This window comes from Aeromicrobium massiliense JC14 (assembly GCF_000312105.1).
Taxonomy (GTDB): domain Bacteria; phylum Actinomycetota; class Actinomycetes; order Propionibacteriales; family Nocardioidaceae; genus Aeromicrobium; species Aeromicrobium massiliense.
In genome coordinates, this window is the sequence record NZ_HE978638.1 from 167,044 (window position 1) to 224,714 (window position 57,671).

At 72.8% G+C, this 57,671-nt stretch carries 49 protein-coding genes and 1 tRNA gene (2 of these 50 only partly in view); 35 read left to right on the forward strand and 15 right to left on the reverse strand.

What is annotated here, in order from left to right; all coding sequences use genetic code 11:
* The 5 genes from HGAM_RS13595 to HGAM_RS13615 form a co-directional block, all read left to right on the forward strand.
* Window positions 1–2,445 carry the 3' portion of an Ig-like domain-containing protein gene (locus HGAM_RS13595; RefSeq protein WP_038951831.1) on the forward strand. The gene continues 300 nt to the left of window position 1, outside the view, so 2,445 of the gene's 2,745 nt are visible here — the last part of the coding sequence; the start codon falls outside the window, past its left edge; the stop codon is at window positions 2,443–2,445.
* Window positions 2,446–2,637: 192 nt separating this feature from the next.
* Window positions 2,638–3,903 carry an ATP-dependent Clp protease ATP-binding subunit ClpX gene (gene clpX / locus HGAM_RS13600; RefSeq protein WP_019146051.1) on the forward strand — a complete coding sequence of 422 codons (1,266 nt, stop codon included), beginning with the start codon at window positions 2,638–2,640 and terminating at the stop codon, window positions 3,901–3,903.
* A complete protein-coding gene (locus HGAM_RS13605; RefSeq protein WP_019146052.1) occupies window positions 3,900–5,054 on the forward strand; it encodes a saccharopine dehydrogenase family protein in 1,155 nt (384 codons plus the stop codon). The genes clpX and HGAM_RS13605 overlap by 4 nt, the downstream gene beginning before the upstream one ends.
* A gap of 88 nt (window positions 5,055–5,142) precedes the next feature.
* On the forward strand, window positions 5,143–5,535 hold the full coding sequence (locus HGAM_RS13610; protein ID WP_019146053.1) for a hypothetical protein: 393 nt from the start codon (window positions 5,143–5,145) through the stop codon (window positions 5,533–5,535).
* Window positions 5,532–5,918 (forward strand): hypothetical protein, encoded by a 387-nt coding sequence (locus HGAM_RS13615; RefSeq protein ID WP_020692224.1) that lies wholly within the window; start codon window positions 5,532–5,534, stop codon window positions 5,916–5,918. The genes HGAM_RS13610 and HGAM_RS13615 overlap by 4 nt, the downstream gene beginning before the upstream one ends.
* Window positions 5,919–5,921: 3 nt before the next feature.
* Here the strand turns inward: HGAM_RS13615 and HGAM_RS13620 are convergent, their stop codons facing one another.
* Both HGAM_RS13620 and HGAM_RS13625 read right to left on the reverse strand, forming a co-directional pair.
* A complete protein-coding gene (locus tag HGAM_RS13620; RefSeq protein WP_019146055.1) occupies window positions 5,922–7,217 on the reverse strand; it encodes a sensor histidine kinase in 1,296 nt (431 codons plus the stop codon).
* Window positions 7,214–7,900 (reverse strand): response regulator transcription factor, encoded by a 687-nt coding sequence (locus HGAM_RS13625; RefSeq protein WP_019146056.1) that lies wholly within the window; start codon window positions 7,898–7,900, stop codon window positions 7,214–7,216. The genes HGAM_RS13620 and HGAM_RS13625 overlap by 4 nt, the downstream gene beginning before the upstream one ends.
* A 112-nt stretch (window positions 7,901–8,012) precedes the next feature.
* On the opposite strand from HGAM_RS13625, the gene HGAM_RS13630 reads away from it, so the two are divergent.
* Window positions 8,013–8,435 carry a hypothetical protein gene (locus HGAM_RS13630; RefSeq protein WP_147543752.1) on the forward strand — a complete coding sequence of 141 codons (423 nt, stop codon included), beginning with the start codon at window positions 8,013–8,015 and terminating at the stop codon, window positions 8,433–8,435.
* Window positions 8,436–8,493: 58 nt separating this feature from the next.
* On the opposite strand, the gene valS is transcribed toward HGAM_RS13630, so the two are convergent.
* Together valS and HGAM_RS13640 are read right to left on the reverse strand one after the other, a co-directional pair.
* Window positions 8,494–11,070 (reverse strand): valine--tRNA ligase, encoded by a 2,577-nt coding sequence (gene valS, locus HGAM_RS19420; RefSeq protein ID WP_019146058.1) that lies wholly within the window; start codon window positions 11,068–11,070, stop codon window positions 8,494–8,496.
* An 11-nt stretch (window positions 11,071–11,081) separates the two neighbouring features.
* The gene (locus tag HGAM_RS13640) at window positions 11,082–13,193 is read right to left on the reverse strand and encodes an MMPL family transporter (RefSeq protein ID WP_019146059.1); all 2,112 of its coding nucleotides are present in this window, start codon (window positions 13,191–13,193) and stop codon (window positions 11,082–11,084) included.
* A 149-nt stretch (window positions 13,194–13,342) separates the two neighbouring features.
* Between HGAM_RS13640 and HGAM_RS13645 the strand changes: the two genes are divergently transcribed.
* From HGAM_RS13645 to HGAM_RS13660, 4 genes are read left to right on the forward strand one after another with little or no spacing between them, the layout of a single operon-like run.
* On the forward strand, window positions 13,343–14,692 hold the full coding sequence (locus tag HGAM_RS13645; RefSeq protein ID WP_019146060.1) for a bifunctional folylpolyglutamate synthase/dihydrofolate synthase: 1,350 nt from the start codon (window positions 13,343–13,345) through the stop codon (window positions 14,690–14,692).
* 5 nt (window positions 14,693–14,697) lie between these two features.
* Window positions 14,698–15,036, forward strand: a complete 339-nt coding sequence (locus tag HGAM_RS19425) for a DUF4233 domain-containing protein (RefSeq protein ID WP_020692227.1) — start codon at window positions 14,698–14,700, stop codon at window positions 15,034–15,036.
* 40 nt (window positions 15,037–15,076) lie between these two features.
* Window positions 15,077–15,766 carry a metallophosphoesterase family protein gene (locus tag HGAM_RS19430; protein WP_019146062.1) on the forward strand — a complete coding sequence of 230 codons (690 nt, stop codon included), beginning with the start codon at window positions 15,077–15,079 and terminating at the stop codon, window positions 15,764–15,766.
* Between the two features lie 2 nt (window positions 15,767–15,768).
* A complete protein-coding gene (locus tag HGAM_RS13660; protein ID WP_020692228.1) occupies window positions 15,769–16,653 on the forward strand; it encodes a ParB N-terminal domain-containing protein in 885 nt (294 codons plus the stop codon).
* A 27-nt stretch (window positions 16,654–16,680) separates the two neighbouring features.
* Here HGAM_RS13660 and HGAM_RS13665 read toward each other — a convergent pair whose 3' ends face one another.
* From HGAM_RS13665 to HGAM_RS13685, 5 genes are all read right to left on the reverse strand, one after another.
* Window positions 16,681–17,856: an ABC transporter ATP-binding protein gene (locus HGAM_RS13665; RefSeq protein ID WP_019146064.1), complete on the reverse strand. Its 1,176-nt coding sequence runs from the start codon at window positions 17,854–17,856 to the stop codon at window positions 16,681–16,683.
* 18 nt (window positions 17,857–17,874) lie between these two features.
* A complete protein-coding gene (locus HGAM_RS13670; RefSeq protein WP_019146065.1) occupies window positions 17,875–18,711 on the reverse strand; it encodes a carbohydrate ABC transporter permease in 837 nt (278 codons plus the stop codon).
* Window positions 18,708–19,646 carry a carbohydrate ABC transporter permease gene (locus HGAM_RS13675; protein ID WP_019146066.1) on the reverse strand — a complete coding sequence of 313 codons (939 nt, stop codon included), beginning with the start codon at window positions 19,644–19,646 and terminating at the stop codon, window positions 18,708–18,710. The genes HGAM_RS13670 and HGAM_RS13675 overlap by 4 nt, the downstream gene beginning before the upstream one ends.
* A complete protein-coding gene (locus HGAM_RS13680; protein ID WP_019146067.1) occupies window positions 19,643–20,872 on the reverse strand; it encodes an ABC transporter substrate-binding protein in 1,230 nt (409 codons plus the stop codon). Before HGAM_RS13680 ends, HGAM_RS13675 begins: the two co-directional genes overlap by 4 nt.
* Before the next feature lie 136 nt (window positions 20,873–21,008).
* Window positions 21,009–22,679: a glycoside hydrolase family 13 protein gene (locus HGAM_RS13685; protein WP_019146068.1), complete on the reverse strand. Its 1,671-nt coding sequence runs from the start codon at window positions 22,677–22,679 to the stop codon at window positions 21,009–21,011.
* Between the two features lie 38 nt (window positions 22,680–22,717).
* Between HGAM_RS13685 and ndk the strand changes: the two genes are divergently transcribed.
* Window positions 22,718–23,125: a nucleoside-diphosphate kinase gene (gene ndk, locus HGAM_RS13690; protein WP_019146069.1), complete on the forward strand. Its 408-nt coding sequence runs from the start codon at window positions 22,718–22,720 to the stop codon at window positions 23,123–23,125.
* A 7-nt stretch (window positions 23,126–23,132) separates the two neighbouring features.
* Here ndk and HGAM_RS13695 read toward each other — a convergent pair whose 3' ends face one another.
* Together HGAM_RS13695 and HGAM_RS19435 are read right to left on the reverse strand one after the other, a co-directional pair.
* Window positions 23,133–23,777, reverse strand: coding sequence for a response regulator (locus HGAM_RS13695; RefSeq protein WP_019146070.1), 645 nt, complete (start codon window positions 23,775–23,777; stop codon window positions 23,133–23,135).
* Window positions 23,729–25,060, reverse strand: coding sequence for a sensor histidine kinase (locus tag HGAM_RS19435; protein ID WP_019146071.1), 1,332 nt, complete (start codon window positions 25,058–25,060; stop codon window positions 23,729–23,731). Before HGAM_RS19435 ends, HGAM_RS13695 begins: the two co-directional genes overlap by 49 nt.
* A gap of 139 nt (window positions 25,061–25,199) precedes the next feature.
* Between HGAM_RS19435 and HGAM_RS19440 the strand changes: the two genes are divergently transcribed.
* From HGAM_RS19440 to HGAM_RS13720, 4 genes are all read left to right on the forward strand, one after another.
* Entirely contained in the window at window positions 25,200–27,359 is a 2,160-nt protein-coding gene (locus HGAM_RS19440) for an MMPL family transporter (protein WP_019146072.1), read from the forward strand.
* Between the two features lie 62 nt (window positions 27,360–27,421).
* Complete coding sequence (locus tag HGAM_RS13710) at window positions 27,422–29,353, forward strand: TIGR03960 family B12-binding radical SAM protein (RefSeq protein WP_019146073.1); 1,932 nt, start codon at window positions 27,422–27,424, stop codon at window positions 29,351–29,353.
* Between the two features lie 130 nt (window positions 29,354–29,483).
* Window positions 29,484–29,645, forward strand: a complete 162-nt coding sequence (locus HGAM_RS13715; protein ID WP_154653260.1) for a hypothetical protein — start codon at window positions 29,484–29,486, stop codon at window positions 29,643–29,645.
* Between the two features lie 138 nt (window positions 29,646–29,783).
* Window positions 29,784–31,103 carry an SGNH/GDSL hydrolase family protein gene (locus HGAM_RS13720; RefSeq protein ID WP_019146075.1) on the forward strand — a complete coding sequence of 440 codons (1,320 nt, stop codon included), beginning with the start codon at window positions 29,784–29,786 and terminating at the stop codon, window positions 31,101–31,103.
* Here the strand turns inward: HGAM_RS13720 and HGAM_RS19445 are convergent.
* Entirely contained in the window at window positions 31,090–32,280 is a 1,191-nt protein-coding gene (locus HGAM_RS19445; protein ID WP_019146076.1) for an MFS transporter, read from the reverse strand. The two genes, HGAM_RS13720 and HGAM_RS19445, sit on opposite strands and share 14 nt — an antisense overlap.
* 60 nt (window positions 32,281–32,340) lie before the next feature.
* On the opposite strand from HGAM_RS19445, the gene HGAM_RS13730 reads away from it, so the two are divergent.
* From HGAM_RS13730 to proB, 6 genes are all read left to right on the forward strand, one after another.
* Window positions 32,341–33,135 (forward strand): TIGR03936 family radical SAM-associated protein, encoded by a 795-nt coding sequence (locus HGAM_RS13730; RefSeq protein ID WP_019146077.1) that lies wholly within the window; start codon window positions 32,341–32,343, stop codon window positions 33,133–33,135.
* A gap of 159 nt (window positions 33,136–33,294) precedes the next feature.
* Window positions 33,295–36,156, forward strand: a complete 2,862-nt coding sequence (locus HGAM_RS19450) for an Rne/Rng family ribonuclease (protein WP_081591996.1) — start codon at window positions 33,295–33,297, stop codon at window positions 36,154–36,156.
* 96 nt (window positions 36,157–36,252) lie between these two features.
* Window positions 36,253–36,561: a 50S ribosomal protein L21 gene (rplU, locus tag HGAM_RS13740; protein WP_019146079.1), complete on the forward strand. Its 309-nt coding sequence runs from the start codon at window positions 36,253–36,255 to the stop codon at window positions 36,559–36,561.
* Between the two features lie 11 nt (window positions 36,562–36,572).
* Window positions 36,573–36,830 carry a 50S ribosomal protein L27 gene (gene rpmA / locus HGAM_RS13745; RefSeq protein ID WP_019146080.1) on the forward strand — a complete coding sequence of 86 codons (258 nt, stop codon included), beginning with the start codon at window positions 36,573–36,575 and terminating at the stop codon, window positions 36,828–36,830.
* Window positions 36,831–36,920: 90 nt separating this feature from the next.
* Window positions 36,921–38,540, forward strand: coding sequence for a GTPase ObgE (gene obgE / locus HGAM_RS19455; RefSeq protein ID WP_019146081.1), 1,620 nt, complete (start codon window positions 36,921–36,923; stop codon window positions 38,538–38,540).
* A complete protein-coding gene (proB, locus tag HGAM_RS13755) occupies window positions 38,537–39,631 on the forward strand; it encodes a glutamate 5-kinase (protein WP_019146082.1) in 1,095 nt (364 codons plus the stop codon). Before obgE ends, proB begins: the two co-directional genes overlap by 4 nt.
* Here the strand turns inward: proB and HGAM_RS13760 are convergent.
* On the reverse strand, window positions 39,628–40,662 hold the full coding sequence (locus HGAM_RS13760) for an FUSC family protein (RefSeq protein WP_019146083.1): 1,035 nt from the start codon (window positions 40,660–40,662) through the stop codon (window positions 39,628–39,630). The genes proB and HGAM_RS13760 overlap by 4 nt on opposite strands.
* A 54-nt stretch (window positions 40,663–40,716) precedes the next feature.
* Between HGAM_RS13760 and HGAM_RS13765 the strand changes: the two genes are divergently transcribed.
* The gene (locus HGAM_RS13765; RefSeq protein ID WP_019146084.1) at window positions 40,717–41,964 is read left to right on the forward strand and encodes a glutamate-5-semialdehyde dehydrogenase; all 1,248 of its coding nucleotides are present in this window, start codon (window positions 40,717–40,719) and stop codon (window positions 41,962–41,964) included.
* On the opposite strand, the gene HGAM_RS13770 is transcribed toward HGAM_RS13765, so the two are convergent.
* A complete protein-coding gene (locus HGAM_RS13770; RefSeq protein ID WP_218915291.1) occupies window positions 41,961–42,677 on the reverse strand; it encodes an alpha/beta fold hydrolase in 717 nt (238 codons plus the stop codon). The genes HGAM_RS13765 and HGAM_RS13770 overlap by 4 nt on opposite strands.
* Before the next feature lie 74 nt (window positions 42,678–42,751).
* Between HGAM_RS13770 and HGAM_RS20665 the strand changes: the two genes are divergently transcribed.
* The 13 genes from HGAM_RS20665 (at window position 42,752) to HGAM_RS13835 (ending at window position 55,750) form a co-directional block, all read left to right on the forward strand.
* The gene (locus HGAM_RS20665; protein ID WP_019146086.1) at window positions 42,752–42,904 is read left to right on the forward strand and encodes a hypothetical protein; all 153 of its coding nucleotides are present in this window, start codon (window positions 42,752–42,754) and stop codon (window positions 42,902–42,904) included.
* Between the two features lie 25 nt (window positions 42,905–42,929).
* The gene (gene nadD / locus HGAM_RS13780) at window positions 42,930–43,538 is read left to right on the forward strand and encodes a nicotinate-nucleotide adenylyltransferase (protein WP_019146087.1); all 609 of its coding nucleotides are present in this window, start codon (window positions 42,930–42,932) and stop codon (window positions 43,536–43,538) included.
* On the forward strand, window positions 43,535–43,888 hold the full coding sequence (rsfS, locus tag HGAM_RS13785) for a ribosome silencing factor (RefSeq protein WP_019146088.1): 354 nt from the start codon (window positions 43,535–43,537) through the stop codon (window positions 43,886–43,888). The genes nadD and rsfS overlap by 4 nt, the downstream gene beginning before the upstream one ends.
* Window positions 43,885–44,565, forward strand: coding sequence for a histidine phosphatase family protein (locus HGAM_RS13790; RefSeq protein ID WP_019146089.1), 681 nt, complete (start codon window positions 43,885–43,887; stop codon window positions 44,563–44,565). The genes rsfS and HGAM_RS13790 overlap by 4 nt, the downstream gene beginning before the upstream one ends.
* Before the next feature lie 21 nt (window positions 44,566–44,586).
* Window positions 44,587–44,662, forward strand: a tRNA-Ala gene (locus HGAM_RS13795).
* Between the two features lie 207 nt (window positions 44,663–44,869).
* Window positions 44,870–45,850, forward strand: a complete 981-nt coding sequence (gene pstC / locus HGAM_RS13800) for a phosphate ABC transporter permease subunit PstC (RefSeq protein ID WP_049798383.1) — start codon at window positions 44,870–44,872, stop codon at window positions 45,848–45,850.
* Window positions 45,847–46,962: a phosphate ABC transporter permease PstA gene (gene pstA, locus HGAM_RS13805; RefSeq protein ID WP_019146091.1), complete on the forward strand. Its 1,116-nt coding sequence runs from the start codon at window positions 45,847–45,849 to the stop codon at window positions 46,960–46,962. The genes pstC and pstA overlap by 4 nt, the downstream gene beginning before the upstream one ends.
* Window positions 46,959–48,578, forward strand: a complete 1,620-nt coding sequence (locus tag HGAM_RS13810; protein ID WP_019146092.1) for a phosphate ABC transporter substrate-binding protein PstS — start codon at window positions 46,959–46,961, stop codon at window positions 48,576–48,578. The genes pstA and HGAM_RS13810 overlap by 4 nt, the downstream gene beginning before the upstream one ends.
* Entirely contained in the window at window positions 48,575–51,139 is a 2,565-nt protein-coding gene (locus HGAM_RS13815) for a hypothetical protein (RefSeq protein ID WP_038951835.1), read from the forward strand. The genes HGAM_RS13810 and HGAM_RS13815 overlap by 4 nt, the downstream gene beginning before the upstream one ends.
* 161 nt (window positions 51,140–51,300) lie before the next feature.
* On the forward strand, window positions 51,301–52,116 hold the full coding sequence (locus HGAM_RS13820; RefSeq protein ID WP_172636451.1) for a class E sortase: 816 nt from the start codon (window positions 51,301–51,303) through the stop codon (window positions 52,114–52,116).
* Window positions 52,117–52,249: 133 nt separating this feature from the next.
* Window positions 52,250–54,085, forward strand: coding sequence for an Ig-like domain repeat protein (locus HGAM_RS13825; protein WP_019146094.1), 1,836 nt, complete (start codon window positions 52,250–52,252; stop codon window positions 54,083–54,085).
* Window positions 54,086–54,158: 73 nt separating this feature from the next.
* Window positions 54,159–55,034, forward strand: a complete 876-nt coding sequence (locus HGAM_RS13830; protein ID WP_019146095.1) for a phosphate ABC transporter ATP-binding protein — start codon at window positions 54,159–54,161, stop codon at window positions 55,032–55,034.
* Complete coding sequence (locus tag HGAM_RS13835) at window positions 55,031–55,750, forward strand: lytic transglycosylase domain-containing protein (RefSeq protein WP_019146096.1); 720 nt, start codon at window positions 55,031–55,033, stop codon at window positions 55,748–55,750. The genes HGAM_RS13830 and HGAM_RS13835 overlap by 4 nt, the downstream gene beginning before the upstream one ends.
* Before the next feature lie 152 nt (window positions 55,751–55,902).
* Here the strand turns inward: HGAM_RS13835 and HGAM_RS13840 are convergent, their stop codons facing one another.
* On the reverse strand, window positions 55,903–57,671 hold the 3' portion of the coding sequence (locus tag HGAM_RS13840) for a M13 family metallopeptidase (protein ID WP_019146097.1). Its footprint extends 181 nt past the window's final position; 1,769 of the gene's 1,950 nt are visible here — the last part of the coding sequence; its start codon lies beyond the right edge, outside the window; it ends in the stop codon at window positions 55,903–55,905.

Below are 57,671 nucleotides of genomic sequence, written 5' to 3' on the forward strand. Positions count from 1 at the left end.
CAGCGCCTCGGCGTCGAGAAGGTCTACACCTTCACGCCCAAGCTCGACGGCGACCGGCTGAACGTCTGGGACCTGAGCCGCTCCGGCCTGCGCACCGGCACCTCGCCCGACCCCGCCGGTGGCAACCGTGCCGGCCAGGGCCGCGCCCAGTACGAGGCGCTGGGCAACCGGCTGCTGACCGAGTACCTGAACAAGGACACGACGCCGGAGTTCACCAAGGACGAGTCGGCCGACCCGTACCTGTTCGTCTACGACAAGGACCACACGTCCGGTGCCGACGAGGACCGGATCGTCGCGTCGCTCAAGGGCGAGCGGACGGCCGCCGACCTCGACACCCCGGCCGAGGTGACGGCCTACGAGGACCAGGTCGAGGACGTGCTGGGCTCGGTGCCCGCGTCGTCGTACACGCCGCGCTCGAACTTCACCTTCCTCAAGGACGAGGTCAACCGCCGTCACACGTCCACCCCTGCCTACGCCGACGCGAGCAAGTTCGGCGGCGAGATCCTCGCCGACTCCGACGCGGCCGACGGCTGGCGCATCCAGACCGTGACCTACCCCGAGCTGGTGCACCTGCTGCAGCAGCCCGGTGACATCCCGATCCTGTTCGGCGGCACGTGGTGCCACAACACCCGGGCGATCATCAAGGATGTCAACCGGATCGCGCAGGAGGACGGCATCCGCACCGTCTACAACTTCGACTTCTCGCTGGACTCCACCGGCAACGCCGGCTCGCTGGCCCAGCACATCCGCGACAACGCGCTGCCGGCCACCGTCGACGGGGTGACCGAGGTGCTGCGCCCGTCGCACCTCTACGGCGACCTGGTCAGCACCTACCTGAGCAACGCGGTGACCGAGTACCGCACGGCGGCCGACGTCGCCCAGCTCGGCGGCTCGGTCAACGCGGTCTCGTACCTGCCCGGCGGCGACGTCACGGCCGAGCCGAAGCAGGCCCGCAAGATCCAGGTCGGCCACGTGCTCACCTACAACAAGGACCACCAGGACGCCTTCGGCAACCCGGCTCCGGTCGTGGACCAGGCCATCCGGTTCAACGACGACGGCGGCCAGACCGAGCACATGACCGAGTGGTGGTACGTCGCCGGACGCGACTACCCGGCCGGTGACGCGCGCCTGGGCGGCACCTACAACGTCGCCAGCGAGGCGGGCGCCAACGGGCTCCAGAACCAGCGCGCGTTCGCCAAGGAGGCGATCGCCGAGATCGACTCCGTGCTCGGCGGGCTGGCCGGCGAGGACCACGCGACGCAGGTCGCCGTCGACGCCCCGGCCTCGGTGCCGGTGGGCGCCACCCCGACCGTCCAGGTCGCCGTGACCGCCCCGGGCTTCGCCCCGTTCGCGTCGTTCACCAAGCCGTCCGACAGCACCACGCCGAGCACCGGCACGGCCAGGCCGCGCGGCGAGGTGGGCGTGTTCGACGGCTCCGAGCTCGTGGTCAAGGCCCGGCTCTCGCGGGCGGGCACCGCGTCGCTCACGCTCCCGGCGCAGACGCAGGGCACGAAGGCGTACTCGGTCCGCTACCTGGGACGCGGTGACTCGCTGAGCCCGTCGCAGGCGGCGCTCGCGCTCGAGGTCGCCGGCACCGCCACGACGACGACGCTGGCCGGCCCGGCCCCGATCGCCTACGGCGCCGCCGGCACGGTCACCGCCACGGTGACCGAGGGCGCGACCGGCACGGTCAGCCTCGCCGGCCTGCCCGGCGGCGCGGTGTCGGCCCCGGTGCAGGCGGGGAAGGCCACCTTCACCGTCCCGGCCGGCACGACACCCGGCTCGTACGCGCTCACCGCGACCTACGGCGGCGACGCCACGTACGCGGGCTCCACGTCCTCGCCGGTGACCGTCGTCGTCCGCAAGAACGCGTCCGCGCTCGCGGTCTCGGCGGCGGGCGTGCGGTACGGCACGCCGGCCACGGTCCGGGTCGCGGTGAAGGGCGCCGCCGGCCGCGTGCCGACCGGCACGGTCACGCTGACCGGCCCGACGGTCCGTGCGTCCGGACGCCTGGACGCCGCCGGTCGCGCGACCATCGTGCTCCCGCGCGGCCTGCGGGTCGGCACGCACCGGATCACCGCGGTCTACCAGGGCGACAAGGTCGCCGTCGCGGCCTCGCGCACCGGCTCGGTCACGGTCGTCAAGGCGCTGCCCGGCGCGACCCGGGTCGCGGTGCCGCGCAGCGTGAAGGCCTCGAAGCGGGCCAAGGTCACGGTCACCGTGGCCACGCCGGCCGGCCTGGCCAAGGCGTCCGGCCCGGTCACGGTCAAGGTCAGCAAGGGCCGCACCACCCGGACGGTGCGCGCCACGGTGCGCAACGGCCGCGTCGTCGTGACGCTGCCGCGCCTGGCGCGGGGCACCTGGTCGGTCAAGGCGACCTACGCCGGCGACGCCAGCTACACGGCGGGCCGCACGGTCGCCGCGAGGCTGCGGGTCGTCCGCTGACGGCGGTCCCCACCGGCGCGACGGGCCGGGCTCCTCACGCAGGAGCCCGGCCCCCGTGCGTCCGTCGTCCGTGCGCCGTCAGCGAACACGCGCTTGACCTGCGTGTCAGCGGGGTACGGGCCGACTAAGGTCAAGGAGTCGTCCGGTCGATGGTGAGTGCCGGACGTGACGAATCGGAGAGAGGAACGCCTCGTGGCACGGATCGAGACGGCAGACCTGCTCAAGTGCTCCTTCTGCGGGAAGAGCCAGAAGCAGGTCAAGAAGCTCATCGCCGGACCCGGCGTCTACATCTGCGACGAGTGCATCGACCTGTGCAACGAGATCATCGAGGAGGAGCTCTCCGAGGGCTCCGAGGTGAGCCTGGGCGAGCTGCCCAAGCCGCGCGAGATCTACGACTTCCTCGACGAGTACGTCATCGGCCAGGACCGCGCGAAGCGCTCGCTGGCGACGGCCGTCTACAACCACTACAAGCGCGTCCAGGCGCAGGCCGCCGGCGGCCGCACCAAGGACGAGCAGGTCGAGCTGGCCAAGTCCAACATCCTCATGGTCGGCCCCACCGGCTGCGGCAAGACCTACCTGGCCCAGACCCTGGCGCGCATGCTGAACGTCCCGTTCGCGATCGCCGACGCCACGGCGCTGACCGAGGCCGGCTACGTCGGCGAGGACGTCGAGAACATCCTGCTCAAGCTCATCCAGGCCGCCGACTACGACGTCAAGAAGGCCGAGACGGGCATCATCTACATCGACGAGATCGACAAGATCTCGCGCAAGGCCGAGAACCCCTCGATCACCCGTGACGTCTCCGGCGAGGGCGTGCAGCAGGCCCTGCTGAAGATCCTCGAGGGCACCACCGCCTCGGTGCCGCCGCAGGGCGGCCGCAAGCACCCGCACCAGGAGTTCATCCAGATCGACACGACGAACGTGCTGTTCATCGTGGGCGGGGCGTTCGCCGGGCTCGAGGAGATCATCGAGCAGCGCGCGGGCAAGACCAGCCTGGGCTTCAACGCCGAGCCGGTCGTGGCCAAGGACGCCGACAAGACCAAGACCTACTCCAAGGTGCAGCCGACCGACCTGCTGAAGTTCGGCCTGATCCCCGAGTTCATCGGCCGTCTGCCGGTCATCGCGGCGGTCGACAAGCTCGACCGCGAGGCGCTCGTCGCGATCCTCACCGAGCCGCGCAACGCGCTGGTCAAGCAGTACCAGCGGCTGTTCGAGATCGACGGCATCGAGCTGGAGTTCAGCGAGGACGCGATCGCGGCCATGGCCGACCTGGCGCTCGAGCGCGACACCGGCGCCCGCGGCCTGCGCTCGATCCTCGAGGACGCGCTGCAGCAGGTGATGTTCGAGATCCCCAGCCGCGAGGACGTCGCCAAGGTCGTCGTCGACGCCGCCAGCGTCCGCGGCGAGGGCGAGCCGACCGTCATCACCCGCGACGAGCTCGGGCGCAAGGCCTCTTGAGCCGCACCGACGTCACGCTGCTGGGGGCCACGGGCTTCACCGGCGGCCTGACCGCCGAGTACCTCGCCGCGCACGTGCCGGCCGGGGCCACCTGGGCGATCGCCGGCCGCCGCCGCGAGAAGCTCGAGCAGGTCGCCGACCGGGTCGAGGCCGCCGGCGGCGTCCGCCCCGAGCTGCGCGTCGCCGACGTCGAGGACGCCGCGTCGATGCGCGAGCTCGCCGAGGGCACCAAGGTGCTGGCCACGACCGTCGGCCCGTACCTGCAGCACGGAGAGGCGGCCGTCCAGGCGGCCGCGGCCGCCGGCACCGACTACGTCGACCTCACCGGCGAGCCGGAGTTCGTCGACCGCACCTGGCTGCGCCACCACGCCACGGCCGAGGCGTCCGGCGCCCGGCTCGTGCACGCCTGCGGCTTCGACTCCGTGCCGTACGACCTGGGCGTGCTCTGGACCGTCGAGCAGCTGCCCGACGACGTCCCGATCACCGTCCGCGGGTACATCCGCTCCAACGCGGCGTTCTCCGGCGGCACCTACCACTCGGCGATCAACGTCTTCGGCCGCATGAAGCAGGCCAAGCGCACGGCAGCCGAGCGCAAGCGGCTCGAGCCGCGTCCGGCCGACCGGCGCGTGCGCGGCGGCGGCTCGTTCGGCAAGGGCCCGGGCGGCGTCGGCTACGGCGTGCCGCTGCCGACCCTCGACCCACAGATCGTGCTGCGCTCCGCGCGGGCGCTGCCGACGTACGGCCCCGACTTCCGCTACGAGCACTTCGCCCACGTCAAGAAGGCGCGCACCCTCGCCGCGGCCGGTGCGGGCCTCGGCGTCGCGTTCGGTGCGGCCCAGCTGCCGCCGACGCGCTCGCTGCTGCTCAAGGCGTTCGAGCAGGGCACCGGCCCCGACGAGGAGCGACGCTCGACGTCCTACTTCAAGCTCGTGCTCGAGGCCGAGGCGGGCGACCAGCGGCTGCGCACGCAGGTCAGCGGTGGCGATCCCGGCTACACCGAGACGTCCAAGATGCTCGCCGAGTCGGCCCTCTCGCTGGCTTTCGACGACCTGCCCGACGTCGCCGGCCAGACGACGACGGCCGTGGCCATGGGCGACGCGCTCGTCGGCCGGCTTCAGGCCGCGGGCCTGCGCTTCGACGTCCTCGACTGACTCTTTGCCGTCCCTTAGCGGGCGCGAGAGGTGCCGTTAGGCACACCGGCGGGACGGTGGTGGGGTACCCGAGAGAAGGAGCCCCATCGTGAAGAAGTCCACCAAGTCCGTGGCCGCCGTCGCGGCGGTCGTCGTCGTGGGAGCCGGAGCCGGCGCCTGGTGGTGGTCGGCCTCCGCCGACCAGACCCAGCGCGTCGACGGCACCTGCGCCCAGGCGAGCTACCAGCTGGAGACCGAGGACGAGGACGGCGACCGCGTCGACGTCTCCTTCGAGCTGCAGACCGCCGCGCCGGGCGAGCGCTGGACGCTCGTGCTCCGGGAGGGCGACACCGTGCTCGTCGAGGGCGAGCGCATGAGCGACGAGGACGCCGAGCTCGACATCGAGGCCCAGGTGCCGCAAGACGGCGAGCAGACCTTCACCGTCGAGGCGACGCCCGTCGCCGGTGGCGACACGTGCACGGCGGAGGTGACGCACCGATGAGCGCGCGCCGAGGAACCGCCGTGCTGCTCGGCGGCACGGCCCTCGCCGGGGCCGCGCTGGTCGCGGTGCCGGCCACCGCCAGTGCGGACCTCGAGCGGCACGGCCGCTGCGCCGGGGCCACGTACGAGCTGCAGGTCGACCGGGAGGGCCGCCGCTACGAGGTCTCCCTGGACGCGGAGCACGCTCGTCCGGGGTCGCGCTGGGTCGTCCAGCTGCGCCACGACGGCAAGCGGGTGCACCACGGCATCGTCCGTGCCGACCGCGAGGGCGAGCTGGAGCTGGAGCGGCTGCGGCCCAACACCCGCGACCGCGACACGTTCACGGTGCGGCTGCGCCCGGCCGGCACCGACGGCTGGTGCTCCACGAGCGTCCGGGTGCGCTGAGGCTCAGCGCAGCACGACGGTGACGCGCGTGCCGCCGAGACCGGGGGAGCGGTCGACCCGCAGGGTCCCGGCCGCGGCCTCGGCGGTGCGGGCGGCGATGGCCAGGCCGAGGCCGGTCGAGCCACTGCCGCTCGTGCCGCGGCCCACCGGGTCGTCGCCCTCGGGCACGCCCGGCCCGCCGTCCTCGACCACGTACGTCACCGCGTCAGCGTCGGCGTGCAGCGTGACGTGGAGCGGCGCCTCGGGCGGCGTGTGGCTGAAGACGTTGTCGACCAGGACGTCGGCGAGCGCCTCCAGGTCCTCCACGCTCGCCCGCACGCGGGGCCCGGGACCGTCGTCGAGGTCGACCTCCACCGGACGGCCCTGGTCCTCGGCCAGCACCAGCCAGTAGCGCGTGCGCCCGGCCAGGACGGGCAGCGCGTCGCTGCGCGGCGCCACGCCCTCGCGCTGGGACCGCCGCGCCTCGCGCACGACGACGTCGACGGTCTGCTGCAGGCGGTCCAGGTCGGCGCCGAGCCGCGTGCGGTCGGCCGGGTCGTCCAACGCCTCGATGCCCAGCCGCAGCGCGGTCACCGGCGTGCGCAGGCGGTGCGACAGGTCGGCGACGTTCTCGCGCTCGCGCTCGAGCAGCAGCTCGACCCGCTCGACGAGCCGGTTCAGCGCGGTCGCGAGCTCGTGCACCTCCGGCGGTCCGTCCACCTCGACGGTGCGGGGCCCGGCCGGGTCGCCCAGAGACCGGGCCGCGACGGCCAGGTCGTGGATGGGGCGGACGAAGGAGCGGCCGAGCCGGTCGGCCAGCAGCACGGCGCCGGCGAGCAGCGTCGTGCCGAGCAGGGCGAGCACGATCCACGCCAGGTGCAGGTCGGAGGGGAACTGCGCCTCGCGGACGTCCACGCGCACCACGGGGGTCTGGGCGGGGAGCCCGCTGCTGCCGCCGAGGGCGACCGGCACGAGGATCTGCGCGCCGTCGTCGACGTCGTCGACCCGGGCGCGTCCGGTCGTGCGGGCCTCCGCGACGCGCTCGTCCTCACCCGGGTTCGGGCCGATCGCGGTGCCGTCGGGGTACAGGACGGTGGTGCGCACGCCGTCGTCGCGCCGGTTCAGCCGGTCCAGGTAGACCGAGACCGCGCCCTTGTCCTGGCCGGACACGACGGTCTCGGTGCCCTGCACCTCCAGGGACGCCCGCGACAGCCGGTCCTCCAGGTCGTAGCTGCGCACCAGCACCGCCATGGGTACCAGCATCGCCAGCAGCACCATCGAGACCGTCGCGGCGACGGTCCAGATGAGCCGGCGTCTCACGGCGCGTCCGGCGCGGACAGACGCACGCCGACGCCGCGCACGGTCGTCAGGTGGCGCGGCTCGGACGCGGTCTCGCCGAGCTTGCGGCGCAGCCACGACAGGTGGACGTCGACCGTCTTGTCCGACCCGCCCCAGGGCTGCAGCCACACCTCGGTCAGCAGCTCGCGCTTGGTCACGACCTCGCCCGGGCGCTGGGCCAGGTAGGCGAGCAGGTCGAACTCGCGCGGGCTGAGCTCGACCTCGGTGTCGTCGAGCGTGACCCGCCGGCCGCGCAGGTCGATCCGCAGCGCGCCGACCGCGACCTCGGCCTGCTCGACCGGACGCCCGCTGCGCCGGATGACCGCCCGGATGCGCGCCTCGAGCTGGGCGGCGGTGAACGGCTTGACCAGGTAGTCGTCGGCGCCGGCGTCCAGCGCGCGGACGAGCCCGGGGTCGTCGTCGCGGGCGCTGGCGATGATGACCGGCACCTGGCTCACCGCCCGCAGCATCGTGAGCACCTGCATGCCGTCGACGTCGGGCAGCCCCAGGTCGAGCACCACGAGGTCCGGACGCGCGTCGAGCGCCACCTGGAGGCCGGGCAGGCCGGCGGGGGAGGAGTCGACCGCGTGCCCCAGGTCGCGCAGGGACCGGACCAGACGCGGACGGATGACGTCGTCGTCCTCGATCACCAGCACGTGAGCCACACGGTGACGCTAGCGCCTGCCCGCCCGTGATGGCGCGCCCGAGGCCGGGGCTTAGCCGCGGCTTAGCCTCGCCATAGCGTGGCGGGCGCGGAGGCCTGCCAGCATGGAGTCCGTGAGACGCAGGATCGTGTACGCCGCCGGGTGGTTGGTCGCCGTCGTCCTCGCCGTGTCGGTGGGCGTCGCGACGGTCACCGCCGTGGGCGCGTCGGTGCGCGGCCGCGGCCCGGTCGGCCAGGAGGTGCCGAAGGACGCGACGACCGCCCCGCCGACCGCCGGGCCGAACCTGGTCGAGGAGACCATCTCCGGCGAGTTCGGCGGCTTCCGGGTCGGCTGCGACGGCGTCTACGCGGTCGGCGTCGAGGCGCTGCCGGACGAGGCGGCCGGCTGGCGGGTCGTCAGCTTCGAGCCCGGTCCCGACGACGACGTCGACGCGGTGTTCGCCCGCGGCGGACGCTCGATCGAGCTCGAGGTCTTCTGCAACCAGGGACGCCCGACGCTCGCCGAGCAGGAGGAGCACGAGCTCGCCGACGAGTGACCCGGGCTGAGACGACGAAGGGCCTCCCCGCCGCAGCGGGGAGGCCCTTCGTCGTGAGTCAGGACTGCTCGGCGGCCTCGAGCGTCGCCTCGACCGCCAGCTCGGGCACGTCGGCGGCGTCCAGCGCCACGTCGCCGGACACCTTGCCGGCGGCGCGGACGTCGTCCAGCGCCAGGGCGAGCCGGTCGAGGTCCTCCTGCGGGCCGCGCACGGTGAGCGCCGTGACCGCGGTGCGCTGGCTGACCTTCGCCACGGACTTGGCTCCGCGGACGCCGGCCAGGGCGGCGGCGGCCACGTCGAGCACGCGCTGGTCGGCGGCCGGGATGCCGAGGTCGTCGGTCGTCGGCCAGGCGGCGCGGTGGATCGAGCCCTCCTGCCACCACGACCAGACCTCCTCGGTCACGTACGGCAGGAACGGCGCGAGCAGGCGCAGCTGCACCGACAGCGCCTGGGCGAACGCGGCCTTGGCCGACTCGCCACCGGCGTCCGTGCGGCGGGCGCGCTCCTTGACCAGCTCGAGGTAGTCGTCGCAGAAGTCCCAGAAGAACCTCTCCGTGACCTCCAGGGCCGACGCGTAGTCGTAGGCCTCGAAGTGCTCGGTGGCGGTGGTGACGACCCCGCGCAGGCGGTCGAGCATCGCCAGGTCGACGGCCTCGGTGACGCGCGCGGCGTCCAGGTACGAGGCGTCGGCGCCCAGGCCGTAGGCGTCCTCGGCGGCCAGCACGAACTTGCTGGCGTTGAGCACCTTCATGGCCAGGCGGCGGCCGACCTTCATCTGCGCCTCGTCGAACGGCGAGTCGGCGCCCGGACGGGCCCCGGCCGCGCGCCAGCGGACGGCGTCGGCCCCGTACTTGGTGAGGATCTCGTCGGGGACGACCACGTTGCCCTTGGACTTGGACATCTTCTTGCGGTCGGGGTCGACCACGAAGCCCGACAGCGCCGTGTGCGTCCACGGCACCTGGCCGAACTCCTGGTGCGCGCGGACGACCGTGCTGAACAGCCAGGTGCGGATGATGTCGTGACCCTGCGGGCGCAGGTCCATCGGGAACGTGCGCGCGAACAGCTCGGGATCGCGCTCCCAGCCGCACACGATCTGCGGGGTCAGCGACGAGGTCGCCCAGGTGTCCAGGACGTCCGGGTCGGCCATGAAGCCACCGGGGACGCCGCGCTGGCCCTCGTCGAAGCCGTCGGGCGCCTGCGACGCCGGGTCGACCGGCAGCTGGTCCTCGCGAGCCAGGATCGGGTCGTCGTAGACCGGCTCGCCGGCCTCGTCGAGGCGGTACCAGACCGGGAACGGGATGCCGAAGAAGCGCTGGCGCGAGACGAGCCAGTCGCCGTTGAGGCCCTCGATCCAGTTGGTGAAGCGCGACTGCATGTAGCCGGGCACCCAGGTGATCTCGTCGCCGCGGGCGACGAGCTCCTTGCGCAGGTCGGCGTCGCGGCCGCCGTTCGCGATGTACCACTGGCGGGTGGAGACGATCTCGAGCGGCTTGTCGCCCTTCTCGTAGAAGTTCGCCATCCGCTGGGTGGGCTTCGGCTCGCCGTCGAGGTCGCCGCTCTCGCGCAGCGCCTGGACGGTCAGCTCGCGCGCGGTGAACGTCGTCTTGCCGGCCAGCTCGGCGTAGAGCGCGCGTCCGGCGTCGGTGGCGATCCACTCGGGCACGTCGGGCAGGATGCGGCCGTCGCGGCCGATCACGGTGCGGTTGGGGAGCTGCAGCTCACGCCACCACTGCACGTCGGTCAGGTCGCCGAAGGTGCAGCAGTGCACGATGCCCGAGCCCTTGGTGGGGTCGGCCAGCGTGTGCGCGACCACGGGTACCTCGACGCCGAAGATCGGCGAGGTGGCGGTGGTGCCGAACAGGTGCTGGTAGCGCTCGTCGTCAGGGTGCGCGATCAGCGCGACGGCGGCGGGGGTCAGCTCCGGACGGGTGGTCTCGACGTGGACCTTCGTGCCGTCGGCGAGGTGGTAGGCGACGCGGTGGTAGGCGCCGGGGTACTCGCGGGCCTCCAGCTCGGCCTGCGCGACCGCGGTCTGGAACGTGACGTCCCACAGCGTCGGTGCGTCCTGCTGGTACGCCTCGCCGCGGGCCAGGTTGCGCAGGAACGCGCGCTGGCTCGTGGCCTGGGCCTCGTCGCCGATCGTCGTGTAGGTCTGCGTCCAGTCGACGCTCAGGCCGAGCGTGCGCCACAGCGCCTCGAAGACCTTCTCGTCCTCGACCACCAGCTGGTTGCACAGCTCGATGAAGTTGCGCCGGCTGATCGGCACCTGCTTCTTCGGGTCCGGCTTCTCCGGCGGCGTGAAGCCGGCGTCGTAGGGCAGCGACGGGTCGCAGCGCACGCCGAAGTAGTTCTGCACGCGCCGCTCGGTGGGCAGGCCGTTGTCGTCCCAGCCCATCGGGTAGAACACCTCCTTGCCGCGCATGCGCTGGTAGCGCGCGACGAGGTCGGTGTGCGTGTAGCTGAAGACGTGCCCGACGTGCAGCGACCCCGAGACGGTCGGGGGCGGGGTGTCGATCGAGTAGACGTCCGCCCGATCCTTGCTGCGGTCGAAGCGGAACGTGCCCTGCTCCTCCCACCGCTGGGACCAGGTGGCCTCCAGGCCCTCGAGGACAGGCTTCTCCGGCACGGCGTTCATGAGGCCTGAGTCTAGGTGCGGACCGCCTCACGACTCTGCTCGGGCGGCGTCTTGGCCGGACCGTCGGTGCGCCACAGCCGGCTCGGCCACCAGATGTGGCGTCCGAGGTCGAGGTTCAGCGCCGTCACGAGCACCGAGCGGACGATGATCGTGTCGAGCAGGACACCGAGCGCGACCACGAGCCCGAGCTCGGCCAGGAAGACGATCGGCAGCGTCGCCAGGGCGGCGAACGTGCCCGCCAGGACGAGTCCGGCGGAGGTGATCACGCCGCCGGTGGCGGCCAGCCCGAGCAGCGCCCCGCGTCTCGTGCCGTGGCGCAGCGCCTCCTCGCGGACGCGGGTCATGAGGAAGATGTTGTAGTCGATGCCCAGCGCCACCAGGAACACGAACGCGAACAGCGGGAACGACGTGTCGGCCCCCGCGAAGCCGAGCAGGTGGCGGAAGATCAGGGCGCTCAGCCCCAACGCGGCGCCGAACGAGAGCACCACCGTGCCGAGCAGGATGAGCGGTGCCGCGATCGACCGGAGCAGCACGCCCAGGATGATCAGCACCGCGACCAGCACGATCGGGATGATCAGCGCGTTGTCGTTCGACGAGGCCCGCTGCACGTCGAGGTTGACCGCCGTCGCCCCGCCCACGAGCGCGTCCGCGCCGTCGACGGTGTGCAGCGTCTCGCGAGCCCGGTCGATCGTGTCGGCCGCGGCGTCGGAGTCGGCCGGGTCGGCGAGCGTGGCCTCGACGTACGCCAGCCCGTCGCGGACCACGGGCTCGGTCACGGTGCCCGGCGCGATGCCGTCGACGTCGCCCAGGGCGGCGGCGACGTCGTCGGCCGCGTCGGCGTCGGCCACCACCTGGACGGGGTTGCCCGCGCCGCCGGGGAAGTGCTCGGCGAGCACCTCGCCGGCCGCGATCGAGGGCTGGTCGGAGGTGAAGGTGTCGGCGTTGGACAGGCCGGTGGCGTTGAGCTGGACGATGCCGATCGCGCAGGCGGCCAGGACGAGGCTGGTGGTGATCCACACGGTGCGCGGGCGCCGGTCGATGCGGCGTCCGATGCGGCCCCACATCGTCCGCTCGCCGCGGTCGGGGTCGCCGTGGTGCGGCACGAGCGGCCAGAACACCCAGCGCCCGAAGATGACGAGCAGCGCGGGCAGCAGGGTGAGCATGACGACGAGGGCGACCACGATGCCGGCGGCGGTCACCGGGCCGAGGCTGCTGGTGGAGTTCATCTCGGCGAACAGCAGGCACAGCAGGCCGACCACGACCGTCGCCCCGGAGGCGATGATCGCCGGACCGGCGTGGCGCAGCGCGTGGGCCATCGCCTCGTGCCGGTCCTCGAAGTGGTGCAGCTCCTCGCGGTAGCGGGCGATGAGCAGCAGCGCGTAGTCGGTGCCGGCGCCGAACACGAGCACGGTGAGGATGCCCGCGCTCTGTGCGTTGACCGTGAGCCCGGCGTCGGCCAGCAGGTAGACCACGCCCTGGGCGATGCCCAGGCTGACCACCCCGCAGAACAGCGGGATGAGCCACAGCACGGGACTCCGGTAGGTCAGCAGGAGCATGATCACGACGACGCCCACCGCGGCGAGCAGCAGGATGCCGTCGATGCCGGCGAACGCGTCGGCCTGGTCGGCACCGAGCGCCGCCGGACCGGCCAGGTGCACGGTGAGCCCGTCGGGGGCGCCGTCCTCGGCCACGTCGCGCAGGTCGTCGACGAGGTCGGGCAGCGCGTCCCAGCCGTCCTGCCCGACGGTCAGCGTGACGACGAGCTGGGCCGCCTCGCCGTCCTCGGACGGGATCGGGCCGACCACCGGCGCCGAGACGGTGTCGACGTCGGCGACCTCCTTGGCGTCCTCGGCCACCGCCGCGAGGTCCTGCGGGGTGAGGCCGCCCGGTCGCGTGTAGAGCAGCACCGCGGGGACGGCGTCGGGGTCGGAGAACGCCGACGACTGCTCGATGACCTGGGTCGACTCGGCCGAGCCGGGCAGCCAGGAGCCGACGTCGTTGTCCTCGACCTCGGTCAGCCTGCTCCCCAGCGAGCCGAAGATGCCGGTCAGCACGAGGGCGACGACGAGGACCGCCCACTTGGTCCAGCGGTGGGTGATCCACCCGGATGTCGAACGGGACATGGGCGCTCCTGAGCACGTGAGATGGGGGCGTCCCGAGCACGACCAGGTCAGGTCCCATCATGCGCCTGACCACCGACAGGATCGATACCCGGAAGAACCCTGGTCTCGCCCCTGGGACCTCGCTGGCCGCGCCTGGGATACTGGGCGCGATGAGACCTACCTATGCCGAGGTCGAGCGGGCCCTCCTGGGCCGCTGGCCCGAGACCAAGCTCGAGCCCTCCCTCGACCGCATCCGCGCGCTGATGGACCTGCTGGGCGAGCCCCAGCGGGCCTACCCCGTCGTGCAGCTGACCGGCACGAACGGCAAGACGTCCACCAGCCGCATGATCGACGCGCTGCTGCGCGAGCGCCAGCTCCGCACGGGCCGGTTCACCAGCCCGCACCTGGTCTCGATGACCGAGCGCATCACGCTCGACGGCGAGCCGCTGAGCGAGGACGCCTTCGTGGACGCCTTCGCCGACGTGGCCGCGTACGCGCAGATCGTCGACGACTCCTCGGCGCAGCACGGCGGGGCGCCGCTGTCGTTCTTCGAGACCGTCGTGGCCATGGCCTACGCCGCGTTCGCCGACGCCCCGGTCGACGTCGCCGTCGTCGAGGTCGGCATGGGCGGCACGTGGGACGCCACGAGCGTCGCCGAGGCCTCGCTCGCGGTCATCACGCCGATCGACGTCGACCACGCCAAGTACCTGGGCGACTCGCCCGAGCTGGTGGCGGTCGAGAAGGCCGGCATCATCCACGCCGGCGCGCAGGCGGTCATCGCCGAGCAGCGTCCCGAGGTGCTGGACGTCCTGCTGCGTCGCGCCGCCGAGGTCGGCGCCACGGTGCACCGCCAGGGCGTCGACTTCGGCGTGGCCGAGCGGGTGCCCGCGCTCGGCGGACAGGTCATCACCCTCGACGGGCTGGGCCGGCGCTACGAGGACGTCTTCCTGCCGCTGCACGGCGCCCACCAGGCGCAGAACGCGGCCGTCGCCCTCGCGGCGGTCGAGGCGTTCACCGGGTCCGGCGAGCTCGAGCCCGCCCTGGTCGAGGCGGCGTTCGCCTCCGTCACGTCGCCCGGACGCCTCGAGGTCGTGCGCCGCAGCCCGACCGTGCTGCTCGACGCCGCCCACAACCCGCACGGCGCGGCGGCGCTGGTCGACGCGGTGCAGGAGGCGTTCGCGTTCAGCCCGCTCGTCGGCGTCGTCGGCATGATGGCCGACAAGGACGTCGACGGCATCCTGCGCGTGCTCGAGCCCCTGCTGGCCACGATCGTCGTCACGCAGAGCTCCTCGGACCGCTCGATGCCGGCCGCCGAGCTGGCCGAGGTCGCCACCGACCTGTTCGGCGAGGACCGCGTCGTCCTGGCCCCCGGACTGGACGACGCGCTGGCCACCGCGATCAACCTGGCCGAGTCCGCCGAGGGCTACGAGGACGCGCTCGGCAGCGGCGGCGTGCTGGTGACCGGCTCGGTCGTCACCGTCGGCGAGGCCCGCGTGCTGCTCGGGAGCGGTGCCGCGTGAAGCACATGTGCCAGGCCATCCTGGTCTTCGAGGCGATCCTGCTCGGGCTGTCGATCCCGATCCTGATCCAGGTCGCCGACGTCTCGACCGGCACCGCCGTGACCGTGTGCTCGGTGCTGGCCGTGCTCGCCCTGCTGACCACCGGCCTGTTCCGCCGCGGCGCGGTCGGCGACGTGCTGGGCTGGGCGGTGCAGGTCGGCTTCGTCGCCCTGGGCCTGCTGCACCCGGCGTTCTTCTTCGTGGGCGGCCTGTTCGCGCTGCTCTACTGGGCCGGCTGGGCGCTCGGGCGCAAGATCGTGGCCGACCGCGAGCGCTGGGCCGCGGAGGGCCGCGAGCCCGCCTGAGCCCGGTGGCGCGCGTCACACCCCGCCGTACAGTGGGGTCGTGGTCCGTGCACTGGTGGTCGCCGACGAGGTCGTGGAGCAGCTCTACGACGTCTCGGTCCAGCGCTACCGTCCCGACCTCGTGCTCGCCGCCGGCGACCTGCCCTGGGCGTACCTGGAGTTCCTGTCGTCGGCGCTCGACGTCCCCGTCGTGTTCGTGCCGGGCAACCACGACGCGGCGATCCCCACGGTCCGCCGCGGTCTCGGTGGCGGCCTGTTCGAGGCCGGCCTGCCGGTCGACGCGCCGCGGCCGCACGGCTGCCTCAACGCCGACGAGCGCGTGGTGGAGGTCGCCGGCCTGCGCATCGCCGGGCTCGGCGGATGCGTGCGCTACAACGACGGTCCGCACCAGTACACGCAGAAGCAGTACCACCGGCGCGCCCGCCGGCTCGCCCGCCGGGCCGACCGTGCCGGGGGACCGATCGACGTCCTGCTGACCCATGCGCCGCCGCTCGGCCTGGGTGACGAGCCCGACCCGTGCCACGTCGGCGTCGAGGCGCTGCACGGCACGCTCGACCGGCTCGAGCCGACCTGGCACCTCCACGGGCACATCCACCCCTACGGGCACCCGCGTCCCGACCGCACCGTCGGACGCACCACGATCCGCAACGTCGTGCCCTGGACGATGCTCGACGTCGCCCCGCGCGACGCGCACACCGAGATGCTGCACGCCCTGCGGAGGGTGGGCTGACGATGCCCGTGCGCGACACCGGCTCGCCCCGCGCGGACGCCGAGAACGACTTCATCCGGGCCCGCCGCCACCAGGTGCTGTCCGCCCTGGCCGGCTGGCTGCGCAACGACACGCACGACGTCGTGCAGTCGCTCTCGTTCGACGAGGCGGTCGAGGCGCTCGGCCGCCGTGGCGAGACCTACCGCGGCACGCAGGTCATCCCGCTCGACGCGATCATCGGGTCGGTCGACCGCATGCGTGACTTCGACCGCCGCTTCCGGCCCACGTCCAGCAAGAGCCGGCAGCGCTGGGAGCGTCTGGCCCGGGCGAGCCGCACCGGCGAGACGATCCCGCCGATCGACGTCTACCAGCTGGGGGACTACTACTTCGTGCGCGACGGGCACCACCGCGTCTCGGTGGCCCGCGCGCTCAACCTCGACGTCATCGAGGCCAACGTCACCGAGGTGCTGACGATGCTGTCGCCGGTGGAGTTCTCGCGCCGCGAGCAGCTCGAGCGCAAGCACTGGCGGCGCATCTTCCTCGAGCGCGTGCCGCTCAGTCGCGAGCGGCGCTCGCACATCGAGGTCACCGACCCGGTGCACTACGGCTGGCTCGCCGAGATGGTCGAGGCCTGGGGCGCGCGGCTCATGCACTCCGAGGAGGCGTACCACGACCGAGCCACCGTCGCGTCGCGCTGGTACGCGGAGGACTTCACCCCGGTGCTGGAGATGATCGAGGACGCCGGCGTGCGCGGCGAGGACGAGACCGAGGCCGACGCCTACATGCGCGTCTCGGGGGAGCGGTACCGGCTGATCCGTGAGCACGAGTGGAACCGCGACATCATGGCCCAGGTCACCCGGCGCCGCCGTCGTCCCCGGCGCAAGCAGGACGACCCGACCCGTCTGTGACGGGCCGGGTCGCGGCGCCTGCGGGTCTCAGTCGACGCGGGCGGTGAGGTTGTCGCCGCTCTTGGGGTCGAACACCTGGATCTTGCTGGTGTCGATCCACAGCTTGGCCGGCTGGCCGGCCCGCACCCCGGACGTGGGCTCGAGGCGGGCGGTGACCTGCACGCCGCCGACGCCCATCTCCGCGCCGGTGTCGCGGGCCAGCTCGTCCAGCCCGCCGCTGCTGCCCAGCTGGGCGTCGACGGTGAAGTAGGCGAACACGTCCGAGCCCATCGACTCGACCAGGTCGACGGTGACCTCGGTGGTGCCGCCCTTCGACGGGTCGGCCACCAGGGCGGCGTCCTCGAAGTGCTCGGGGCGCAGGCCCACGATGACCTCACGGCCCTTCGCGTTCGCCTCGACCGCGCGCCGGCGGTCGTCGGGCAGGGCCAGGTCGCCGAGCGGGCTGTGCAGCACGCCGCCGTCGAGCGTGGCCGGCAGGAAGTTCATCGACGGGCTGCCGATGAAGCCCGCGACGAACAGGTTGGCCGGGTGGTCGTAGAGGAACGCCGGGCTGCCGACCTGCTGCACGATGCCGCCGCGCATGACGACCACCCGGTCGCCCAGCGTCATGGCCTCGGTCTGGTCGTGGGTGACGTACAGCGTCGTGGTGCCCAGCTTCTTCTGGATGCGCGAGACCTGCGTGCGCATCTGCACGCGCAGCTTGGCGTCCAGGTTCGACAGCGGCTCGTCCATGAGGAACGCCTTGGGCTGGCGGACGATCGCTCGTCCCATCGCGACGCGCTGGCGCTGGCCGCCGGACAGGTTGGCCGGGCGGCGCTCCAGGTGCTGGGTCAGCTCGAGCATCTCGGCGGCCTCGCCGACCTTCTGCCGGATGGTGTTCTTGTCGGTGCCCGCGAGGGTCAGCGGGAACGCCATGTTCTCGAACACCGTCATGTGCGGGTACAGCGCGTAGGACTGGAACACCATCGCGATGTCGCGGTCCTTGGGCGCCTTGTCGTTGACGACCTTGCCGTCGATGCGCAGCTCGCCGGAGCTGATGTCCTCGAGCCCGGCGACCATGTTGAGGGTGGTCGACTTCCCGCAGCCCGACGGGCCCACGAGGATGATGAACTCCCCGTCGGCGATCTCGAGGTTGAGGTGGTCGACGGCGAGCGCGCCGTCGGGGTAGCGCTTGACGACGTTGTCCAGGACGATCTCGGCCACGGTCGGCTCCTTTGCTGGTCAGCCCTTGACGGCACCGGACGTGAGCCCGGCGACGATGCGGCGCTGGAAGAACAGGACGAAGAGGATGATCGGGATGGTGATGACGACCGCTCCGGCGGCGATCGCGGCGGTCGGCTTCTCGAACGTGGTGGCGCCGGTGAAGTAGGACAGCGCCGCCGGCACGGTCCGGGCGTTCGAGGAGGACGTCAGCGAGATGGCGAACAGGAAGTCGTTCCAGCAGGAGATGAAGACCAGGATCGCCGTGGTGAACACGCCCGGCAGTGCCAGCGGCGCGATCACCTTGCGGAAGGCCTGGAACGGCGTGGCGCCGTCCATCTTGGCCGCCTTCTCCAGCTCCCACGGGATCTCGCGGAAGAACGCCGACAGCGTGTAGATCGCCAGCGGCAGCGCGAACGTGATGTACGGGACGATCAGGCCGAGCCAGGTGTCGAAGATGCCGATCGCCGTCTCGATGCGGAACAGCGGCGTGACCAGGGCGATCTGCGGGAACATCGCGATCAGCAGCGAGATGCCGACGATCGAGCGCTTGCCCGGGAAGTCCAGGCGGGCGATCGCGTAGGCGGCCATCGTGCCCAGGATCAGCGCGACGAAGGTCGAGATCAGGCAGATGCCGATCGAGTTGAACAGCGCCCGCAGGAAGTCGTCGTTGTTGAAGATCTGGTCGTAGGCGTCCCAGGTGATGGCGGTCGGCAGGAAGTTGCCGTCGTTCAGCGTGCCGTCGGTCTTGAGCGACAGCGACACGATCCAGACGACGGGCACCAGGGCGTAGAGCAGGACGACGAGGTCGACGGCCGCCCAGGCGGCCTTCCTGCGGGGCGTCTCGATGGTGCTCATCGCTTCTCCTCGCTCGCACCGGGCGCCGCGGCGCCGAACAGCTTGATGAACACGAACGCGATGATGGCGATGCTGAGGAAGATCAGCACCGACATCGTGGACCCGATGCCGAGGTTGAGGCCCCGGATGAGGTTGTTGTAGGCGATCACCGACACCGACGAGGTGTTGTTGGCGCCGCTGGTCAGCACGAAGATGTTGTCGAAGATGCGGAAGGCGTCCAGCGCGCGGAACAGCAGCGCCACGAGGATCGCCGGCTTGATGAGCGGCACCGTGACCCGCCAGAACCGCTGCCAGGCGTTGGCGCCGTCCATCGACGCGGCCTTGAGCAGGTCCTCGGGGACGAGCGCGAGGCCGGCCATGAGCAGCAGCGCCATGAACGGGGTGGTCTTCCAGACCTCGCTGAGGATGATGATCCACAGCGAGCTCCACTGCTCGGTCAGCGGTGCGTTGTCGCCGGCCAGCCAGCCGAGGTCCTGGGTCCAGGCGAAGCGCCAGCTGAACGCCGCGACGACGGTGACGATCGCGTACGGCACGAGGGCCGCGGTGCGGACCAGGCCGCGTCCGACGATCGTGCGGTGCATGACGATCGCCAGCGCCATGCCGAGGGCCAGCTCGACGATCGTGCTGACCACGGTGATGAAGACCGTGACGCCGAAGGCGCTCCACCACAGGTCGCTGGTGAGCACGGTGACGTAGTTGTCGAAGCCGATGAACTCGTTGTCGTCCGGGGTGCGCAGGTCGGCGCGGAAGAACGACAGGTAGATGGCGTAGAGGATGGGGTAGGCGCAGACGGCGAGCATGACCACGACGGCGGGGGCGCACAGCATCAGCCCCAGGCGGCGCTCGGCACGCTGTCCCTCGGTGTACTTCTGGCGGGCGTACTGCGCCTCGGCCTCGGCCTCGGCGCCGGCCTGCGGCGGGAGCGTGGACGTCACGGCAGGATCCCCTTTCCGTCCAGGGCCTGCTGGATGCCGTCGTTGAGCTCCTCGGAGGTCTTCTCCGGATCGATGCCGCTCGGCGGGGACAGCAGGGACGACACGATGGTGGAGATGTTCTGGTACAGCGGCGTGACCGGACGCGGCACCGCCGTCTTCAGCTCGATCAGCATCTCCTCGTACTGCGGGTAGGCCTCCTGGAACTCCGCGTTGGTGTAGAGGCTCTCGTTGACCGGCGGCTCACCGGCGGCCAGCGCGTGCATGAGCTGGTGCTCGGGCGAGCGCATGCACATGGCGGCCTCGAAGGCGAGGTCCGGGTGCTTGCTGAACTTGCTGATCGTGAAGTTCGCGCCGCCCAGCGTGACCCGCGGCGGCTTGCCCTCCTCGACCGACGGGTACGGCGCGAAGCCGAGGTCGTCGGCGATCATCTTGCTGTTCTCGTCGGTCTCGCCGGCCGTCCGCATCGCGCTGAGGACGTACGGCCAGTTGATGATGAAGGCCGCCTTGCCCTGCTGCATGGCGGCGAAGACCTCGGGCTCCTGGGCGTTGGACAGCGAGGCGCTGGCCAGGCCGGAGTCGGCCAGCCGCTTGAGCAGCTCCAGCGACTTCACGGTGTTCTCGTCGACCGTGGGCTCGGTGCTGTCCTCGTTGACCAGCGTGCCGCCGTAGCTCGACAGGATCGTGTTGAAGCTGACCACGTAGCCCTCGTAGCGGGCGGCGGTGATGCCGATCTCGTGCGGCTCGCCCTGGTCCTTGAGCTTCTGGGCCATGTCGAACATCTCGTCCCACGTCTTGGGCGGGGTTGGGACGAGCGACTTGCGGTACCAGAGCAGCTGGACGTTGGTGTGCTTCGGGATGCCGTAGAGCTTGTCCTTCCAGGTCGCCGTGTCGAGCGTCGGCTGCAGGGTGTCCTCGGAGGCGAGGCGCGTCTGCTCCTCGTCCAGCTCGCGGATCCAGCCCGCCTCGGCGAACTCGGCGGTCCAGGTGACGTCGGTGGACATGACGTCCATGCCGTCGTCCTGCGCGGCCAGGCGGCGGACCAGCTGCTCGCGCTGGCCGTCGGCGTCGCTGGGCAGGAGGTTGCCGACGATCTTGTAGCGGCCCTCGGCCTCCTCGTTGCACGCCGCGATGATCTTGTCGAAGCCGGCCGCGGAGGCCGCGCCGTACAGGTTGATCACCGGCGTGCCGCCGTCGGAGCCCCCGCAGGCTGCCAGCGAGGCGCCCACCAGGACGACTCCGGCGGCGAGCCGGGTCCGTGTGCCAAGTCGTGTTCGCAACGTCCCTCCCGAGTGCTGATCGTGACCTAGGTCACTGCAGGCCCCGAGGGTAGACCCGGACTGGGTTCACGGCGACTCGACCGGCTCAGGGCGCCAGCCAGGCCGCCTCGTCCACTCCCAGCCGACCGCGGGGGAGCGGCTCGCTGGCGACGAGCAGCTCGCCGTCGGGCAGGTCGACAGGGGCGCGGCCCAGGTTGGCCACCACCGTCGTCACCGTGCCGTCGGTCGCGGTGACGCTGAACGCCACGACGTCCTCGCCGAGGTCGAGCCAGGTCAGCGTGCCGGTGCCGAGCCCGCGCTCGCGGCGCAGCCGCAGCAGCGTCCGGTACAGCTCGAGCGTGGAGCCCTCGACGCCGCGCTGGGCGTCGACGGCCAGGCGGCCGTACGACTCGGGCTGGGGCAGCCAGGAGCGTCCGGTGTCGTTGAAGCCGTACGCGGGCGCGTCGGACTCCCAGGCCATGGGCACGCGGCAGCCGTCGCGGCCGACGTCGGCGGGCCCGGACCGGTGCCACGTCGGGTCCTGGCGGTGCTCGTGCGGCAGGTCGGTGACGTCGGGCAGCCCGAGCTCCTCGCCCTGGTAGACGTACGCCGAGCCGGGCAGCGACAGCATGACCGTGGTCGCCGCCCGCGCGCGGCGCAGGCCGAGCTCGGCGTCCGGCTGCTCGTGCTCGGGGCCGACGCCGGGCACGCGGCGGGCGCCGGGCGTCTGCGGGTAGCCCAGCCGCGAGGCGTGCCGCACGACGTCGTGGTTGGACAGCACCCAGGTCTGCGGCGCGCCGACGGCCTCGGCGTGCTCGAGCGCCTGCTCGATCGCCGTGCGCTGCTCGCCGGCGATCCACGGCGTCATGAGGTACTCGAAGTTGAACGACTGGTGCAGCTCGTCGGGGCGGACGTACTTGACCAGGTTCTCGGCCGGGACGACCCATGCCTCGGCGCACAGCAGGCGCTCGGAGTCCGGGTCGCCGGGCGTCGCGTAGGAGTCGGCGATGCGCCGCCAGGAGCGGTAGATCTCGTGCACGCCCTCCTGGTCCCACATCGGCTGGGAGTTCGTCGGGTCCTTGGCCAGGTCGTACTCGGGGTTGGCGTCGGGCAGCCCGTCGGCCTTGACCAGGCCGTGGGCGACGTCGATGCGGAAGCCGTCGGCGCCGCGGTCGAGCCAGAACCGCAGGACGTCCTCGAGCTCGGAGCGGACCTCGGGGTTCGTCCAGTCGAAGTCGGGCTGGGTGCTGTCGAACAGGTGCAGGTACCACTGGCCCTTCGTGCCGTCGGGCTCGGTGACGCGCGTCCAGGCCGGGCCGCCGAACGTGCTCTGCCAGTTGTTCGGCGGCTCGTCACCGCCGGGCCCCTGGCCGTCGCGGAACACGTAGCGGGCCCGCTCGGGCGAGCCGGCGGGGGCGTCGAGCGCGGCCTTGAACCAGGCGTGCTCGCTGGAGGAGTGGTTCGGCACGACGTCGACGACCACCTTGAGGCCGAGCCCGTGCGCGGTGGCGACGAGCGTGTCGAAGTCGTCCAGCGTGCCGAAGAGCGGGTCGACGTCGCGGTAGTCGGCCACGTCGTAGCCGGCGTCGTTCTGCGGCGACGTGTAGAACGGCGAGAGCCACACGGCGTCCACACCGAGCTCGGCCAGGTGCCCGAGCCGGGCGGTGATGCCGGGCAGGTCGCCGATGCCGTCGCCGTCGGCGTCGGCCCACGACCGGGGGTAGACCTGGTAGATGACGGCGTCGCGCCACCAGGGCGTCTCGGGGGACCGGGGCATGGGCAGCTCCTTCGGGGTCGGGACGATAGGTTTCGTCCATGTCACAACGCACGCTCGTCCTGCTCAAGCCGGACGCCGTCAAGCGCGGTCTCGTCGGCACCATCCTGTCCCGGTACGAGACCAAGGGCCTCTCGGTCGTGGCGATGGAGCTGCGCTCGATCGACGAGCAGCAGGCCGACGCGCACTACGCCGAGCACGTCGAGCAGCCCTGGTACCCGCCGCTGCGCGCGTTCTCGACCTCCGGCCCGCTCGTCGCGCTCGTGCTCGAGGGCGACGAGGCGATCACCGTCGTCCGCGGTCTGAACGGCGCCACCGACGGTCGCGCCGCGGCTCCCGGCACCATCCGCGGCGACCTGTCGCTGTCGAACCGCGAGAACCTCGTGCACGCCTCGGACTCGCCCGAGTCGGCCGCGCGCGAGATCACGCTGTGGTTCCCCGGCCTCTGAGCCGTCCCTAGGCCTGCAGGTAGGCCAGCACCGCGAGCACCCGGCGGTGGTCGTCGGGGCTGACCGGCAGGTCCAGCTTCGTGAAGACGTTGTTGATGTGCTTGCTGACCGCCTTCTCGGTGACGAACAGGGCGGCGGCGACCGCGGCGTTGGAGCGTCCCTCGGCCATGAGCGCGAGCACCTCGCGCTCGCGGTCGGTCAGCCGGCCCACCGGCGTGCTCTCGCGCGCCTTGGTGACCAGCGAGGCGACCACCTCGGGGTCGAGCGCGGTGCCGCCCGCCGCGACCGTGCGCACGCTCTGCACGAACGCGCTCACGTCGGTCACCCGGTCCTTGAGCAGGTAGCCGACGCCGCCCTCGCCGCTGGCCAGCAGCTCGCGCGCGTACAGCTGCTCGACGTACTGCGACAGCACGAGCACCGGCAGGCCGGGCCGCTCGGTGCGGGCGCGGATGGCGGCGCGCAGCCCCTCGTCGGTGAACGTCGGAGGCATCCGGACGTCCACGACGGCCACGTCCACGTCGTCGCGCCGCAGCGCCGTCTCGAGCGACGCGGCGTCGTCGACGGCGGCCACGACCTCGATGGCGTGCGCCTCGAGCAGCCGGGTCAGGCCGTCCCGGAGGAGGGCGTGGTCCTCGGCGACGACAGCGCGCACGGCAGCTCCAGGGTGACGGTGGTCGGACCGCCCGCGGGGCTCGTGACGGTCAGGGTGCCGTCAAAGGCTGCCAGTCGCCGGCCCACGCCCGCCAGTCCCGTGCCGCGCGCCGGGTCCGCGCCGCCGCGTCCGTCGTCGCTCACCACGGCACGCAGGACGTGCCCGTCGTGGCCGAGCGTGACCGTCGCCCGCCGCGCGTCCGCGTGCTTGACGACGTTCGCCAGCGCCTCGGCGACCGCGAAGTAGAGCGCCGACTCGACCGGTTCGGGCGCGCGTCCGGGCAGGTCCACCAGCACGGTGGTCGGCACGGCGAGGTCGAGCGCGAGCGCCTCCACCGCGCCGGCGAGCCCGCGGTCGGCGAGCACGGGCGGGTGGATGCCCCGCACCACCGAGCGCAGGTCGCCCAGCGTGGTCACGGTCGTGTCGCGGGCCTCGGCGATGAGCCGGGCCGCGGCGTCGGGGTCGCTGCGCACGAGCTCCTCGGCCATCCCCAGGCTCATGCCGAGCGAGACGAGCCGGGCCTGGGCGCCGTCGTGCAGGTCGCGCTCGATGCGGCGCAGCTCGGCCGCGGAGTGGTCGATCGTCTCGGTGCGGCTGGCCGCGACCTCGGCGACGCGCCGCTCCAGCTGCTCGCGCGACGGCGACAGGAGCGCGGCGTCGAGCGCGGCGCGGAGCCGCACGAGCACGGGCACGAGCCACCACCACAGCAGCAGCGCGACGAGCAGCAGGCCCCACTCCAGGAACGTCTCCTCCTGCGTGTCGACGCGGATGAAGCCGTAGTCGTTGACCAGCACGCCCTCGGGGGTGACGGCGAAGACGAACGGGAAGACCGCGTACCAGACGACGGCCAGGGCGAGCCCGAGCGCGAGCCAGCTCATCGCCCAGCCGACGACGACGGTCGTCCACGTCCAGGCGTAGTCGCGCCAGCGGGCGGGGTCGCGGACCCAGGTGGCCAGGGCCGACAGCGGCGAGGCCGAGGGGGCGCGCAGGTAGTCCGGACGCTCGATCGTCCGGCCGAGCACCGCCCCGCTGAGCCGTCGCTGCACCTGGGCCAGGGCGGCGTTCAGCGGCACCAGGACGAGCAGGAGCAGCAGGCCGACCCCGACGACCGCGACGCCGAGCGACGTCGTGATCGTCACCAGCAGCACCAGCGCCGGCACGGCCAGCAGGACGTTCGCCAGCGCGACGAGCGTCAGGCGGAGCCGCCAGGTGAGGCCGTTGCCGTGCGCGAGCCAGCCCGAGGCGGGACGGCGCGGCGAGGTGGGGGAGTCGGTGGTGGTCACCGGGCCATCCTGGCGCGTCCCACCGGCGCGGCGCAGGGGTGCTGGCACCACTTCTCGGGCGGGATCCAGCACTCCTGTGCGCACCCGGCCGCCCGCGGGAGCGTGACGACGTCACCCGCCGCTCGGAAGGACCCCTGTCATGAACCGCTCACCGCTCACCGTCCGGGCCGCCCGGTGGAGCGCGCGCCACCCCTGGCGCGCGATCACCGGATGGCTCGTGCTCGTCGTCGCCGCGCTCGCGATCAGCGCCGCGATGCCCGTCCAGCAGGCCACGGACGCCGACTTCCGGGTCGGCCAGTCCGGCCGCGCGGACGCCATGGTCGCCGAGGCCGGGCTCGCCGGCGCGCCGGTCGAGACCGTCCTGCTGACCGACGACGGCGCCCGGCTGGACGCCGCCACGGTCGACCCGGTCGCCCGCGACCTGCGCCAGGGCCTCGCCGGCGTGGCGGGCGTCGCCTCGGTGGCCGACCCCGTCTGGTCGGCGTCGCGCGACGCGGCGCTGGTCACGATCGAGATGACCGGCACCGATGAGGACGCCGCCGACCACGTGGACGGCGTGACCCGCGTCGTCGACGACGTGCGTGAGGCCCACGACGGCGTGACCGTCGAGCAGGCCGGCAACGCGTCGGTCGGCGCCGCCATCAACGAGCGGGTCGGCGAGGACCTGGCGTCCGCCGAGCTCACCAGCCTGCCGGTGACGTTCGCGATCCTGCTGCTGGCGTTCGGCGCCGTGCTGGCCGCCGGCATCCCGGTGCTCCTGGCGTTCGGCTCCGTGCTGCTGACGGTCGGCCTCTACGCGCCGCTGTCCCAGCTCGTCCCCGACGGCGGCTCGACGTCCAACATCGTGCTGCTCATCGGCATGGCCGTCGGCGTCGACTACTCGCTGCTGTACCTGACCCGCGAGCGCGAGGAGCGCCGCCGCGGGCTCGGCACCCTGGACGCGGTGGAGGCCGCGGCCCGCACTGCCGGGCACGCGGTCGTCGTCTCCGGCGTCGCCGTCGTGGTCGCGATGTCGGGGCTGTTCCTCACCCGCGACGCCGTGTTCGAGGCGCTCGCCGTGGGCGCCATCCTCGTCGTCCTCGTCTCGGTCGCCGGCTCGCTCACCGTGCTGCCGGCGGTGCTGGCCAAGCTGGGCCGGTTCGTCGATCGTCCGCGGGTGCCGCTGCTGTGGCGGGTCACCGACCGGATGGGCACCGGCGCGATCAGCGGACGCCTGCTGCGTCCCGTGCTGCGCCGTCCGCGGGCGTCCGCCTTGGTGGCCACGGCGGTCCTGGTCGGGCTGGCCGCGCCGGCGCTGGGCATGCGGCTGCACGAGTCGACCGTGGAGGCGCTGCCGTCCGACATCGCCGAGGTGCAGGCCTACCTGCACGTCCAGGACGCGTTCCCCGGCGAGCGGCCGACGTTGACCGTCGCCGCCACGGGCGACGCCGCCGCGCTCGAGCCGGCCCTGCGCGACGTGGCCAGCACCGCCGAGGCCCGCGGGCTCGCCGCGCCGGGGGAGTCGTCGGTCGAGGTGGCCGAGGACGGCCGCACGGCGCTGCTGCGGATGGCCGCCCCCGGCGGCGAGGGGGCTGACGTGAACGACGACGCCGTGCGCTCGCTGCGTGAGGACGTGCTGCCCGAGGCGCTGCCGGACGCCTCGGAGTGGGCCGTCGGCGGTGACGTCGCCGAGTCGCTCGACAACCGTGACCACCAGGCCGGGGCCCTGCCCTGGGTCGTCGGGTTCGTGCTGCTGTTCATCATGGTGATGATGGGCCTGGCCTTCCGCAGCCTGCTGCTCGCCGGGCTGACCGTCGTGCTGAACCTGCTCTCGGTGGGGGCCGCGTTCGGCGTCCTGCAGCTGGTGTTCGGCCACTCGTGGGCCGACGACCTGCTCGGCTACACGTCGCCGGGGTACGTCGTCATGTGGATCCCGCTGTTCTGCTTCGTCGTGCTGGTCGGGCTCTCGATGGACTACCACGTGTTCGTGCTGAGCCGGTTCCGCGAGGAGCTGCGGGCCGGTCGTCCGTACCGCGAGGCCGTGGAGCAGTCGGTGCGCCGAACGGCGGCGGTCGTCACGAGCGCGGCCGCGGTGATGATCTCGGTGTTCGCGGTCTTCGCCAGCCTGTCGATGCTGGAGATGAAGCAGCTCGGCGTGGGCCTGTCGGTGGCGATCCTCATCGACGCGACGATCGTCCGGCTGGTGCTGCTGCCGGCGGTGCTGCTGCTGGCCGAGCGCGGCCTGGGACGTCTGGGCACGCGCCGCGGGTCCGAGCCCACGGCCGAGGCGCCCGAGCCCGTCGCGGTGCCGATCGGCTGAGCCCGACGCCCCGCCCGTCCGGGATTACCGGACGGGCGGGGCGAGCGCCTACGCTGGTGGGCATGTCCGTCGAGTCCGTGTTCCCCCGCCTCGAGCCCCTCCTGCCGAGCATCAGCAAGCCGATCCAGTACGTCGGCGGCGAGCTCAACAGCACCGTGAAGGAGTGGGACTCCGCGCAGGTGCGGTGGGCCCTCATGTACCCCGACGCGTACGAGGTGGGCCTGCCCAACCAGGGCGTCCAGATCCTGTACGAGATCCTCAACGAGCGCGACTGGATCCTGGCCGAGCGCACCTACGCCGTCCTGCCCGACATGGAGCAGGTCATGCGCACCCACGCGATCCCGCAGTTCACCGTCGACAGCCACCGCCCGGTGGGTGCGTTCGACGTGCTCGGCCTGAGCTTCTCCACCGAGCTTGGCTACACCAACATGCTCACCGCGCTCGACCTCGCCGGCGTCCCGCTGCACAGCGCCGACCGCACCGACGAGCACCCGATCGTCCTGGCCGGCGGCCACAGCGCCTTCAACCCCGAGCCGGTCGCCGACTTCCTCGACGCCGCCGTGCTCGGCGACGGCGAGGAGATCGTGCTGGCGATCAGCGACGTCGTCCGCGAGTGGAAGGACGAGGGCCGTCCCGGCGGACGCGACGAGGTGCTGCTGCGCCTGGCCAAGTCCGGCGGCGTCTACGTGCCGCGTTTCTACGACGTCACGTACCTGCCCGACGGCCGCATCGAGAAGGTCGTCCCGAACCGTCCCGGCGTGCCGTGGAAGGTCGCCAAGCACACGCTCATGGACCTGGACGCGTGGCCGTACCCGAAGAACCCGCTGGTGCCGCTGGCCGAGACCGTCCACGAGCGCTTCAGCGTCGAGATCTTCCGCGGCTGCACGCGCGGCTGCCGCTTCTGCCAGGCCGGCATGATCACCCGCCCGGTGCGCGAGCGCTCGCTGCAGGGCATCGGCGAGATGGTGCAGAACGGCCTGGACAAGACCGGCCTGGACGAGGTCGGCCTGCTCAGCCTCTCCAGCGCCGACCACACCGAGATCGGCGAGCTGGCCACCCAGCTGGCCGACCGCTACGAGGGCTCGAACACGTCGCTGAGCCTGCCGAGCACCCGTGTGGACGCCTTCAACATCACGCTCGCCAACGAGTTCAGCCGCAACGGCCGTCGCTCGGGCCTCACGTTCGCCCCCGAGGGCGGCAGCGAGCGGCTGCGCAAGGTCATCAACAAGATGGTGACCGAGGAGGACCTCATCCGGACCGTCGCCGCGGCGTACTCGCACGGCTGGCGCCAGGTGAAGCTGTACTTCATGTGTGGCCTGCCCACCGAGACCGACGAGGACGTCCTGCAGATCGGTGAGCTGGCCAAGAAGGTCATCGAGACCGGACGCGAGGTGTCGGGCCGCAAGGACATCCGCTGCACGGTCTCCATCGGCGGCTTCGTGCCCAAGCCGCACACGCCGTTCCAGTGGGCCGCGCAGCTGGACCACGAGACCACCGACGAGCGGCTGCGCAAGCTGCGTGCGTCCGTCCAGTCGGACAAGAAGTTCGGCCGCGCGATCGGCTTCCGCTACCACGACGGCAAGCCCGGCACGATCGAGGGACTGCTCTCGCGCGGCGACCGTCGCGTCGGCAAGGTCGTCGAGGCCGTGTGGCGCGACGGCGGCCGGTTCGACGGCTGGAGCGAGCACTTCAGCTTCGACCGCTGGTCCGAGCAGGCCGCGCTCGCGCTGGCCGGCACGGGCGTCGACCTGGACTGGTACACGACCCGCGAGCGCGAGTACGGCGAGGTGCTCCCGTGGGACCACCTGGACTCGGGCCTGGACCGCGACTGGCTGTGGGAGGACTGGCAGGACGCGCTGGACCCCGACGACTCGATCGAGGTCGAGGACTGCCGCTGGACCCCCTGCTACGACTGCGGCGTCTGCCCGGCCATGGACACCGACATCCAGATCGGTCCCACCGGCCAGAAGCTGCTCCCGCTCAGCGTCGTCTGAGGCCGCGCGCGGACGTCCTAGGACGTCCGCGCGCGGATCTGAGGTAGCCCCGGCGTCCGGCTAGGACGTCTGCCCGATGTGGGCGGGGTGCCTCAGCGACGAGGTTGGAGGTGTTCCGAAGGAGGACACCATGTACACCGATCTCTTCGCTCTTGACCAGGCCGCCCAGCGCGAGCGCGAGCTCGCCGTCACCTTGGAGCGTCGCCGGCTCGCCGCCGAGCGCGCCCCGCGGACCGCCACACCCCGGCGCCCCCGCCACTCCCTGATCGGGCGCTGGCTCGTCGCCCACTGAGTCGCTCCGCGGTGCTGATCGTCGCGTGGCCCGCGCGACACCGACGTCCGCTCAGGTCGGGCTTGGGCTGGTCGATAAGGTTCTGCCGGCCCGGCAGACCGGGCTCGCAGGACCGCGGTACGAGGAGCTGGGCAGGGCATGGGACGACGCGTCGTCGGACGGATCATCCTGGCCGCAGTGACCGTGCTGGCCACGGCGACCGCCGTGCAGGCTTCCGGCGACGCCGAGCGGGGCGTCCCCGCGCCGGAGGCCGCCGGTCCGGTCCGCATCCTGCTGCACGGTGACTCCGTCACCCAAGGGTCAGCCGGCGACTGGACCTGGCGCCACCGGCTCTGGAAGCACCTGGTCGCCTCCGGTGAGCAGGTCGACTTCGTCGGCCCGCGTGACGACCTGCGCGACGGCAGCCGGGCGTACGCCGACCCCGGCTTCGACCGCGACCACGCGGCCCGGTGGGGCATGTCGGGCGGAGCGCTCGACCACTCGGTCACCGCGCTGATGGCGTACACGCCCGACGTGATCGTGGACGGGCTCGGCGTCAACGACCTGCGCACGTCCACCCCCGAGACGGTGGTGGCCCGGGCGGTCGAACGGGTCGAGCTGGCCCGAGCCGTGGACCCTGACGTCGACGTCGTGCTCTGGCGGCTGCCGCAGACCTGGCGGCCCGGCGTCGCCGCCTACGACGACCTGGTCGCGCAGGCGGTGGCCGCGCTGGACACCCCGCGCTCACGCGTCGTGCTCGCGGACGTCGCCACCGGGTTCGACCGGGCCCGCGACACGTTCGACAGCCTCCACCCGAGCCCGACCGGCGAGGTGAAGATCGCCGCCGCCGTCGCGGACGCGCTCGCCTCCCTCGGCGTCGGCACCCCGTACCCGCGTCCGCTCGTCACGCCGGTGAACGGACCGACCCTCGTGCCGCGCCTGACGTCGGCGCGGGTCGACGCCGTCGGGACGTTGCAGGTCGGCTGGACGGTGCCGCAGGGTGCGACCGGTGCCTGGGTCGAGCTGCGCGACGTGGTGCGCAACGGACCCTGGCGGCGGGTCGCCTCGGCCACGACCCTCACGACCGCCACCGGCAGCGCGACCGTGCCCGCCCTGGTCGCCGGACGGCGCTACGAGCTGCGCGTGCGCGCGCTCAAGGGGACGGTCGCGTCCGACCGCACGTCGCGGGCCGCGGCGGTCGTCGTGCCCCCGCCGGGACGCGTGGCGGCGCTGCGGGCCGACCGTCGCGGAAGCATGGCCCGGCTGGCCTGGACGCCCGTCCCGCGGGCACGCGGCTACGAGGTCTGGCGTCGCGCCGCGGGCACGTGGCGTCGGGTCGCCCAGACCCAGGCCGTCCGGCTCACGGTCAAGCAGGGCCGGCGCACCGCGCGCTACCGGGTCCGGGCCACGGGCGACGCGCCCGGCGCCTGGTCGGTGACGCGCACCGTCAGCGGCCGGGCCGGGCTCACGCGCGGCTGAACGGCTTCGCGCGCACGGCCGCCGCGCCCAGCGGGGCGAGCAGCGCCGCGACTCCGGCCATGACGAGCGTCGGCACCGTCCAGTCGCCGGTCAGGTCGTGGCCGAGGCGGAAGAGCAGCGGGCCCGTGGCCGCGAGCAGGTAGCCCAGCGACTGGACGAAGCCCGACAGCAGGGCGGTGTCCTCGACGCTGACGGCGCGCTCGGCGACCATCACCAGCGACCAGCCGAACGCGGCGCCGCCCGCGCCCAGCACGATGCACGACAGCCACGGCAGCGTGTCGGGGGCCAGGCCGAGCCCGAGCCATCCGGCGACCGACAGCACCGCCAGGACGTATGGGACGTGCACGGTGACGCCCCAGCGGCCGAGCACGAACGGCAGGGCCATGCCGACCGGGACGCCCATCGCGCTCCACGTCGCGACGTACCCGCCGGCGGCGGCCGCGCTGATGCCGGCGTCCTGGAACAGCACGGCCAGCCAGCCCATGAGCACGTAGGCGCCGGCCGACTGGACGGCGAAGAACGCCGCCAGGATCCAGGCCACGGGGGAGCGGGCGACGTCGCCCCAGCCGGTGCCGGCCGTTGCGTCGGGCAGGGCCACCGGTCCGCGCGGCGCCGGGACGAACATCCAGGCGACGGCCGCGAGCACGCCGAGCACGGCCCACGCGCCGATGGCCACGCGCCACGACCCCGTGGCCTCGGCCAGCGGCACCGTCAGCGCCGCACCGGCCGCACCGCCGACGACGATCATCGCCGTGCCGGCCGAGCCGACCGTCGCGACGCGGTCGGGGAAGTACGCCTTCGCGACCGCCGGCAGGATCACGTTGCCGACCGCGGCACCGCAGGGGACGAGCGCGGCGGCCAGCAGGAACAGCCACGCGTCCGACGCCATGGAGCGCAGCACGAGGGCGCCGCCGACGAGCAGCGTCGCGCCGACCGCGCACGCGCGCAGGCCCAGCGAACGCACCAGCCGCGGGCCGAGCAGGCCGGCCGCGGCGAACGCCAGCGGCGGCAGCGCCGTCAGGAAGCCGACCGTGCCCGGACCGAGCGGCAGGTCGCGCTCGACGTCGTCGATCACCACGCCGAGACCGGTGACGAACGGACGGAGGTTGAGCGCGAGAAGCGTCATCGCCAGCAGGACGACCACGGTCTGGCGACGCGAACGGGGAGCCTGGTGCACCCCTCCAGTCTGGTGCACCGCGCAACGAGCACCTCGCCGGGCCTGACTAGGCTCGTGCGGGTGAGCGAGAACCCCGAGCCGCGCCCCGCGGTGGTGCCCGATCCCGGCCTGCCGAACCCCGAGGCGCCCAACCCGCAGCTGCCGGTGCTGCAGAAGCTGCGCATCCAGTACGCCAAGCGCGGCCGCCTGCGCTTCACCAGCCACCGCGACTTCGGCCGCGCCTTCGAGCGGGCGATCCGCCGGGCCCGCATCCCGATCGCGCACTCCCACGGGTTCACGCCGCACCCCAAGATCTCGTACGCCAACGCCTCGCCGACCGGCGCGGCCAGCGAGGCCGAGTACCTGGAGATCGGGCTCACCCAGCGGCTCGACCCGGCCGACGTCCAGCGCCGGCTCGACACGTCGCTGCCCGACGGGCTCGACGTCGTCGCGGTCGTGGAGGCCGGGGCCGGCTCGCTGGCCGACCGGCTGGAGGCCAGCCGGTGGGAGCTGACGCTGCTCGGCATCGACCCGGCCGCGGCCGCGCAGGCGGTCGCCACGTTCCTCGCCCAGCCCTCGGTTGAGGTCGAGCGGATGACGAAGCGCGGCCCGCGGGTCTTCGACTGCCGGGCCGCCGTCGTGAGCCTGGCGGTGCGATCGGAGGGCGCGGGAGATCAGCCCTGTGCGATACTGGACCTGGTCGTGCGGCACGGCACCCCGTCCGTGCGACCGGACGACGTACTCGCCGGACTCCGCAGCAGTGGAGGCCTCGAGGTCGCGCAGGCGCCGCTGGCGAACCGCGTGGCCCAGGGCCCGCTCGACGACGAGACCGGCACGGTCGGCGACCCGCTCGCCCTCGACCGCGACGCGCCCTGACCGGCGCTGCCCGCGGCGGCGGTGGAATCGCCACGTGACAGGCCACGTACGTCACCACGCCCCACCGGGGTGTGGCACGACAGGCTTCCGGTCCGCTCGCGGACCCAGACACGGCCCCGTGCGGCGTCCTCGCGGCGCGCCGGGGTGAAGGAGAGCACCGTGCTCGACGACAACGACATCCAGGCCGACGGCACCGAGCAGGAGAAGAAGGGCACCAGCCGTCGCGCGGCCGGTCGTCCCGCGGGCCCGCCCGCCGCCCTCTTTTCGGCCGCCGAGACGCCCGCCGCGCCCAAGGCCGCGCGCCGTCCGGCCCGCAAGAAGGTCGCGGAGCCGGCCGTCGAGGCCCCTCAGACGGACGCCGAGGCGCCGGCCGACGTCGCCGCCGACGAGGCCCCCGCCAAGAAGGCTCCGGCCAAGCGCACGCGCAAGGCCCCGGCCAAGAAGGCCAGCGAGCAGCCGACCCTCGAGGGCACCGGCCCCGAGGCGGACGCCGTCACCGAGCCGGCCGACGCCGCCGACAGCTCGCTCCCGCTGGACGAGATCACCGACGAGGACGACGCCACCGAGATCGCCGAGCCCGCGGCGACCGTGCCGGCCTTCTCGGCCGGCGTGCTGTTCCAGCCGCCGCCGGCCGTCGCCGCGCCGCCGCGCCGCAAGCCCGCCCCGGTCGAGGACGAGACCGTCGACGAGGAGCCGGCCGACGAGGCCGAGCCCGAGACCGACGACGACACCACCGACGCCGCCGACACCTCGGACGCCACCGAGGCTGACGACGACCGTGAGGACGGCGCCCCGCGTCGTCGCCGCCGCAGCCGGGGCGGACGCCGTCGTCGCCGCAGCAGCGACGAGGACTCCGACGACAGCGACGACGAGTCCGGCGACGACGAGGGCTCCGAGGAGTCCACCGACGACGAGACCGCCGACTCCGAGGGTGGCGGCACGTCGTCCTCGACGCGTCGTCGGCGCAAGCGCAGCCGCTCGGGCAGCTCGTCCAGCTCCTCGTCCGACGACCCCGAGGACACCGTCGTCAAGGTCCGCGAGGGCCGCTCCGACGAGATCACCGCGGTCACCGGCTCGACCCGGCTGGAGGCCAAGAAGCAGCGCCGCCGCGAGGGCCGTGAGGCCGGCCGCCGCCGCGCGCCGATCGTCTCCGAGGCCGAGTTCCTGGCCCGCCGCGAGGCGGTCAAGCGCGAGATGGTCGTGCGCCAGCGCAAGGACTTCACCCAGATCGCCGTCCTCGAGGACGACGTCCTGGTCGAGCACTACGTCGCGCGCGAGTCGCAGACGTCGCTCATCGGCAACGTGTACCTGGGCCGCGTCCAGAACGTGCTGCCCAGCATGGAGGCCGCCTTCGTCGACATCGGCAAGGGACGCAACGCCGTCCTGTACGCCGGCGAGGTCGACTGGAGCGCCCTGGGCAACGGCAAGCAGCGCAAGATCGAGGACGTCCTCGAGCCCGGCCAGACCGTCCTGGTCCAGGTCAGCAAGGACCCGGTCGGCCAGAAGGGCGCCCGGCTCACCAGCCAGGTCAGCCTGCCCGGACGCTTCCTGGTCTACGTGCCCGGTGGCCACACCAGCGGCATCTCGCGCAAGCTGCCCGACACCGAGCGCGCGCGGCTGAAGGCGCTGCTCAAGGAGGTCCTGCCCGCCGAGGCCGGCGTCATCGTCCGCACCGCCGCGGAGGGCGCCACCGAGGAGCAGCTGACCCGCGACGTCGAGGCGCTCACCGCCCGCTGGTCCGACATCGAGGCCAAGGTCGCCGACGGCAAGGCCCCGCAGCTGCTCTACGCCGAGCCCGACCTGACGATCAAGGTCGTCCGCGACCTGTTCAACGAGGACTTCTCCAAGCTCGTCGTCGAGGGCGACGACGCCTGGGACATGCTCTCGGCGTACGTCGAGCACGTCGCGCCGGACCTGGCCGACCGCATCGAGCGCTGGGACGACGCCGAGCGCGACGCGTTCTCGGCCCACCGCATCGACGAGCAGATCGCCAAGGCGCTCGACCGCAAGGTCCACCTGCCCTCGGGCGGCTCGCTGATCATCGACCGTACCGAGGCGATGACCGTCGTCGACGTCAACACCGGCAAGTTCACCGGGTCGGGCGGCAACCTCGAGGAGACGGTCACCCGCAACAACCTCGAGGCCGCCGAGGAGATCGTCCGCCAGCTGCGCCTGCGCGACATCGGCGGCATCGTCGTCGTCGACTTCATCGACATGGTGCTCGAGAGCAACCGCGACCTCGTGCTGCGCCGCATGGTCGAGTGCCTGGGCCGCGACCGCACCCGCCACCAGGTCGCCGAGGTGACGTCGCTGGGCCTGGTGCAGATGACGCGCAAGCGCATCGGCACCGGCCTGGTCGAGGCGTTCAGCACCGAGTGCGAGCACTGCAAGGGCCGCGGCCTGATGATCCACGAGCACCCCGTCGAGCCGAAGAACGGCGACGACGCCGGCAGCCGTCGTGGTCGCCGGGGCCGCGGGCGCAAGGGTGGCGACGAGCCGCGCAAGGACGAGTCGTCGCCCGAGAAGCAGGTCTACGACGAGACGCGCACCTACCAGGGCCCGCGCCTGAAGCTGACCGACGACGAGCAGGCCGCCGAGGACCGCGCCGCCGAGGAGCGTGCCGCCGACGAGCGCGAGGACGCCCCGGCGACCTCGAGCGAGCCGGAGACGGCCACGGACGTCGCCGAGCAGCCGCAGCCCGAGCCGGTCGACGTCCCCGAGCCTGAGGCCGAGCAGCCCGAGGCCGACCGCGTCGAGCAGGCGCAGCCGGTCGAGCCGGCGGCGCAGGAGCCGCAGGCCGTGGCCGACCAGCCGGAGACGGCTCCCGAGCAGCCGAAGGCCGACGAGGCCCCGGCGCAGGACGAGCCGGTCCGCACCGGCCCGGTCGTGTCCGCACCGGTCCGCAGCACGTCGCGTCCGCGTCGTCGCTCGTCCAGCCGGTCGGCCGGCGCGCCCAAGCCGATCGTCCTGCCCGAGAGTGTGACGGACCCCGTTTTGACCGACGAGGGCCCCGATCAGTAGACTTGACCCTCGGTGCGCCTTTCGCTGCACCGTCCTCGCGTGTCCGGCCCCGCCGGACCGCGACCTGAACGCTTTGACACAGTGAGGAATCCCGTGGTGTACGCAATCGTGCGCAGTGGCGGCGGCCAGCAGAAGGTCTCCGTCGGTGACGTCATCGAGATCGACAAGGTCGCCGCGTCCGAGGGCGACACCCTGACGCTGCCCGCCGTGCTGCTGGTCGACGGCGACGCCGTCACGTCGGACGCTGCCGCGCTCGGCAAGCTGACGGTGACGGCCGAGGTCCTCGGTGGCACCAAGGGCCCGAAGATCATCATCCAGAAGTACAAGAACAAGACCGGCTACAAGAAGCGCCAGGGTCACCGTCAGAAGTACACCCAGGTGAAGATCACCGGGATCGAGAAGTAGGGGCTTAGAAGATGGCACACAAGAAGGGCGCCGCCTCCACCAAGAACGGCCGCGACTCCAATGCCCAGCGCCTCGGCGTGAAGCGCTTCGGCGGCCAGGTCGTCAGCGCCGGCGAGATCATCGTCCGCCAGCGCGGCACCCACTTCCACCCCGGCACGAACGTCGGCCGCGGTGGCGACGACACGCTGTTCGCGCTCGCCGCCGGTGCGGTCGAGTTCGGCTCGCGTCGCGGCCGCAAGGTCGTCAACATCGTCCCGTCGGAGCTCTAGTCCGGCGCACGTGACCTCGGAAGGGGCAGTCCGCACCACGCGGGCTGCCTCTTTCCTTTTCCCACCCCCTTTCGTTCGAGGAGCTCAGTCGTGGCCATCCCCACGTTCGTGGACCGCGTGACGTTGCACGTCGCCGCCGGTGCGGGCGGCAACGGCATCGCGTCCGTCCACCGAGAGAAGTTCAAGCCGCTCGGTGGACCCGACGGCGGCAACGGCGGCCACGGCGGCAGCGTGATCCTGCGCGTCGCGCAGGACGTCACGACGCTGGTCGACTTCCACCACGAGCCGCACCGCCGGGCCGGCCGCGGCGGTCACGGCGCGGGCAGCAACCGCTCGGGCGCCAACGGCGACGACCTGGTGCTGAACGTCCCCGACGGCACCGTCGTCTCCACCCAGGACGGCGAGGTGCTCGCCGACCTCGTGGGCGTGGGCACCGAGATGGTCATCGCGCAGGGCGGCCGAGGTGGCCTCGGCAACGCCGCGCTGGCCTCGAGCAAGCGCCGCGCGCCGGGCTTCGCCCTCATGGGCGAGCCGGGCGAGGAGCTCACGATCGTCCTCGAGCTCAAGGTCGTGGCTGACATCGGCCTGGTGGGCTTCCCGTCCGCCGGCAAGTCGAGCCTGATCGCCGCGCTCTCGCGGGCCCGGCCGAAGATCGCCGACTACCCGTTCACGACGCTCGTCCCGAACCTCGGCGTCGTCACCGCCGGCTCGACCACGTTCACCGTCGCCGACGTGCCCGGCCTCATCGAGGGCGCGAGCGAGGGTCGCGGCCTGGGCCACGACTTCCTGCGCCACGTCGAGCGCTGCGCTGCGCTCGTGCACGTCATCGACTGCGCGACCGTCGAGCCCGGGCGTGACCCGCTGACCGACCTGGACGTCATCGAGCGCGAGCTGTCGCGCTACGGCGGCCTCGAGGACCGTCCGCGACTGGTCGCGCTCAACAAGACCGACGTCCCGGACGCCGCGGAGATCGCCGGCTTCGTGCGCGACGACCTCGTGGCGCGCGGCCTGCGCGTGTTCGAGGTGTCGGCGGCCAGCCACCAGGGCCTGCGCGAGCTGTCGTTCGCCATGGCCGCGATCGTCGAGGCCGAGCGGGCCAAGAAGCCGCAGGTCGAGGCCACGCGCATCGTGCTGCGTCCGCAGGCCGAGGCTGGTGTGGGCGACGAGTTCACGATCGAGCACAAGGGCGGCCAGTGGCTCGTCCGCGGCGAGAAGCCGACTCGCTGGGTGCGGCAGACCGACTTCGGCAACGACGAGGCCGTCGGCTTCCTGGCCGACCGGCTCAACCGGCTCGGCGTCGAGCAGCGCCTGCTCGAGCTCGGGGCCGAGGCCGGCGACGACGTCGTCATCGGCGCGGAGGCGAACGCCGTGGTGTTCGACTTCGACCCGCAGAACGTCGCCGGCGCCGAGCTGCTCGGCCGCCGCGGCGAGGACCTGCGCCTCGATCCCGGCACCCGCCGCACCAACCGCGAGCGGCGCGAGGAGCTGCTGGCCCGCCGGGCGTGGGAGATCGCGGCCCGCGACGCCCGCGAGCGCGGCGAGGAGCCGCCCGAGTACGTCAGCCCCTTCGCTGACGAGGACGAGGATGGCGAGCAGTCCGGCGAGCCCGCCGACTGGACGTCGTTCGACGAGTACGACGGCGTCCAGGTCTTCGAGATCGGCGACGACGAGGACGAGGTGGACGACAAGCAGGAGGACGAGCAGCGGTGAGCCGCGTCGTCGTCAAGGTGGGGTCGTCGTCGCTGACGACCGTCGACGGGGGACTGGACCCGGAGCGGCTCAACACGCTCGTCGACACCCTCGCCGAGGCGACGCTGCGCGGCGACGAGGTGGTGCTGGTCAGCTCCGGCGCCATCGCCGCCGGGCTCGCCCCGCTCGGGCTGGCCAGCCGTCCGCGTGACCTGGCGACCCAGCAGGCCGCGGCCAGCGTCGGCCAGGGCCGCCTGGTGGCGCGCTACACGGCGCGCTTCGCCCAGCACGGGCTCACCACCGGCCAGGTGCTGCTGACCGTCGAGGACGTCACACGCCGCGGCCGCTACCGCAACGCCTACCAGACCTTCGCGAAGCTGCTCGAGCTCGGCGCCGTGCCGGTGGTCAACGAGAACGACACGGTGGCGACGAGCGAGATCCGGTTCGGCGACAACGACCGGCTCGCCGCGCTGGTGGCGCACCTGGTGCACGCCGACCGGCTGCTGCTGCTGTCGGACGTCGACGCGCTGTACGACGGCCCGCCGTCGCGTCCCGGCGCCCGCCGCATCCCCGAGGTCCGTTCGTTCGACGAGCTCGGCGGCATCGACGTCACGCGGCCGAGCGAGTCCAAGGTCGGCACCGGTGGCATGGTCACCAAGCTCGAGGCGGCCCGCATCGCCACCACGGCCGGCATCGCCGTGACGCTCACCGACGCCCGGCAGGCCGACGCGGCCCTGCGCGGCGAGGACGTCGGCACGCGCTTCCACCCGACGGGCCGGCGGCGTCCGACGCGCCTGCTGTGGCTGGCCCATGCCAGCGAGACCCAGGGTGCCCTGCACCTGGACGACGGCGCCGTGCGCGCCATCACCGAGCGGCAGGCGTCCCTGCTGGCCGCGGGCGTGACCCGCGCGACGGGCTCGTTCGGCGCCGGCGACCCGGTCGACCTCGTCGACCCGGCCGGGCGCGTCGTGGCCCGGGGCCTGGTGGGCTTCGACAGCGACGACGTGCCCGCGATGCTCGGCCGCTCGACGCCGCAGATCGTCGACGAGCTCGGCGCCGAGTACGAGCGCGAGCTCGTGCACCGCGACGACCTCGTCGTCCTGCAGCCCTAGCGCCGGCGGCGGCGCGCCACCAGGGCCGCGCCCACGACCACGAGCGTGCCCACGCCGGCCCCGACCACGGTGTCGACGATCCGGTCGGTCACGAGCTCAGCGGTCGTCGTCGGGACGGCGAGGTGCACCATCAGCAGCGCGAGCGGCGTGACGGCGACGAGCGCGATCGCGTAGTTGCGTCCGACGAGCAGCTCGGCGACCACCTGCAGCGCGATCGCCAGCAGGATCGTGACCGCGGCGGACGGCTCGAGGGCCAGCAGGCCGGCCGCGACAACGACGCCCATGAGCGTGCCCACCGAGCGCTGCACGGCGCGGGCCACGCGGGCGCCCGCGGTGGGGCCCGACGTCGCGGCCGCGCCGCCCACGGCCGCCCAGTAGGCGTGCCCCAGCCCGAGCGCGGTCGCGAGCACGGCGGCGACGCCCACGGCGAGCGTCGTCACCGCGACCTCCTCGCGGGTCCGGGGCGAGGCGAGCGTGCCGCGCAGGTCGACACGCCACGGGTGCGGACGCGGAGGGCCGTGCAGCAGCCCGACGCGTCCGACCACGAGGGCCAGGACGACGGTGGACGTGCTGACGAGCAGCGCCAGGACGACGTCGTGGACGGTGCTGGCGTGGCCCGAGGTCGCGCCGACCGCGAACACGGGGAACAGGGCGCCGGGCGGGTGCCAGGCGCAGGCCCGGGACACGACCGGGGCGACGAGCGCCACCAGCACCATGGCCGCCACCGACAACCAGGCCCGGTGCTCGCTGGTGCCGACGGCGGTGCCCAGCACGACGGCCGAGACCAGCACCGCGCCCGCGGTCGCCTGCATCGCGGTGCGCGACCGGTGGCTGTGCGTACGGCCGTACAGCGCCGTGAACGCGCCGAAGGTGGCCGCGAGCGTCAGGTCCAGCCGGTCGATCGACCACAGGAGCACGAGCGGGACGGCGAGGGTGACACCCGCGCGGGCCGCGACCCAGTGGGCGTCCGCGTGCGGCCCGAAGGCGACCAGGTCGTGCCAGAGCTGGCGGAACCGGTCGGGAAGGGGCACCCGTCGATGCTACGGCCGCGTCCGGGAGGCGGCACGACTGCCTAGAATGCGGCCATGGACGACCTCGTGCACGACCTGGCCCGCCGCTCCCGGGTCGCCGCCCGCGCGCTCGCCGCGACGACCGGGGCGGCGAAGGACCGCGCGCTCACCGCGATGGCCGACCTGCTCGTCGAGCGGTCCGCCGACGTGCTCGCCGCCAACGCCCGGGACGTCGAGGCCGCGCGGACGTCCGGCACGGCGCAGCACCTGATCGACCGGCTGAGCCTGGACGAGTCCCGGGTCGCGGCGATGGCGGACGGCCTGCGCACCGTCGTCGCGCTGCCCGACCCAGTCGGCGAGGTGGTGCGCGGCTCGACCCTGCCCAACGGGCTGCAGCTGCGCCAGGTGCGCGTGCCGCTCGGCGTCATCGGCATCATCTACGAGGCCCGGCCGAACGTCACCGCCGACGCCGCCGCGATCTGCGTGAAGTCCGGCAACGCGGTGCTGCTGCGCGGGTCGGGCTCGGCCGCGCGCTCCAACGCCGCGATCGTCACCGTGCTGCGCGAGGCGGCCGAGAGCGCCGGCCTGCCGGCGGACGTCGTGCAGCTCGTGCCGGCCGACGACCGCTCGACGGCCCGGGCGCTCATGCAGGCGCGGGGACTGGTCGACCTGGTCATCCCGCGCGGGGGAGCGGGCCTGATCCGCGAGGTCGTCGACAACGCGACGGTGCCCACGATCGAGACCGGGGCCGGCAACGTCCACGTGTACGTCGACGCGGACGCGGACCTCGACATGGCGCTCGACATCGTCCTGAACTCCAAGACCCACCGCACGAGCGTGTGCAACAGCGCCGAGTCGCTGCTCGTGCACAAGGCTGTGGCCGACGTGTTCGTGCCCCGCGTCGTGGCGGCGCTGCGCGAGCGCGACGTGCTGGTGCACGGCGACGCCGCGTTCGCCGCCGCCGACCCAGCCGTCGTCCCGGTCACCGACGAGGACTTCGACACCGAGTTCCTCGCGCTCGAGATCTCCGCCCGGGTCGTCGACAGCCTGGACGACGCGCTCGACCACGTCCGGCGCTACTCGACCGGCCACACCGAGGCGATCGTCACCTCGTCGATGGAGGCCGCGCAGCGGTTCACCCTGGGCGTCGACGCGGCCGCGGTCATGGTCAACACCTCGACGCGTTTCACCGACGGCGGCGAGTTCGGGTTCGGCGCCGAGATCGGCATCTCCACCCAGAAGCTGCACGCCCGCGGCCCCATGGGCCTGCCGGAGATGACCACGACGACGTACGTGGTCACCGGCACCGGCCAGGTCCGCTAGGCCGCCCGCTCGACGTAGCCGGTCAGCAGGTCGGCGAGTGCGCCGGGATCGGCGAGCGCCGCGCAGTGCCCGGTCTGGACGACGTCCGGGTCGGTGATGCCCAGCCGCTCGGCCGCGACCCGGCGCTGGACGGCCGGCGGGATGAAGCGGTCCCGCGCGGTCACCACGTAACGGGCCGGGACGTCGGACACGTCGGGGCCGGACCACGGCGTCTCGCCGAGGGCGGTGCTGGTCGGACGCTCGCGCGCCAGCGCCAGCCGGGCGAGCACCCGCGGGACGTCCGGGTAGAAGGCGACCATCGGGTCGGCGTGGCCGGTGAGCCCGCCGTCCTGACGCGCGGCCTGCTCGACCGCGTCGGCCCAGCCGACCGCCTCGAACCAGTCCATCGGCGACTCCCCGGGGCGCGGGACCAGGCCGACCACGTGGACCTGCAGCACGGCGGACGCCCGGGCGGCGACGAGCGGGACGATCATCGAGCCGGCCGAGTGGCCGACCACGACGAGCGCGTCGCCCCGCGGGGTCCCGTCGAGGGCGGCCAGCATCGCGTCGGCGCAGTCGTCCCAGGTCGCGTCCTCGCGGTCGGTCGGCAGGTCCGGCGCGACGGACGCGTGACCGCGCGCGTGCAGCGCCTGCTGCACCCGGTGCCACGCCCACCCGCCGTCGCCGGCGCCGTGGACCAGCGCGAACGTCACCATGACCCATCGTGCGCCCACGGCGGGTGCACCCTCCGTTCCCGAACCGCTGGCGGACGCGGGTGCGCCGACGGCGGTGGGATAGCATCGGAGCCATGTCGTCGTCCCTGATCACCCACGCCGCCGAGACCGCCGAGCACTCCGGTGGCGGCATCGACCCCGTCGTCGTGGCCATCATCGCGCTCGTCGTCCTGTTCGGCCTGCTGCTCGGCCTGCTGAGCTTCGGCAAGGGCCGCGAACACTCCTGATGTCGCCGGACGCGACGAGGCGCCCGTGAGCGGGCGCCGCGCCCGCATCGGGGTGATGGGCGGAACGTTCGACCCCATCCACCACGGGCACCTCGTCGCCGCCAGCGAGGTGCAGTCCTGGTTCGACCTGGACCAGGTCGTCTTCGTGCCCACGGGCCAGCCCTGGCAGAAGAGTGACCGGCAGGTCTCGCCGGCCGAGCACCGCTACCTCATGACCGTCATCGCGACGGCGGCGAACCCGCGGTTCCAGGTGAGCCGGGTCGACATCGACCGGGCCGGGCCGACGTACACGATCGACACGCTGACCGACCTGCAGAAGCAGCTGCCCGACGCCGACCTGTACTTCATCACCGGCGCGGACGCGATGGCACAGATCCTCACCTGGCGCGACCACGACGGGCTGTTCGACCTGGCCCACTTCGTCGGCGTCACGCGTCCGGGCCACGAGCTCGACGCCGCCGCCATCGAGAGCTTCCCGCACGACCGCGTCACCCTGGTCGAGGTCCCCGCCCTCGCCATCTCGTCCACCGACTGCCGCCAGCGCGCCGAGCGCGGGCAACCCGTCTGGTACCTCGTGCCCGACGGCGTCGTGCAGTACATCCAGAAGCACCAGCTCTACGGAGACCACTCATGACCGCCACCGACCGTGCCCTCGAGCTGACCCGCGCCGCCGCCGCGGCCGCCATCGACAAGGGCGCCACCGACGTCGTCGCCCTCGACGTCTCCGAGCAGCTCGTCATCACCGACGTGTTCCTCGTCTGCTCGGGCTCGAACCAGCCGCAGATCCGCGCCGTCCAGGACGCCGTGGAGGAGGCGCTGCTCAAGCTCGGCGCCAAGCCCGTGCGGCGCGAGGGCGCCCGCGAGGGACGCTGGGTGCTGCTCGACTTCGCCGACGTCGTCGTGCACGTCCAGCACACCGAGGAGCGGGCCTTCTACTCGCTCGAGCGTCTCTGGGGCGACTGCCCCACCGTGCCGCTGTCGTGAACAAGCGGATCGTCCTCTGGCGCCACGGGCGCACCGAGTGGAACGTCCTCGGTCGTGTCCAGGGCCAGACCGACGTGCCGCTGGACGACGAGGGACGCCGTCAGGCCCGCGTCGCCGCACCGCGCCTGGCCGACCTCAAGCCGGCGCGCGTCATCTCGTCCGACCTGGTGCGCGCCCGGGCGACGGCCGAGGCGCTGGTCGACCTCGTCGACGTGGAGCTGGAGATCGACCCGCGCCTGCGCGAGGTCAGCTTCGGCGAGCGCGAGGGCATGACGCTCAAGCAGGCCTGGCAGCGCTGGCCCGACGAGATGCGCGGCATGTTCGAGAACACCGGGCTGCGCATCCCCGGTGCCGAGACGTACGAGGAGGCGGGTGAGCGCGTGGCGGAGGTGCTGCGTGACGTCGCCGACAGCCTGGACGACGGCGAGACCGCCGTGGTCGTCTCGCACGGCGCGTCCATCCGCACCGGCGCGTGCGCGTTCGTGGGGCTCCCGGCGGGCTACTGGCAGGTGTTCAGCGGGCTCAGCAACTGCGCCAGCGTCTACCTCGAGGAGCGCTACGCCGGGCCGGGCCGGCACTGGCGGATCCAGGAGTGGAACTCCTGGACGCCGCCCGAGCCGGTCCTGTCCGACGACGAGGGCGACCCCGGTTTGGGGGAGCGCGGAGCCGTCAGGTAGAGTTCCATCTCGGTTGATCGCGGGGCATTGGCGCAGTTGGTAGCGCGCTTCCATGGCATGGAAGAGGTCAGGGGTTCGAATCCCCTATGCTCCACCACCACCCGCAGCAGGCCCGCCGGAGACGGCGGGCCTGCTGCGTTTCTGGGACTGCTCGGACCCGTCCGGAACCCGCCGTCGAGCGTTCACGGCCCGTTCATCGCAAGCCCCGCGCACCCGTTCCAGCCGTCCCTAGTGTTCTGGCGTCATGCCCGCGCGAGGAGACGGAGACGCAGTGTCGACATGGGTGCGGACGGCCGAGCCGTCCGTGGATGCGGACGCCCCCCGGCGTCTCGTCGGGGCCGAGAGCGGCGCCGACCGCGCCTTCGTCGTCTCGATGCGGGCGATCGGCACGACGGTCCTGCTGATCACCGGCGGGATCGGGCTGTTCCTGGCGCTGCAGGCGTGGCCGACGCTGCGGCACTACGGGCTCTCGTTCTTCACCGAGACGCAGTGGGAGCCGGAGGCCGACGTCATCGGCATCGGCTCGGTGCTGGTCGGGACGTTCAGCGTCGCGCTGGTGGCGCTCGTCGTCGCCTTCCCCCTGGCGCTGCTCACCGCGCTCTACATCAGCGAGTACGCGCCGGCCCGCATGCGCGGCCTGCTCGTCTCGATGGTCGACCTCATGGCTGCCGTGCCGAGCATCATCTACGGCCTGTGGGGCTTCTTCGTCCTGCAGCCGCACGCGTCGGCGATCGCCCACTGGCTGCACGTGCACCTGGGCTGGATCCCGTTCTTCGCCGTCGAGGCCGACGCGGACGCCGCGGTCTGGGAGCAGAGCCGCTACACCGCGTCCGCGTTCGTGGCCGGGCTGGCCGTCGCGATGATGGTGATCCCGATGGCCTGCGCCGTCATGCGCCAGGTCTTCAGCCAGGCACCGACGGGGGAGCGGGAGGCCGCGCTCGCGCTCGGCGCGACGCGCTGGGGCATGATCCGCTCGGTCGTCCTGCCCTTCGGCCGTGGCGGCATCATCGGCGGCACGATGCTCGGCCTGGGCCGCGCGCTCGGCGAGACCATCGCCGTCCTGCTCATCATCTCGCCCGCGTTCGACCTCAAGATCCGCGTGCTCGAGGTCGGCACCAACACCGTCTCGGCGCTCATCGCCGGACGCTTCGGCGAGGCCAACGGCGCCCAGCTCGCCGCGCTGCTCACCGCCGGGTTCGTCCTGTTCGTCATCACGCTGATCATCAACACGCTCGCCGCGGTCGTCGTCGCGCGCAGCCGTTCCGGGGCGGAGACCGACGCATGACCATCCTCGACACCCCGCCGGCCGCCGGCGGCACCACCGTCCGGCACGAGCCGCCGTCGCTGGACGCCGGGCCCGCGCCGCGTCCGCTCACCACCACGACCGCCGAGGACCGGCTGGTCATGGCCGGCTCGTGGGTCGCCGGGCTCGCGATGGCGTGGTTGCTGACCCAGCGGCTGCTGCCGTGGAACGGCGGCCTCGTGCTCGCGCTGACCACGTTCGTCTGCTCGATGGCGGTGCTCGCGGTGGCCTCGGCCATGACGACGTCCGCCTCGGTCGTGCGCGACCGGCTGGCCAGCACCACGGTGCACGCGGCGGCCGCGGTCGTCGGTGCCGCGCTGCTGTGGACGATCGGCTTCATCTTCGTCCGCGGCCTCGAGGCGCTGCCGCACCTGAACCTGCTCACCGAGGACATGTCCGGCGTCGGCCCACGCGACCCGTTCGACCGTGGCGGCATCCTGCACGCGATCGCCGGCTCGCTCATCCAGGTCGGCATCGCCGTCGCCGTCACGGTGCCGCTCGGCATCGGCACCGCCGTGTTCATGACCGAGGTCGGCGGCCGCTACGCGCGCATCGTCCGCACCGTCGTCGAGGCGATGACCGCGCTGCCGTCGATCGTGGCCGGCCTGTTCATCTACACGACCCTGATCATCGGGCTCGGCTTCGACCGCTCGGGACTGGCCGCCGCGATGGCGCTCGCGGTGATGATGCTGCCGATCATCGCGCGGGCCTCGGACGTCGTGCTGCGCGTGGTGCCCGGCGGCCTGCGCGAGGCGAGCCTGGCGCTCGGTGCCTCGCGCTGGCGGACGGTCTGGCACGTCGTGCTGCCCACGGCGCGTCCGGGCCTGGCCACGGCGCTCATCCTCGGCATCGCCCGCGGCATCGGCGAGACCTCGCCGGTCCTGCTGACGTCCGGCGCCGCGTCGTTCCTCGTCGTGAACCCGACCGACGGGGTCATGAACTCCCTGCCGCTGTTCATCTACACCACCGTGCGCAGCGGCGAGCCGATGTACATCGCCCGCGCGTTCGCCGCCGCCACCGTCCTGCTCGTCATCGTGCTGGCGCTGTTCGTCGCCGCCCGCCTGCTCGCTCGTCCCCCGAAAGGCCTCCGATGAAGCTCCGTCCCACCCGTCGCGGACGCACGAGGGCGGTCCTCGCCGTCCTGCTGTCGCTCGCCGTGACGGTCGTCCTGGCCCGTCCGGCCGAGGCGGCCTACGCCCAGATCGAGGGCTCCGGCTCCACCTGGTCGGAGGTGATCCTGCAGCAGTGGATCGCCGACGTCGACGCCAACGGCATGAAGGTCACCTACAACGGAGGCGGCTCGTCGCAGGGCCGCAAGGCGTTCGGCCAGAACGTCACCGACTTCGGCATCACCGAGATCCCCTACCAGGGCAAGGACGAGTTCGGGAACGTCGACTCCGCCGGCAACCGCGAGTTCGCCTACATGCCGATCATCGCCGGTGGCACGGCCTTCACCTACCAGCTCACGGTCGGCGGGAAGCTGGTCAAGAACCTGCGACTGTCCGGCGAGACGATCGCCAGGATCTTCACCAACCAGATCACGAACTGGAACGACCCGGCGATCAAGAAGGACAACAACGGCCGCGTCTTCCCGTCGCTGAAGATCACCCCGGTGCTGCGCTCGGACGGCTCGGGCACGACGGCCCAGTTCACGACCTGGCTGGACAAGCAGTACCCGGCCATCTGGCGCGGCTTCTTCGGCCGTTCGGGCCTGACCTCGTACTTCCCGCGCAAGGGCGCGGCGATCGCGGCCGCCGGCTCGGACCAGGTGATGAACACGATCGCGAGTGCCTCGGGCAACGGGCACATCGGCTACGTGGAGTACTCCTACCCGGTCAACAAGAAGTACCCGGTGGTGAAGGTGCTCAACAAGGCCGGGTACTACGTCGAGCCCACGCAGTACAACGTGGCGGTCGCACTGACCCGGGCGAAGATCAACCAGGACAAGGGGTCGGACAAGTACCTGACGCAGATCCTGGACGGCGTCTACAGCGCGACGGATCCGCGGGCCTACCCGCTCTCGTCGTACTCCTACATGCTGCTCCCGACCGGGTCGAAGGACCAGCGCATGACCACGGCGAAGCGCCAGACGCTCGCGGACTTCATGTTCTACTCGCTGTGCGAGGGACAGTCGAAGGCCGGGGCGTACGGCTACTCGCCGCTGCCGCTCAACCTCGTCCAGGCCGGCTTCGACCAGCTCAAGAAGCTCAAGACGGCCGATCCCAAGGTCGACATCACCGGGCGCTCGGTGACACGGTGCAACAACCCCACCTTCGTCGCCGGGAACCTCGGCAAGAACAAGCTCGCCGAGGTCGCTCCGCAGCCGGCGGCGTGCGACAAGCAGGGCGCGGGTCCGTGTGGCGGTGGCACCGGGACCGCTCCGACGTCCACCGAGGAGGCCTCTGCCGCCGCCGGCGACGACAAGGCCACCGCGGCGCCGGGGACCACGCCCGCTGCTGGCACGCCGGGCGCACCGGCGGGAGCCGCGGTCCCCGGCGCCTCCGGCGCCGTCGACCCCGTCACGGGCGCGCCGCAGGCGGCCACCGCGACGGGTGGAGGGGACGTGACGGCGGTGCCGGTGGAGCTGCTCGCCGGTCGAGCGGGGGACGAGCGCGTCTTCGGTGCCCTCGCGGCCGTCGAGCTCGTCGCGCTGGTCGTCGTCCCGGGCATGCTGGCGGCGCTCCTGCGCAAGCGCAGGAGGAACGCATGAGGCGCGCAGTCCTGGCGCTGACCCTCGCGCTGACGGTCGGCGCCCTGGTCAGCCCTGGCGGCGCGACCGCCGACACCTCCGACGCGTTCTCCGCGACGAAGAGCATGGAGCGCGTGTTCGAGGAGGGCGGCGACCGGGTCGTCGTGGACGAGCGCACGGTGACCGTCAAGGTCGACCACACCAAGAACCTGCGTGGCCGCGAGCGGGTCCAGGTCTCCTGGTCCGGTGCCCACCCGAGCGGAGGGCGGGCCACGAACCCGTTCGGCGAGAAGGGCCTCGATCAGGAGTACCCGGTCGTGGTCCTGCAGTGCCGGGGACGCGACGACTCCTCGCTGCCCGCGGGACGTCGCCTCGCCCGCGAGACCTGCTGGACCTCGACCCCTCGTCAGCGCTCGGTCCAGGCGTCGGAGCGCACGGCACTGTGGCGGCAGGACGCGTTCGCCTCGGCCACCGACCGGGAGCCCAAGTCGGGCCTGAGCCCCTTCCCGAGCGAGCAGTGCGACGACGTCGAACGTCTCTCCTCGCGCGTGACGCCCTTCCGGGCCGCGTCCGGCACGGTTCACGTGTCGTGCAGCGCCACGACGATGGCGCCGGAGGCGGCGGCCGACGCCGCCTTTCCCCCGGCGGAGGTCGCGGCATTCACCGACGTCGACGGCAACGGCGAGGTGAGCTTCGAGGTGCGTACCGCGACCGAGAACGAGTCCCTCGGGTGCAGCTCGACCACGCCGTGCTCTCTCGTCGTCATCCCCATCATGGGCATCAGCTGTGCCGACGGCGCCAGCAACGAGTGCCTGAAGACCGGTCAGTTCGCGCCCGGCTCGAGCAACTACTCCGGAGAAGGGGTCGACGCTGCGGTCTCACCCGTGTACTGGTGGGCCGAGTCGAACTGGCGCAACCGGATCAGCGTCCCGCTGACCTTCGCCACGGAGCCCGACGTCTGCGACGTCAAGGACTCGCGCGCCCCCACCGCCTTCTACGGCTCGGAGCTGCTCAGCCAGGCGTCCACGCAGTGGGCGCCGGCGTACTGCCTGAAGCGTGACCGCTTCAAGTTCCAGCACAACCGCATGGCCGACGGCGCCGCCTTCGCGCTGATGGAGAGGGGCGAGGCTGCCGCCGCGTTCGTGTCGGGCGAGCAGGAGGCCGCGAACGACACACGTGTCGGCTACGCCCCGACGGCGGTGACCGGCTTCGCCGTCTCGTACGTCATCGACCGACCCGACAACGCCGGCGAGCTCGAGCAGCTGCGGCTGACTCCCCGCCTGCTGGCCAAGCTGATCACGCAGTCGTACACCGGGTCGACGATCGGCCAGCAGCACCCCGGCATGGCCAAGAACCCGATGTCGATCAACCAGGACCCGGAGTTCAGGGCGCTCAACCCCGGCCTGGACTCGATCGCCCGGGAGGCCGGCGCGGCCCTGCTGTCGCTGTCCGAGGCGTCGGACGTCGTCGAGAGCATCACGACCTACATCGCGTCCGACCCCGAGGCGGCCGCGTTCGTCAAGGGCCAGGCCGACCCGTGGGGGATGGTCGTGAACCCGAGCTACCGCGCGATCAAGCTCCCCGTGGACGAGTGGCCGCTGCTGGACAAGTTCGTGCCGTCCTCGGCGCAGGAGTGTCGACGCCAGATCAGCACGCCCTACATGACCCAGCTCGCGGCACCGATCAGCTCGCTGCGCAAGATCGCCGAGGCCGTGCTCGACGGGTGGCCGAACGTGCAGACCAAGTGCACCCGGTCGAGCGTCTCCGACCCGTGGAAGATGGGTCGGGTCGATCGCCAGGGCATCGGCAGCCGCTTCATGCTGGGCGTCGTCGGCCTCGGCGACGCTGCCCGTCTCGACCTCCGCACGGCGTCGTTGCAGACGAAGGTCACGCGCGGCAGCGGCACGGCCTTCACGAACGCGTCGGGACGCAGCTTCGTGGCGCCGACGGAGTCGGCGGTCCGTGCTGCCGTCCGGACGGCCCGGGCGCCCAGGGCGGCGCTCGGCGCCCTGACCCTCGGGCCGGAGACGACGCGTCGCGACGCGGCGGCCTACCCCGGCGCCATGGTGGTCTACACCGCGGCTCGTCTCGAGGGGATGCCGAAGGCGGACGCCCGCAAGGTCGCGCAGTTCATCCGCGTCGCCACGACGGAGGGGCAAGCGGTCGGAGCGGCCAACGGCCAGCTTCCCCGCGGCTTCGTGCCCATCGTGCGCACCGGTGCGACCGCAGCGCTGTGGAAGCAGGCCCGCGCCGTGGCCGACGCAGTCGAGGCGCAGGCACCGTCGTCTTCGACGGACGCCGGCGACGATGACGACACGAAGCCGGTGAAGGGAGCTCCGGGAGATGGCGCTCCGTCGCCCTCCGGCGCTGCCCCCGGGGCAGAGGCACCTGCCGCGGCCCCTGGCACGACTCCGTCGAACGTCCCCGCCACCACGACGACGCTGGAGGCGGCGCCCACCGCAGCGACGACCTCGTCGACCGGGAGGCTGCTCATGGCGAGCCTGTTGGGTCTGCTGCTGCTCGCCGGGCTCGGTGCCCCCGCCGTCCGGATCGCCGCCTTGGTACGAGGGGGTCGTCGATGAGTGCCGCCGTGCAGGTCGCGCCGACGCCGTTGCCCGACGCGGAACCGGAGGCCCCGGAGGGTCGTCGGCGTGCGCCGCGCGAGCCGTTCCGGCGTGCTCGCGCGGTCTGGGCGGGCCTTCGAGCTGCTGAACGCCGTGGTGTGCCTGACGAGGTGTCGGTCGTGACCTCGTCCCTGACCGTGCTGGCGGTCGTCGCCGCCTGGCTCCTGCTGCAGCTGCTGCTGCTGAGCGGGCTGGCGCAGGACCGTGGTCAGACCCTCCTCCACGACCAGCTGCGGGCTGACCTCGCTGCCGCGACCGTCCCGATCGGCGGCATCGTGGCGCCGGGCACGCCGGTGGCCCAGCTGGTCATCCCGGCGATCGACCTGGAGCAGGTCGTGGTCGAGGGCACCTCGGCCGGCCAGCTCGCCGACGCGCCCGGGCACCGACGCGACACCGTCATGCCCGGTCAGCAGGGGACCGCGGTGGTCTACGGACGGGCGGTGACCCACGGAGGCCCCTTCGCCGACGTCACGTCGCTGCGGACGGGTGACGTCATCGAGGCGACCACCGGCCAGGGCGTCGCGCGGTACACGGTGACGGGCGTCCGCCGAGCGGGTGACCCTCTGCCTCAGCCGCTCGCAGCGGGGAAGGGGCGGCTGACCTTGGTCACGGCGGAAGGGGACGGACGTCTGGCCGCCCTGTCGGCCGGCTCGGCCGTCTACGTCGACGCCGACCTCTCCACCGAGGCGCAGCCCGTCCCCGCCGGGCGGCTCAACGCGGTGACCGACGCCGAGCTGCCCATGGGGACCGACACCAGTGCGATGGCGGCGCTCGCGCTGGCCCTGGGCGGGCTGCTGGCGGTGGCGGTGGGACTGACCTGGCTGACGCGGCGGGTCGGCGCACCACTGGCCTGGGTACTGGGCATCGCCCCGCTGCTGGCGTCGGCATGGGTGGCCGGTGACATGGCCGTCCACCTGCTCCCGAACCTGCTCTGACACGAACGCTGGGTGGCCGCCGAGCGGTCACCCAGTGTTCATCGCAAACGTCCCGCGTTTCCCTGGCCGGTCCATAACGTCTCGACCGGTGGCCGGCGACCGACCGGCCTGAACTCCTCCCGAAGGACACGACATGATTCGCACCCGCGTCTCGGCCCTTGCGGCCGGCGCTGCCCTGGTGGCGGGCACGTTGGCCGTCACCACCGGAACGGCCCACGCCGCGAACGATTTCGACCCGACGTTCACTCCCGTCGCCGGCGACATCGTGGGCACCGGCTCGGACACCACGCAGGCCGCCATCGCCTACGCGGCCCAGGCCTACAACGTCGGCAAGCCCGCCGGCGCGCGCCTGGCGTCGTTCGCCGCGATCGGCGATCCCTCCTCCGTGGTCCTGCGCGAGGGCGCAACGCCCGTCCTGCGCACCGACATCGCCAGCTCGGGCAAGGGCAAGGCCCGCCTCGTCCCGGGCACCAACGACCCCAACGTCGACTACGCGCGCTCCTCGTCCTCGATCTCGGCCAGCGACAGCTCGCTGTTCCAGGCCGCCTTCGCGGTGGACGGTCTCAAGCTCGCCGTGAAGGCGACGGGCTCGAACGCCCCGGCCACCCTGACGGACCAGCAGATCCTCGGCATCTACGAGGGAACGATCACCGACTGGTCCCAGGTCGGCGGAAAGCCCGGAACCATCAAGGCGCTCATCCCGTTCGGCGGCTCCGGCACGCGCACGTACTTCGAGAGCCAGCTGAAGGCCGTCAAGAACGGCGCCGACCTGACGCTGTCCAACAAGCTCGTCGAGGTCCAGGAGCACAGCGACGACCAGATCAAGAACGACGCGAACGCCATCGCCCCGTTCTCCGAGGGCCGTGCCAAGTCGACGCCGACGGTCTCGCTGCTCGGCGGTTGGGCCCCCAAGCCCCGTCCCATGTACAACCTCGTCCGCAAGGCGGACCTGAACGGTGCCCTCGGTGCCAAGCTCGAGGGCATCTTCGGCGAGAACGGCTTCCTGTGCTCGGCCGAGGGCAAGGCGGCCATCGAGAAGGCCGGCTTCCTGCAGCTCGCGTCCACCGACCGCGGTGGCGTGTGCGGTGAGTGGCTCGAGGGCGCGACCAACAACTTCAAGACCTCCGACGACGCGGCAGCCGCGACGTCGACGTCGCTGAAGGTCGCGTCGCTGGGCAAGCGTCAGGTGCGTCTGACCGCCACGGTGAAGTCCACGGTCTCGGTCCAGGGGTCGGTGGAGTTCACCGAGAACGGCACGTCGCTCGGCAAGGCCGTCGTCGCCGGCGGCGTCGCCAACCTGACGCTGTCCAACGTCGCGCCCGGTGCGCACACCTACGCCGCGGCGTTCACGCCCCGCGACGTCCTGTCGCAGCACGCGTCGAACGCGGCCGCGGTCAAGGTCACGGTCAAGACGCCGGTCGCGCTCAGCGTCGCCTCGGCCCGCACCACCTACGGCCGCGCGGTCGCGCTGACGGCCAAGGCCAGCGCCCCGGTCAACGGTGCCGCGACGGTCACCGTCGGCGGCCGTGCCTACCGCACCGTCTTCGCCAAGGGCGCCGCCCGGGTCACCGTCCCGGCCGGCATCGCGGCGGGCAACCAGCGCCTGACCGTCGCCTTCGGCGGCAGCGCCACGCACGACGCCGCCTCCGCGGCGGGCACGGTCTCGGTGGCCAAGGCCGCCGGCGTGGTCACCGCGAAGCTCTCGGCGACGCGCATCAAGGCCACCAAGCGTGGCTCGGTCACCGTCACGGTCGTCCCGAGCGGCGCGGCCAAGGGCACGCCGGTCACCGGCAAGATCACGATCAAGCGCGGCTCGAAGACGGTCGGCACGGCCGTCCTGCGCGGCGGCAAGGCCACGGTCAAGCTCGCGAAGCTCAAGAAGGGCTCGCACAAGCTGACCGTCGTCTACTCCGGCGACCGCAACGTCGCGCCCGCCAAGGGCAAGACGCTGAAGCTCACCGTCCGCTGAGCACCACCCCACCCCGGCCGGGTCGGCGCCCTCGTGGCGCCGGCCCGGCCCGCACCACCAGAGAGGCTCCTCGATGAGCACCGACGCGATCACGACCATCGTCCCGGCCGTGTCCGACGACACCACCGTCCTGCCCGCCGTCGTGCCGGCGCGCGCGCTCGCGCCGGGCTCCCGCGCCGCGACGCTGGACGCGCGCGAGGTCTCGGCCTGGTTCGGCAGCCGCAAGGTGCTGGACCGGGTCTCGCTGCACATGCCGGCCGGCGGCATCACCGCGCTCATCGGCCCCTCCGGCTGCGGCAAGTCGACCTTCCTGCGCATCCTCAACCGCATGCACGAGCTCGTCCCGAGCGCCCAGCTCGGCGGCCAGGTGCTGCTCGACGGCGAGGACGTCTACGAGCCGCAGCGCAAGCTCATGGACGTGCGCCGCGACATCGGCATGGTGTTCCAGAAGCCGAACCCGTTCCCGGCCATGTCGATCCGCGACAACGTCCTCGCCGGCCTCAAGCTGACCGGCACCCGTGCCGGCCGCGCCGAGAAGGACGAGCTGGTCGAGTCGTGCCTGGTGCGCGGCGGCCTGTGGAACGAGGTCAAGGACCGGCTGGACGCGCCCGGCGGCGGACTGTCCGGCGGCCAGCAGCAGCGCCTGTGCATCGCCCGGTCGCTGGCGATCAAGCCCAAGGTGCTGCTCATGGACGAGCCCTGCTCGGCGCTCGACCCCACGTCCACGCGGGTCATCGAGGAGACGATGGTCGAGCTGGCCCAGGAGGTCACGATCGTCATCGTCACGCACAACATGCAGCAGGCCGCGCGCGTCTCGGACCAGTGCGCGTTCTTCCTCGCGGCGCAGGGCACGCCGGGCGTCATCGTCGAGCACGGCGAGACCGGCGTGATGTTCTCCCACCCGCAGGACCAGCGCACGCACGACTACGTCAACGGCCGCTTCGGGTGAGCCGGACGACGCTGCTCGTCGGGGCGCTGGCCGTGGTCGCGGTCGGCGCCCTCGGCGCGTCCCTGGTGCCCGGCGCGCCGGCCGACCGGTCGATGACCCCCGACCCCGTCGTCGTAGCCGTCGCCCCGGCCGCGGCCAGCGTCGAGGAGCCCACGTCGCCGGCCGGCGACGGGGGAGCGGACCCGGCCTGGGTCGCCGAGACCGCCGCCCGCACCGGCGTCCCGGCCCGAGCGGTGCAGGCCTACGCCGGCGCGACCCTGCGCACGTCCGTCGAGCACCGCGGGTGCCGCCTGGGCTGGACGACGCTGGCGGGCATCGGACAGGTCGAGTCCGGCCACGGACGCGGCGCGCTCGGCGACGACGGACGTCCGGTCGAGCCGATCTTCGGTCCCGCGCTGGACGGCTCCGAGGGCGTCGCGGCGATCGCGGCCACGAGCGCGTCCGTCGCCTGGCACGGCGACCCGCGCTGGGACCACGCGGTCGGGCCGCTGCAGTTCATCCCGTCCACGTGGGCGGCCTGGGAGGTGGACGCCGACGGCGACGGGGTCGCGGACCCGCACGACCTGGACGACGCCGCGCTCGCCGCCGCCCGCTACCTGTGCCACGACGGGCGCGACCTGTCGACGGCGGACGGCTGGACCGCGGCGATCTTCAGCTACAACCACGCCGACGTGTACGTCCGCGCGGTGCACGCCGCCGCGACCTCGTACCGCTGACGGGACGCCCGGGGCGCTGACGAGCCGCCCGCACGCGGCGTGGAGCTGGGGGTCAGCGCCGCGCCGCGCCCGGCTCGTCAGCGCCCCGGACGCCTCGAGGACGACGAAGGGACCCCGCCGGGTGGCGGGGCCCCTTCGTCACCTGCGCGTGGTCACCAGATGGTGACGCGCTCGCTCTCGTCGAGCCACAGGGCGTCGTCGGGCTTGACGTCGAACGCCTCGTAGAAGGCGTCGATGTTGCGGACGACCTGGTTGCAGCGGAACTCCGGCGGCGAGTGCGGGTCGAGCGTGAGCCGGCGGAGCGTCTCGGCCGGACGCGTCTTGCCCTGCCAGGCGACGGCCCAGCTGAGGAAGAAGCGCTGCAGGTCGGTGAAGCCGTCGATCGGCTCGGGCGCCTCGTCGCCGCGGGCGAGCAGGTACGCCTTGAGCGCGATGCCCAGGCCGCCGAGGTCGCCGATGTTCTCGCCGATGGTCAGCGAGCCGTTGACCGTGGCGCCGTCCGCGCCCTCGGGGCTGAGCGGGTCGTACTGCGCCACCAGCGAGCCGGTGAGCTGCTCGAAGGCGGCGCGGTCCTCGTCGGTCCACCAGTTCCGCAGCGCGCCGGAGCCGTCGTAGTGCGAGCCCTGGTCGTCGAAGCCGTGCCCGATCTCGTGCCCGATGACCGCGCCGATCGCGCCGTAGTTGACCGCGTCGTCGGCCTCGGCGTCGAAGAACGGCGGCTGCAGGATGGCGGCGGGGAAGACGATCTCGTTCATCGTCGGGTTGTAGTAGGCGTTGACCGTCTGCGGCGTCATGTACCACTCGTCGCGGTCGATCGGGCCGCCCACCTTGGCCAGCTCGCGGTCGATCTCCATGGCCATCACCCGCTGGCGGTTGCCCAGCAGGTCGGTCGGGTCGGTCTCGAGCGCCGAGTAGTCGCGGAAGGTGCGCGGGTGGCCGATCTTGGGGTCGAAGCGGCTCAGCTTGTCGAGCGCCTCGGCCTTGGTGGCGTCGCTCATCCACGGCAGGGCGGTGATGCTCTCGCGGTAGGCGGCCATGAGGTTCTCGATCAGGACGCCCATGCGCTCGCGGGCCACGTCGGGGTACTCGGTACGGACGTAGATCTTGCCGACCGCCTCGCCCATCGCGCCCTCGACGAAGCCGACGCCGCGCTTCCAGCGCTCGCGCAGCTCGTCGGTGCCCGACAGCGTCCGGCCGTAGAAGTCGAAGTTCTCGGCGACGAACTCCTCGGACAGGTAGGCCGCCGAGGCGTGGACGACGTTCCAGCGCAGCCAGTCCTTCCACTGGTCGAGCCGGTCCTCGACCAGCAGGTCGGCCAGGCCGGAGTAGTAGGTCGGCTGCGAGACGACGACCTTGGCCAGCACGGACGCGGGGATCTGCGCGGCCTCGGCCCACGCGTCCCAGTCGAAGGCGGGCAGCAGGTCGCGCAGCTGCTCGTACGTCATCGGGTTGTACGTCTTCTGGGCGTCGCGCGTGGCGACCCGGTCCCAGTGCCGCTCGGCGATCGCGGTCTCCAGCGCCATGACCCGCTCCGCGCGCACGGCCGCGTCGTCCAGGCCGGCCAGCTCGAGCATGTGGGTGACGTGGACGACGTACGCGTCGCGCAGGTCGGCGTTCTCGTCGCCGCGGTAGTAGGACTCGTCGGGCAGGCCGAGACCGGTCTGCACCAGGTAGGCCACGTAGGTGTCCGGCGCGCCCTTGTCGGGGGCGACGTACATGCCGACGACCGTGCCGACGCCGGAGCGCTCCAGGCTGCCGAGCGTCGTCGCGAACGCCGAGACCGAGTCGATCGCGTCGACCGCGGCGAGGTCGGGCTGCAGCGGGGTGCCGCCGAGCGCCTCGATGCGCTCGGTGTCCATGAAGGACGCGTAGAGCTCGCCGATCTTGCGCTCCTCGTCGTCCGCGGGCTCGGCCTGGGCGC

What these genes read in the sequence shown, in the direction of transcription:
- HGAM_RS13710 (WP_019146073.1), top strand. Translation starts at nt 27,422, where the DNA reads ATGTCCGTCGAGTCCGTGTTCCCCCGCCTCGAGCCCCTCCTGCCGAGC.
- HGAM_RS13825 (WP_019146094.1), top strand. Translation starts at nt 52,250, where the DNA reads ATGATTCGCACCCGCGTCTCGGCCCTTGCGGCCGGCGCTGCCCTGGTG.
- HGAM_RS13720 (WP_019146075.1), top strand. Translation starts at nt 29,784, where the DNA reads ATGGGACGACGCGTCGTCGGACGGATCATCCTGGCCGCAGTGACCGTG.
- HGAM_RS13765 (WP_019146084.1), top strand. Translation starts at nt 40,717, where the DNA reads ATGGACGACCTCGTGCACGACCTGGCCCGCCGCTCCCGGGTCGCCGCC.
- HGAM_RS13645 (WP_019146060.1), top strand. Translation starts at nt 13,343, where the DNA reads ATGAGACCTACCTATGCCGAGGTCGAGCGGGCCCTCCTGGGCCGCTGG.
- HGAM_RS19440 (WP_019146072.1), top strand. Translation starts at nt 25,200, where the DNA reads ATGAACCGCTCACCGCTCACCGTCCGGGCCGCCCGGTGGAGCGCGCGC.
- HGAM_RS13640 (WP_019146059.1), bottom strand. Translation starts at nt 13,193, where the DNA reads ATGTCCCGTTCGACATCCGGGTGGATCACCCACCGCTGGACCAAGTGG.
- HGAM_RS13670 (WP_019146065.1), bottom strand. Translation starts at nt 18,711, where the DNA reads ATGAGCACCATCGAGACGCCCCGCAGGAAGGCCGCCTGGGCGGCCGTC.
- HGAM_RS13660 (WP_020692228.1), top strand. Translation starts at nt 15,769, where the DNA reads ATGCCCGTGCGCGACACCGGCTCGCCCCGCGCGGACGCCGAGAACGAC.
- ndk (WP_019146069.1), top strand. Translation starts at nt 22,718, where the DNA reads ATGTCACAACGCACGCTCGTCCTGCTCAAGCCGGACGCCGTCAAGCGC.
- HGAM_RS20665 (WP_019146086.1), top strand. Translation starts at nt 42,752, where the DNA reads ATGTCGTCGTCCCTGATCACCCACGCCGCCGAGACCGCCGAGCACTCC.
- rsfS (WP_019146088.1), top strand. Translation starts at nt 43,535, where the DNA reads ATGACCGCCACCGACCGTGCCCTCGAGCTGACCCGCGCCGCCGCCGCG.
- HGAM_RS13685 (WP_019146068.1), bottom strand. Translation starts at nt 22,679, where the DNA reads ATGCCCCGGTCCCCCGAGACGCCCTGGTGGCGCGACGCCGTCATCTAC.
- valS (WP_019146058.1), bottom strand. Translation starts at nt 11,070, where the DNA reads ATGAACGCCGTGCCGGAGAAGCCTGTCCTCGAGGGCCTGGAGGCCACC.
- HGAM_RS13830 (WP_019146095.1), top strand. Translation starts at nt 54,159, where the DNA reads ATGAGCACCGACGCGATCACGACCATCGTCCCGGCCGTGTCCGACGAC.
- HGAM_RS13615 (WP_020692224.1), top strand. Translation starts at nt 5,532, where the DNA reads ATGAGCGCGCGCCGAGGAACCGCCGTGCTGCTCGGCGGCACGGCCCTC.
- HGAM_RS13810 (WP_019146092.1), top strand. Translation starts at nt 46,959, where the DNA reads ATGAAGCTCCGTCCCACCCGTCGCGGACGCACGAGGGCGGTCCTCGCC.
- HGAM_RS13815 (WP_038951835.1), top strand. Translation starts at nt 48,575, where the DNA reads ATGAGGCGCGCAGTCCTGGCGCTGACCCTCGCGCTGACGGTCGGCGCC.
- rpmA (WP_019146080.1), top strand. Translation starts at nt 36,573, where the DNA reads ATGGCACACAAGAAGGGCGCCGCCTCCACCAAGAACGGCCGCGACTCC.
- pstA (WP_019146091.1), top strand. Translation starts at nt 45,847, where the DNA reads ATGACCATCCTCGACACCCCGCCGGCCGCCGGCGGCACCACCGTCCGG.
- HGAM_RS13715 (WP_154653260.1), top strand. Translation starts at nt 29,484, where the DNA reads ATGTACACCGATCTCTTCGCTCTTGACCAGGCCGCCCAGCGCGAGCGC.
- HGAM_RS19425 (WP_020692227.1), top strand. Translation starts at nt 14,698, where the DNA reads ATGTGCCAGGCCATCCTGGTCTTCGAGGCGATCCTGCTCGGGCTGTCG.